This is a genomic window from Pseudomonas sp. SH10-3B (assembly GCF_019891415.1).
Taxonomy (GTDB): domain Bacteria; phylum Pseudomonadota; class Gammaproteobacteria; order Pseudomonadales; family Pseudomonadaceae; genus Aquipseudomonas.
The window spans coordinates 1-40,440 of record NZ_JAFLXD010000053.1 but is presented as its reverse complement, the minus strand read 5'-3'; the positions used below and the strand labels follow the sequence as shown (position 1 = coordinate 40,440).

General features: G+C 57.2%; 40 protein-coding genes. 16 read left to right on the top strand and 24 right to left on the bottom strand.

Annotated features, from left to right (window positions below; translation table 11 throughout):
* Positions 1–83: 83 nt before the first annotated feature.
* Complete coding sequence (locus tag J1G35_RS26985) at positions 84–857, bottom strand: L-iditol 2-dehydrogenase (RefSeq protein WP_053140635.1); 774 nt, start codon at positions 855–857, stop codon at positions 84–86.
* Between the two features lie 21 nt (positions 858–878).
* Positions 879–2,189 carry a sugar ABC transporter substrate-binding protein gene (locus J1G35_RS26980; RefSeq protein WP_223016512.1) on the bottom strand — a complete coding sequence of 437 codons (1,311 nt, stop codon included), beginning with the start codon at positions 2,187–2,189 and terminating at the stop codon, positions 879–881.
* Between the two features lie 211 nt (positions 2,190–2,400).
* Here J1G35_RS26980 and J1G35_RS26975 point away from each other — a divergent pair, with 211 nt between their 5' ends.
* From J1G35_RS26975 to J1G35_RS26965, 3 genes are all read left to right on the top strand, one after another.
* Entirely contained in the window at positions 2,401–3,339 is a 939-nt protein-coding gene (locus J1G35_RS26975; RefSeq protein ID WP_223016511.1) for an AraC family transcriptional regulator, read from the top strand.
* 155 nt (positions 3,340–3,494) lie between these two features.
* Positions 3,495–4,442, top strand: a complete 948-nt coding sequence (locus J1G35_RS26970; RefSeq protein ID WP_223016510.1) for a nucleoside-specific channel-forming protein Tsx — start codon at positions 3,495–3,497, stop codon at positions 4,440–4,442.
* A gap of 14 nt (positions 4,443–4,456) precedes the next feature.
* The gene (locus tag J1G35_RS26965; RefSeq protein WP_053140647.1) at positions 4,457–5,485 is read left to right on the top strand and encodes a purine nucleoside permease; all 1,029 of its coding nucleotides are present in this window, start codon (positions 4,457–4,459) and stop codon (positions 5,483–5,485) included.
* Between the two features lie 16 nt (positions 5,486–5,501).
* On the opposite strand, the gene J1G35_RS26960 is transcribed toward J1G35_RS26965, so the two are convergent.
* The 3 genes from J1G35_RS26960 to J1G35_RS26950 form a co-directional block, all read right to left on the bottom strand.
* Positions 5,502–6,461: a zinc-binding alcohol dehydrogenase family protein gene (locus J1G35_RS26960; RefSeq protein WP_223016509.1), complete on the bottom strand. Its 960-nt coding sequence runs from the start codon at positions 6,459–6,461 to the stop codon at positions 5,502–5,504.
* A 30-nt stretch (positions 6,462–6,491) separates the two neighbouring features.
* The gene (locus tag J1G35_RS26955) at positions 6,492–6,665 is read right to left on the bottom strand and encodes a DUF1427 family protein (RefSeq protein WP_223016508.1); all 174 of its coding nucleotides are present in this window, start codon (positions 6,663–6,665) and stop codon (positions 6,492–6,494) included.
* Between the two features lie 69 nt (positions 6,666–6,734).
* Entirely contained in the window at positions 6,735–7,511 is a 777-nt protein-coding gene (locus J1G35_RS26950; RefSeq protein ID WP_223016513.1) for a helix-turn-helix transcriptional regulator, read from the bottom strand.
* A gap of 117 nt (positions 7,512–7,628) precedes the next feature.
* Between J1G35_RS26950 and J1G35_RS26945 the strand changes: the two genes are divergently transcribed.
* Together J1G35_RS26945 and J1G35_RS26940 are read left to right on the top strand one after the other, a co-directional pair.
* Positions 7,629–7,871 carry a DUF6555 family protein gene (locus J1G35_RS26945; protein WP_053140656.1) on the top strand — a complete coding sequence of 81 codons (243 nt, stop codon included), beginning with the start codon at positions 7,629–7,631 and terminating at the stop codon, positions 7,869–7,871.
* 16 nt (positions 7,872–7,887) lie between these two features.
* Complete coding sequence (locus tag J1G35_RS26940; protein ID WP_053140659.1) at positions 7,888–8,151, top strand: hypothetical protein; 264 nt, start codon at positions 7,888–7,890, stop codon at positions 8,149–8,151.
* 48 nt (positions 8,152–8,199) lie between these two features.
* On the opposite strand, the gene J1G35_RS26935 is transcribed toward J1G35_RS26940, so the two are convergent.
* From J1G35_RS26935 to J1G35_RS26925, 3 genes are all read right to left on the bottom strand, one after another.
* Positions 8,200–8,370, bottom strand: a complete 171-nt coding sequence (locus tag J1G35_RS26935) for a metallothionein (protein WP_082341077.1) — start codon at positions 8,368–8,370, stop codon at positions 8,200–8,202.
* 88 nt (positions 8,371–8,458) lie between these two features.
* Positions 8,459–8,911 carry a DMT family transporter gene (locus J1G35_RS26930; protein WP_223016507.1) on the bottom strand — a complete coding sequence of 151 codons (453 nt, stop codon included), beginning with the start codon at positions 8,909–8,911 and terminating at the stop codon, positions 8,459–8,461.
* A 4-nt stretch (positions 8,912–8,915) separates the two neighbouring features.
* Positions 8,916–9,404 carry a DMT family transporter gene (locus J1G35_RS26925; RefSeq protein ID WP_053140665.1) on the bottom strand — a complete coding sequence of 163 codons (489 nt, stop codon included), beginning with the start codon at positions 9,402–9,404 and terminating at the stop codon, positions 8,916–8,918.
* A 118-nt stretch (positions 9,405–9,522) separates the two neighbouring features.
* On the opposite strand from J1G35_RS26925, the gene J1G35_RS26920 reads away from it, so the two are divergent.
* Positions 9,523–10,455 (top strand): LysR family transcriptional regulator, encoded by a 933-nt coding sequence (locus J1G35_RS26920; RefSeq protein WP_053140668.1) that lies wholly within the window; start codon positions 9,523–9,525, stop codon positions 10,453–10,455.
* A 15-nt stretch (positions 10,456–10,470) separates the two neighbouring features.
* On the opposite strand, the gene J1G35_RS26915 is transcribed toward J1G35_RS26920, so the two are convergent.
* The 3 genes from J1G35_RS26915 to J1G35_RS26905 form a co-directional block, all read right to left on the bottom strand.
* Entirely contained in the window at positions 10,471–11,790 is a 1,320-nt protein-coding gene (locus J1G35_RS26915; RefSeq protein WP_223016506.1) for an Nramp family divalent metal transporter, read from the bottom strand.
* 41 nt (positions 11,791–11,831) lie between these two features.
* Positions 11,832–13,385, bottom strand: a complete 1,554-nt coding sequence (locus J1G35_RS26910) for a DUF726 domain-containing protein (protein WP_223016505.1) — start codon at positions 13,383–13,385, stop codon at positions 11,832–11,834.
* A 92-nt stretch (positions 13,386–13,477) separates the two neighbouring features.
* Entirely contained in the window at positions 13,478–14,260 is a 783-nt protein-coding gene (locus J1G35_RS26905; protein WP_223016504.1) for a helix-turn-helix transcriptional regulator, read from the bottom strand.
* A gap of 103 nt (positions 14,261–14,363) precedes the next feature.
* Here J1G35_RS26905 and J1G35_RS26900 point away from each other — a divergent pair, with 103 nt between their 5' ends.
* Positions 14,364–15,245, top strand: a complete 882-nt coding sequence (locus J1G35_RS26900; protein WP_223016503.1) for an EamA family transporter — start codon at positions 14,364–14,366, stop codon at positions 15,243–15,245.
* A 20-nt stretch (positions 15,246–15,265) separates the two neighbouring features.
* Here J1G35_RS26900 and cysC read toward each other — a convergent pair whose 3' ends face one another.
* The 12 genes from cysC to J1G35_RS26840 form a co-directional block, all read right to left on the bottom strand.
* A complete protein-coding gene (gene cysC, locus J1G35_RS26895; protein WP_053140681.1) occupies positions 15,266–15,886 on the bottom strand; it encodes an adenylyl-sulfate kinase in 621 nt (206 codons plus the stop codon).
* Positions 15,887–15,959: 73 nt separating this feature from the next.
* On the bottom strand, positions 15,960–16,916 hold the full coding sequence (locus tag J1G35_RS26890; RefSeq protein WP_223016502.1) for a hypothetical protein: 957 nt from the start codon (positions 16,914–16,916) through the stop codon (positions 15,960–15,962).
* Positions 16,917–17,007: 91 nt separating this feature from the next.
* Positions 17,008–18,087 carry an acyltransferase gene (locus tag J1G35_RS26885; protein ID WP_223016501.1) on the bottom strand — a complete coding sequence of 360 codons (1,080 nt, stop codon included), beginning with the start codon at positions 18,085–18,087 and terminating at the stop codon, positions 17,008–17,010.
* Positions 18,088–18,288: 201 nt separating this feature from the next.
* Entirely contained in the window at positions 18,289–18,996 is a 708-nt protein-coding gene (locus J1G35_RS26880; protein WP_223016500.1) for an acylneuraminate cytidylyltransferase family protein, read from the bottom strand.
* On the bottom strand, positions 18,993–19,643 hold the full coding sequence (gene hisH, locus J1G35_RS26875; RefSeq protein ID WP_223016499.1) for an imidazole glycerol phosphate synthase subunit HisH: 651 nt from the start codon (positions 19,641–19,643) through the stop codon (positions 18,993–18,995). The genes J1G35_RS26880 and hisH overlap by 4 nt, the downstream gene beginning before the upstream one ends.
* Positions 19,636–20,397 (bottom strand): imidazole glycerol phosphate synthase cyclase subunit, encoded by a 762-nt coding sequence (locus tag J1G35_RS26870; protein WP_053140694.1) that lies wholly within the window; start codon positions 20,395–20,397, stop codon positions 19,636–19,638. Before J1G35_RS26870 ends, hisH begins: the two co-directional genes overlap by 8 nt.
* Complete coding sequence (locus J1G35_RS26865) at positions 20,394–21,707, bottom strand: N-acetyl sugar amidotransferase (protein WP_053140697.1); 1,314 nt, start codon at positions 21,705–21,707, stop codon at positions 20,394–20,396. The genes J1G35_RS26870 and J1G35_RS26865 overlap by 4 nt, the downstream gene beginning before the upstream one ends.
* Positions 21,708–22,109: 402 nt before the next feature.
* Positions 22,110–22,802, bottom strand: a complete 693-nt coding sequence (locus J1G35_RS26860; protein ID WP_223016498.1) for an acetyltransferase — start codon at positions 22,800–22,802, stop codon at positions 22,110–22,112.
* Positions 22,799–23,884 (bottom strand): N-acetylneuraminate synthase, encoded by a 1,086-nt coding sequence (neuB, locus tag J1G35_RS26855; protein ID WP_223016497.1) that lies wholly within the window; start codon positions 23,882–23,884, stop codon positions 22,799–22,801. Before neuB ends, J1G35_RS26860 begins: the two co-directional genes overlap by 4 nt.
* A gap of 3 nt (positions 23,885–23,887) precedes the next feature.
* Positions 23,888–25,042, bottom strand: a complete 1,155-nt coding sequence (neuC, locus tag J1G35_RS26850; RefSeq protein ID WP_223016496.1) for a UDP-N-acetylglucosamine 2-epimerase — start codon at positions 25,040–25,042, stop codon at positions 23,888–23,890.
* The gene (locus J1G35_RS26845) at positions 25,039–26,190 is read right to left on the bottom strand and encodes a LegC family aminotransferase (protein WP_223016495.1); all 1,152 of its coding nucleotides are present in this window, start codon (positions 26,188–26,190) and stop codon (positions 25,039–25,041) included. The genes neuC and J1G35_RS26845 overlap by 4 nt, the downstream gene beginning before the upstream one ends.
* Positions 26,191–26,198: 8 nt before the next feature.
* Positions 26,199–27,179: an NAD-dependent 4,6-dehydratase LegB gene (locus J1G35_RS26840; protein ID WP_053140711.1), complete on the bottom strand. Its 981-nt coding sequence runs from the start codon at positions 27,177–27,179 to the stop codon at positions 26,199–26,201.
* A gap of 695 nt (positions 27,180–27,874) precedes the next feature.
* On the opposite strand from J1G35_RS26840, the gene J1G35_RS26835 reads away from it, so the two are divergent.
* From J1G35_RS26835 to J1G35_RS26805, 7 genes are all read left to right on the top strand, one after another.
* On the top strand, positions 27,875–28,942 hold the full coding sequence (locus J1G35_RS26835; RefSeq protein WP_053140714.1) for a nucleotidyltransferase family protein: 1,068 nt from the start codon (positions 27,875–27,877) through the stop codon (positions 28,940–28,942).
* Entirely contained in the window at positions 28,899–29,384 is a 486-nt protein-coding gene (locus J1G35_RS26830) for a hypothetical protein (RefSeq protein WP_156338351.1), read from the top strand. Before J1G35_RS26835 ends, J1G35_RS26830 begins: the two co-directional genes overlap by 44 nt.
* 228 nt (positions 29,385–29,612) lie before the next feature.
* Positions 29,613–31,166: a hypothetical protein gene (locus J1G35_RS26825; RefSeq protein WP_223016494.1), complete on the top strand. Its 1,554-nt coding sequence runs from the start codon at positions 29,613–29,615 to the stop codon at positions 31,164–31,166.
* Positions 31,167–31,171: 5 nt separating this feature from the next.
* Positions 31,172–32,023, top strand: coding sequence for an ABC transporter permease (locus J1G35_RS26820; RefSeq protein ID WP_032885379.1), 852 nt, complete (start codon positions 31,172–31,174; stop codon positions 32,021–32,023).
* On the top strand, positions 32,020–33,420 hold the full coding sequence (locus tag J1G35_RS26815) for an ABC transporter ATP-binding protein (protein ID WP_053140723.1): 1,401 nt from the start codon (positions 32,020–32,022) through the stop codon (positions 33,418–33,420). The genes J1G35_RS26820 and J1G35_RS26815 overlap by 4 nt, the downstream gene beginning before the upstream one ends.
* A gap of 147 nt (positions 33,421–33,567) precedes the next feature.
* On the top strand, positions 33,568–34,632 hold the full coding sequence (locus tag J1G35_RS26810; protein WP_223016493.1) for a hypothetical protein: 1,065 nt from the start codon (positions 33,568–33,570) through the stop codon (positions 34,630–34,632).
* Positions 34,632–36,335, top strand: coding sequence for a hypothetical protein (locus tag J1G35_RS26805; RefSeq protein WP_223016492.1), 1,704 nt, complete (start codon positions 34,632–34,634; stop codon positions 36,333–36,335). The genes J1G35_RS26810 and J1G35_RS26805 overlap by 1 nt, the downstream gene beginning before the upstream one ends.
* A 53-nt stretch (positions 36,336–36,388) precedes the next feature.
* Here the strand turns inward: J1G35_RS26805 and J1G35_RS26800 are convergent, their stop codons facing one another.
* The gene (locus tag J1G35_RS26800; protein WP_256243963.1) at positions 36,389–37,318 is read right to left on the bottom strand and encodes a glycosyltransferase family 2 protein; all 930 of its coding nucleotides are present in this window, start codon (positions 37,316–37,318) and stop codon (positions 36,389–36,391) included.
* A gap of 547 nt (positions 37,319–37,865) precedes the next feature.
* Here J1G35_RS26800 and J1G35_RS26795 point away from each other — a divergent pair.
* Together J1G35_RS26795 and J1G35_RS26790 are read left to right on the top strand one after the other, a co-directional pair.
* Positions 37,866–39,674, top strand: coding sequence for a monovalent cation:proton antiporter-2 (CPA2) family protein (locus J1G35_RS26795; protein WP_053140730.1), 1,809 nt, complete (start codon positions 37,866–37,868; stop codon positions 39,672–39,674).
* Positions 39,675–39,746: 72 nt separating this feature from the next.
* The gene (locus J1G35_RS26790) at positions 39,747–40,301 is read left to right on the top strand and encodes a hypothetical protein (RefSeq protein ID WP_223016491.1); all 555 of its coding nucleotides are present in this window, start codon (positions 39,747–39,749) and stop codon (positions 40,299–40,301) included.
* Positions 40,302–40,440 lie beyond the last annotated feature (139 nt).

Genomic DNA, 40,440 nt, shown 5'->3' with positions numbered 1-40,440 from the left:
GGTGGATCAGTCACTTTATTTGCTGACTGTCACACTGCTATCGGGAGCAAGCCCCCTCCCACAGTTTTGATTGGGGTATGGCTTTAGCTCATCCAGTTGCCGCCATCCACGTTATAGGTTTGCGCCACCACATAATCAGCCTCCTTTGACGCCAGGAAGATTGCCATTCCGGTGAGGTCTTCAGCCGTACCCATCCGCCCAAACGGCACCTCTGCTCCCACCCGCCGCTTCTTCTCGCCAGGCGCCAGCCCTTCATGCTTGGCGAACAGCGCATCTACCCCGTCCCAATGCTCTCCATCCACCACGCCGGGGGCGATGGCGTTGACGTTGATGCCCTGCTTGATCAGGTTGAGCCCCGCCGATTGCGTGAGGCTGATCACTGCCGCCTTGGTCGCGCAGTAGATCGCCACCAACGCTTCGCCACGCCGCCCGGCCTGGCTGGCCATGTTGATGATCTTGCCGCCGTGGCCCTGGCTGATCATCTGCCGGGCGGCGGCTTGCAGGGTGAACAGCGTGCCGGCGACGTTGATCGAGAACAGCCGATCAAAGCTGTCGCGGGTGATGTCGACGATGGGCGCCAGGTCGAACAGCGCCGCATTGTTGACCAGGATGTCGAGCTTGCCGGCCTGGGCGACCACGGCGGCAATTGCGTTGTCGATGGAGGCCTGGTCGGTGACGTCCATCGCGACCGCGTAGGCCTGTGGGCCAAGCTCGGCGGCGGTGGCCTGGGCCCGCTGCAGGTTGATGTCGGCGATGGCGACGGTCGCGCCTTCATGGATATAGGCCTGGGCAAACGCGCGGCCAATCCCGCGCGCCGATCCGGTGATCAGCGCGCTCTTACCTTCGAGTCGTTTCATAAGGCAGGTGTCCTTTGAACATTATTTGGGATAGCCGGCGCGTTTCATTTCGCGCTCGGTGGTGGACTGCGCCTGGAGTAACGCCTGCTCAACCGACATGCCCCCCGTCAGCGCCGCCGAGAACAGCTTGCCGACGGACGTGCCGATGGCCTGGAACTCCGGGATGGTCACGTACTGGATGCCCACGTACGGCACGGGTTTGGCCGACGGGTGCGCAGGGTCGGCGTGTTTCATCATCTCCAGGGTCACCTGGGCAAACGGTGCTGCCTTGAGGTACGCCGCGTTGTAGGTGGACTGGCGGGTGCCAGGCGGTACGTTGGTGATGCCTTCTTTATCGGCGACCAGCTGGATGTAGTCCTTGGACGTGGCCCAGGCGATAAAGGCCTTGGCGGCGTCCTTGTGCTTGGACGTGGCCGGGATGGCCAGCGACCAGGCGTACAGCCAGGAGGAGCCTTTGTCGGTGACTTCGGTGGGGGCCGCGGCGAAGCCTACGCTGTCGGCGACTTTGCTCTGGCTCTTGTCGGTGGTGAAGGAGCCGGCGACGCTGGCATCGACCCAGATCGCGCACTTGCCGCTGTTGAACAGCGCCAGGGTCTCGTTGAAGCCGTTGCTGGATACGCCCGGCGGGCCGTATTGCTTGAGGGTGTTGACGTAGAAGTTGGCGGCGGCGGTCCATTCGGGGCTGGTCAATTGCGGCTTCCATTGCTCATCGAACCAACGCGCACCGAAGGCGTTGGCCATGGTGCTCAGCAGCGCGATGTTCTCGCCCCAACCGGCCTTGCCGCGCAGGCACATGCCGTATTGGCCGTTGTTCTTGTCCGTGAGCTTGGCGGCGAACTCACCGAGCTGGGTCCAGGTCGGGTGCGTGGGCATGCTCAGGCCGGCCTGCTTGAACAGGTCGGTGCGGTAGTAGGTGACGGTGCTTTCCCCGTAGAACGGCAAGGCATACAAGGTGCCGTTGACCGACAGGCCCTGGCGCACCGAGGGGAAGATATCGTCGGCGTCGTAATCGGCCGGCAGTTGGGTCAGCGGTTCCAGCCAGTGCTTGGCGCCCCACAGCGGGGTTTCGTAGGTGCCGATGGTGAGCACGTCGAACTGGCCGCCCTGGGTGGCGATATCGGTGGTGAGGCGCTGGCGCAGCACGTTTTCTTCCAGCACCACCCACTTGAGCTGGATGTCCGGGTGCTGCTGCTCGAACACCTTGGAGAGGCGTTGCATGCGGATCATGTCACTGTTGTTGACGGTAGCGATGGTCACGGTGTCGGCTGCCTGGCTGGGCATAGCCAAGGCCAGGCCGGAAAGCAGGAACAACGCTTGCGGAATCTTGGACATAGCGGTTTCCACCTGTTGTTTTTGTTGTTGAGGGCCGATTACAGCAGCTTGGGCCCAGCCCTCACAAACGCATGGCGAATGCGCGGCTGATACTTTTTTAACCGCTGGTTCAGGAGCAAAAAAGTATCAGTGCCGGGCGAAACCGGGGGTAGCGCAAGGATTGCCAACCCGCGTATTTTGAGGCGATTGCACCCATAGAAGAGGCATCAGCATGCCCGTCAGTCGCGCCACGCTGTTCGAACACCGCCCCGCCGAGCTTGAGGTGATCCTGCCCGAGCCGCAGCACTGCTTTCGTTGGTTCGAACACGACTACCCTTACGATCTGGCGCGCTGGAACCACCATCCTGAATTCGAAATCCACCTGATCCGCCAGGGCAGCGGCAAGCTGGTGGCGGGCGACTATATCGGTGCGTTCGGTGCCGGGCATGTCGCGCTGATCGGCCCGGACCTGCCCCACGACTGGATCGGCGAACTGGCTCACGGTGAACACCTGGCCGGCCGCGACGTGGTGCTGCAATTCGACGGCGCCGCCCTCCTCGCCCTGCGCAAGACCCTGCCGGAACTCGGCGACTTGCACGCGCTGTTCGAACACGCCCGACGTGGCCTGGAGTTCAGCGGCGACACCGCCGTGCAGGCTGCAAGCTTGATGGAGGCCATCGGCAGCGCCCATGGCCTGCAACGGCTGATCCTGTTCCTGCAACTGCTCGACTGCCTGAAAAACGCCCCGGCGCAGCAGGTAAAGGCCCTGGCCAGTCCCTGTTACGCACCGACCCTGGACGCCCGCAGCGCCGAGCGCATCAACAAGGCGTTCGACTACCTGATGCGCGAACTCACCGGCGACGTGCGCCTCTCGGTGATAGCCCAACAGTTGGACATGAGCGAACCGGGCTTCTCACGCTTCTTCAAGCGCAACACCGGCCATGGGTTTATCGACCTGATGCGCAAATTCCGCGTGCAACGCGCCTGCCGGTTGCTACTGCAAAGCGAGATGTCGGTGGCGGATATCTGTTTTGAAGTGGGCTACGCCAACCTGTCCAACTTCAACCGGCACTTTCGGATCGAGATGCACCAGACCCCCAGTGAATACCGCCGCGAAACGCCGATGCACCTGTTCAACCCCATCGAAAAAATGACACCCAGTCATTTCTGATCAAAAGGTCGACTAATTCAGCTTTTTTCCATGGCATTCAAGCCATTGAGCAAAGTTGGTACAGCCTGTGCAAACGTTTGCGGTACGAACTTGGCAGCCAAGTTCACCTTCACCCGATGAATCGGGTTCAAACCGCGTACGAATAGGGACTTTCAATGCACTCCACCTCTAGGCCCCGTGTTTGCTTTGGTGTTTCCTTGCTACTGGCCGCCGTTACGGGAGTACTCAGCGCACCCATTTTGGCGCAGGAAAAACCCGCCGATGACTCAGCACAGGGCGAAAGCCTGAGCCCTGAGGCCAGCCCGGCGAAAAAAGGCGTCTATCTGTCGGAATGGTTCAACCAGGACCTGACGCTGATCGGCAGTAAAGACATCAGCTTCGGTCCCAAGCCGCAGGATGATGTGTACCTGGAATACGAGTACTTCGGCCGCAAGGGGCCCTTCGAGTTGTACGGCTACATCGACGTGCCGAAGATCCTCGGCATCGGTAACAGTAACGACAAAGGCGCGTGGGACCATGGCTCGCCGCTCTTCATGGAGCACGAGCCGCGTATCTCCATCGATTACCTGGCCGGACGCAGCCTGGCCATCGGCCCGTTCAAGGAATGGTATGTGGCGTTCGACTGGATCTACGACCACGGCAGCAATAAAGCCAACCGTGCCAACACCCTGTACAGCGGCCTCGGCACCGACATCGACACCCACTCGCGGGTCAACCTGTCAGCGAACTTCTACGGGCGTTACCAGTGGGAAAACTACGGCGCCAGCAATGAGTATTCCTGGGACGGCTACCGCGCGCAGATGAAATACATCGTGCCCATCGGCAAGTTCGACAACGGCGCCTCGCTGACCTATATCGGCTTCACCAACTACGATTTCGGCTCGGACCTGCACAAGGACAACCCGGCGCGCACCGCCAACGCCCTGGTGGCGACCAACGTGCTGCTGTATTCCTTCACCCACCTGCGCTTTACCCTGGTCGGTCGTTATTTTCATAACGGCGGCAACTGGGAAGATGGCAGTGAGTTGAACTTCGGCGAGGGTAACTTCCGCGCCCGCTCCGACGGCTGGGGGTATTACGCCGGCGTGGGCTACCAATTCTGATCAAGGAGTATTAGATGAATACATTTACCCGTCTCTCGCTGGCGGTCGGCCTGGCCCTGTTGCCCCACGTGGTGTTGGCTGACTCTGCTGCCCCCATCAAGCCCAAGGTGATGCTGATCACCATGTTCGCCCCCGAGGCGCAAACCTGGATCGACCGCCTGGAACTCAAGCAGGAAGTGCGCGTGCCCGGCCTGTCCGCCGAATACCCGGTGATCCGTTGCAACACCCAGGACGTGTGCCTGCTGGTGACCGGCATGGGCCAGACCAACGCCGCTGCGTCCACCCTGGCCTTGGCGTTGTCGCCCAAGTTCGACCTGCGCCAGAGCTATTTCCTGATCGCCGGGATTGCCGGGATCAGCCCCAAACACGGCACTATCGGCACCGCCGCCTGGGCCCACTACCTGGTGGAATTCGGCACCCAGTGGGAGCTGGATTCGCGGGATGCCCCCAAGGACTGGCCGACCGGTTATCTCGGCATCAACACCAAGGGGCCCAACGAAAAACCACCACTGGACTACAAGACCGAAGTGTTTGAGCTGAACCCCAAGCTGCAGGCCAAGGCGTTTGCGCTGTCGCACAACGTCGAACTCACGGAAAGCAAAGAGTCCGCCGCCTGGCGCAAACACTACCCCGCCGCTCCCGCCAACCAGCCACCGCAAGTCACCCGCTGCGACACGCTGGCGGGCAATACCTGGTTCTCTGGTACGCGCCTGAGCGAACGCGCCGAGGTGTGGACCAAGTTACTCACGGATAACAAAGGCGAATACTGCACCACCCAACAGGAGGACAACTCCACCTACGAAGCCCTGCTGCGCGCCAGCCGTGAAGGGTTGGTGGACATCCAGCGCCTGGCCGTCGTACGGGCCGGATCGGACTTCGACCGCCCGTACCCTGGCTACAGCGAAGTGGACAACCTGCTCAAATACGCCGATCAGGGTGGGTTCGTACCCGCGTTGGAAAACCTGTACCGCACGGGTAACCCGCTGGTACAGGCGATCCTCAAGAACTGGTCGGCATGGGAGAAAGGCGTTCCAGAAGCCTAGTGCGCCGCGAAATGTGTCAAGGCAGCAAGATGATCTTGTCCGCACTGCCTTGATTCACGTCCTCGTAGCACTGCACGCCATCGGCCAGCGCCACTTCGCGCAGGCCGGTCGGCAGCGGCAGCAGGCCCTCATCGAAGAAACGCCCGAACTGCTCCAGCATCACCGCGCACTGCTCACAGTTGTAGAGCAATGAATTGATCCCCACCACCGAGCCGCCCTTGCGATACAGGGCCAGGGCCGGCAGTTGTACATGGCCGTCCACCGGCGCGGCGATAATCGCGATGCGACCGAACGGCGCCAGGCCTGCCACGGCCGCCGGCAGCCAGAAGCCGGTGGTGTCGAAGATCACATCGGCGCCGCCCTTGAATACCGCATTGACCTGCGCGCCCAACTCTTCGGACTTGCCCAACGCAATCGCGTCGAATCCTTGCCCCTGCAACACCTCGACCTGGTCAGCCTTGCGTACCGCCGCCAACACCTGGGCACCCCGGATGTTCGCCAAGGCCAATGCCGCACTGCCCACAGCACCATTGGCGCCGATCACCAGCAACCGCGTGCCCTTGCCCACGCCACTGCGCTCCAGCGCATCCCAGGCGGTGGTGTACGGCACCCCCAGGCTGGCGGCCTGGGCAAAACTCAGGTGGGTCGGTTTGTGCGCGACGCCTCTGGCCGACACGGTGAGGTACTGGGCATGGGACCCGTCGGCGAAAAAACCCAGGTCGCGACCGGTGCCCCAGACCTCCTGCCCCACCAGCGCCTGCGGACCTTGCACGACCACGCCGGCAAAGTCGCGGCCCGGTATGCGCGGCACGGTGGTATAGGGGAAACGCCCGAGTACGTTCTTCACATCGCTGGGGTTGAGGCCCGCCGCCTTGATCTGTACCAGCACTTCATTGGCGGCCGGCACCGGCGTGGCGACGTCGACGAAGCTCAGGGCGCTGAGGTCGCCAGTGGTGGAGAATTGCAGTGCTTTCATGACCAGTATCCATCGAAGGGAGAAAAGGAATCAGGACCACCAACCGCTGAGCAACTGCCGCCCCATGGGCCAGAGTTTTTCGCCGAGCAGCATGCCCATCAGGCCCACCAGCGCGATGGCGGGCGGTGCGGGCGAACGGAAATCCAGCGCGCCGTAGATCACGCCGACAAAGAGGCCAATGGCAAGGGAGATCAGGTAATTCATGGGGGCGGCGCCTGGTGGGTTGATGGGCTTAGTGTAGGAAGCCCATCCCGGCAGCATCGGCCAAGCGCTTCAGGATTTCGGCCAACTCACGTACTGAGAAGGCGCCATCCCCAGTTCACGCCGGAACATGTCGCTGAAACTGCTCGGCGAATAGCCCAGGGAACGCGCGATAGCGCTGACCGACTGACCCTGGATCAACTCGGCCACCGCCGTCGCCAGTTGCACCTGGCGGCGCCATTCGGCAAAGCCCACGCCCAGGCTGTGCTGGAACAGCCGCGCCAAGGTGCGCACGCTGGCACCGGCCGCTTCAGCATGCTGCTCGAAAGGAATCTCCAGGGACGGCGCCGCCATCACTGCCTGGCACGCACTGACCAGCCGGCGATCGGCCTCCACCGGCATGGCGATACGGATCTGCGAGCGGCGCGCCCGTTGCAACTCCAGCAGGGCCAGGCCGACCAAGGCGTCGTAATAGCCGGCGTCACCGCTGTCGCCCTGCTCCACCAGCGTGACGATCAACTCGCGCAGCAGTCCGCCGACTTCGATCACCTGCACCTGGCTGTCCAATGTCGCCGCCAGGGCCGGTCGCAAGTAGATATTGCGCATCTGCAGATCCGACACCACGCGGATCCCATGCTCCACGCCCGGCGGCAGCCAGACCGCACGCTGGGGCGGCACCACCAGGGCCTCCCGAGGGGTCTCGACCCACATCACGCCGCTCATGGCATAGAGCAATTGGCCCCAGTCGTGGCTATGGGGCTCCACGTACAAACCACGCGGGTACGTGCGTGCCAAGGGCTGCACGGGGACGGCGTGATCACTGAGGTCGGGGGGAGCGGCCAGGGCCATGAGGTGCACGTCTATCGATGGGTAAGCCGTCATGGTAATGACCACCGCCCGACAATCCGAGTGAATTTTTGCCGCCTGGGGCGATCACTTGCTTACACCACCAGGGTTGATGGGCCAATGAATAACGCAAAACTGTTTGTGATCGACTACTCCCTCCATGGCGAAGCCAAGTCATTCATTATTCGCCTGGAAAAGCTCGATGCCGCCGAAGCCTGGCATTGGGCAAGCTGTGATGCCGGCGTGGGCCGTATCGGTCGTTTTGCCCGCGAGCAGGTGAAGAAGACCAGCCAGGAACAGGCCGAGAAGTACGGCATTACCAATGTGCAATGGCGCCGCTCGGATGCGCGCGCACAGGCTTGATCAAGGAGCGATAACCATGGATTCAATCAACGGCAAGGCGCGCATCGATTACACGCGCGACACCTTGTTCGGCCCGCTGGCCAGGCATGTCGAGTGTCAGGTCAGCCTTCAGCACAAACCCGGCTGGATGCTGCTGAAGGTGTTCCAGCCACTGCCGGATGATTTGCATGATGCGCAAACGCTGGTGTTTGCGCTGGAAGGTCGGCGGACCAGCGGCATTGTGAAAGACCGCAAGCGCTTGTCCGACCATAGCTTGCGCCTGGAGCTGGAAACCCAGTAACCCTTGCGGGAGTGCGGGAGCTGGCAAACCAGCTCCCCTTTGAGGTGTTCAGCCTTTGGCCGACTTGGCGCACTCGCACCCAGTGGCCGCCGCACATGGCTCGCCATGGGCATGGTGCTCGGCGCAGCCCTGGCAGCAATAGCCCTTGCCGTCCTTCATTACCGCATCAGCTCCCAGCACACACTTGCAGTGTGGGCAGGCACACGTTTGATCGGGCATGCTCAGACTCCTTCTTCATGGTCGTCCGGTGCGGCGAGTGCCTGCACCTTAAGCAGTGACTGCCAGCCGCCCGCGATGGTTCAAACCATCAGTCGGTGCGCGTGTTGCTGCGATACATGAACACCAGCGCCAGCGCCAGACAGGCCATCGCTACGATCCGACTGCCCGACAATTCGATCGCCGGGTTACCCAGCCAACCGAAGTTGTCGATCAGCATGCCCATGCCCAACTGGCCGACGATCACCGCCACCGTGGCGACGGCCGTACCGACTACCGGTACCGCGCCGACCATCACCATCATGTACACCACGCCGAACAACGCGCCGGTCAACTGCCATTTGGGCACGTCCAGTAAGCTGAGGGCCTGAGCCGGCTCGAAGAAGAAAATCAACAGCGCGGTGGTCAGTGCGCCCACCGCGAACGTCAGCAGACTGCTGCGCAACACACCGACCGACTGGCCCAGGCGACCATTGATTGCCGCCTGCACACTCAACACTGCACCCGCCGCGATCACCAGCACCAATAACAGAATCAGATTCATCGTCTTAACCTCGCGCAATCAGAACAAGTGCCGCCACAATCAACGCCAGTGCAATCCAGCGCTCGCCGTTCACACGTTTGCGCGCGGTGCCAAACCAGCCGAAATGGTCGATCAGCACGCTTTTGCCGACCTGCCCCGACAGAATCGCGATCATCGTCATGGCGATGCCGATATGCGGCGTGGCCAGGGTCAGCACCACCACGTACATCGGCCCCAGGAACCCACCGATCAATTGCCAGCGCGGCAGCTCGGACAGCGCCGGCCCCTTCTGCGGGCCGCTGAACAGCAGCAGCAAAAACAGAATCGCCGAGCCCACACCGAAGATGCTCAAGGTGGCCCACAGGTGCCCCACTTGCACGCCCAGCGGCCCGAGCAATCCTGCCTCGACCGACAAGCCCATGCCGGCCAGGATCACCAGCGGCAACAACAGCAGCCGTAGAAGGTTTTTCTTCGGCGTGGCGTGCGCCACGGCCTCGATGGAACTTGCTTGCATACATCACCTGCACATCAACAAAGGATTGGATGGCGCGCATTATCCGGTGGTCGTGCTGTGCAATAAATGGGAGCATGCGGACAACACCTTTGCACAAAACGCACAGCCTGGAGTCACGATGCAGGGTTTGAATGAATTGAGTTTCAAGGCGCTGCGCCTGTTCGTCGCGGTGCTGGATCACGGCAGTTTTTCTGAAGTGGCCCGCCGCGAAGGCCTGGCACCCTCCTCCATCTCCCGGCAGATCCAACTGATGGAACAGGCCCTCGGGCAACAGTTGCTCTATCGCCACACCCGCGCGGTGAGCCCCACCGAGGCCGGGCGCCTGCTGGGGCGGCATGCGCGCGTGATGCTCGAACAACTGGAAGCGGCCGGCCAGGCCCTGCAGGAACAGGAAAGCGAACCCAGCGGGCTGGTGCGCATCAACGCGCCGATGGTGTTCGGCCAACGTCACCTGTCTCCGTGGCTGGGTGAGCTGTGCCGGCGCTACCCGAAGCTGCAACTGGACATCCAGCAAACCGACACCTTCGTCGACCCGCTGCAAGACGGCACCGACCTGCTGTTTCGTATCGGCGTGCTTAACGATTCCAGCATGCAGGCGCGCATCTTCGCGCCCCAGCGCTTTCGCCTTGCCGCCAGTCCCGCCTACCTGGCCCGGCATGGCACGCCCCAGCACCCGCAGGAACTGCTCCAGCACCAGTGCCTGGCCTACAAAGGCATCACTGGCCAGCAACGCTGGTTCTTCCGCAAGGGCCAGGGGGACTGGACGCCCTACAGTGTCAAGGGCCCGATCACCGGCAACCACGCCGACACCCTTACCCACGCCGCCGAACAAGGCCTGGGGCTGGTGGTGTTTCCATCCTGGTTGATCGGCGAAGGCTTGCGCGCCGGTACCTTGCAGGCGGTGCTGACAGAATATGAAGTCGCGACCACGCTGGAGCCCCAGCAGATCGCGGCGTTGTGGCCGGGCAGCCGGCGCTTGTCGCTGAAAGTGCGCACGGTGATTGATTATTTTGTGGAGTGTTTTGGGACGGTGCCGTATTGGGATCGATGAGCGGCTGAGGAATACTCAGAACACCCACTGCCCAATCAACCACGCATTCGCCCCACTGATCAGCGCAAACAGAAACCACGCCAGCACCTTGGTGTGCAGGCGATTGACGAACGGCCCCATCAATTGCTGATCGCCGGTCATGCGGATCAACGGGTACAGCGCAAACGGCAACTGCAGGCTAAGCACCACCTGGCTGAGGATCAACAGCTTGCCAATGGCTTCGTCGCCCATCAGCCACACCCCTAGAAACGCCGGGATCAGCGCCAGCCCACGGGTGATCAGGCGGCGTTGCCAGCAGGGAATGCGCAGGTTGAGGTAACCCTCCATGATTACTTGCCCGGCGATGGTGCCGGTAAAGGTCGAGCTTTGCCCGGACGCCAGCAAGGCGATGCCGAACAGGATGCTGGCAAAGGCGCCGCCCACCAGAGGGTCAAGCAAGTGATAGGCGTCCTGGATCTCCACCACGTCGGTGTGTCCGCTCTTGTGGAACGCGGCAGCGGCGAGTATCAGGATGGCGGCGTTGACCAGCAGCGCCAGGGCCAGGGAGCCGATGGTGTCGATCCGGGCCAGCTTGACCGCATCCTGTTTGCTGGCGAGGTCTTTGCCGATCAGCCGGGTTTGCACGATAGAGCTGTGCAGGTAGAGGTTATGGGGCATCACCGTGGCGCCGAGAATACCGATGGCCAGGTACAACGGCGCGGCATCGCTGATGGCCGACAGTGATGGGGTGAAGCCACTGAACACATCCGGCCAATAAGGTTTGATCAGTACCAGTTCGATAAAGAAACACACGCCAATGGTCGCCACCAGCGCCAGCATGATCGCTTCCAGGCGGCGGAAACCCCGGTTTTGCAGGGCCAGGACCAACAGCGTATCGAAGGCGGTGATGACAATGCCGGTGGTCAGGGAAACGCCCAGCAGCAGGTGAAAGGCCAGGGCGCAGCCGAGCACTTCGGCGAGGTCGGTGGCGATGATGGAGATTTCCGCCAGCACCCACTGGGTGCGTGCGGAGCGCTTGCTATAGCGCTCACGACACAGTTGCGCCAGGTCCTTGCCGGTAGCGATACCCAACCGCGAGCACAGGCACTGCACCGCCATCCCCGCGAGGCTGGCCAGCAGCACCACGAACAACAGGCTATAGCCATAGCGCGACCCGGCTTCGATGGCCGTGGCCCAGTTGCCGGGGTCCATGTAGCCGATGGAGATCAGCAGACCGGGGCCGGCAAACATCAGGATGCGTTTGAAGAACGACGCCTTGGGGTCAACGACGACGGAACCCGCCACTTCCGGCGGGCAGAATGGCGCAGTAGCAATTTTCGGCAGGCTGAATTTCACGCGGTATCCCAGGCAAACACACTCGACAGGGGTTCAGCTTATCAGTCGGACACAACCGTGCGCATCACCGTCTCCCGAGGCAGGTCAAACGCGTCCACCACCTGAACCACCAAGTCCATCTCCTGGTTCAGCGCTTCACGCTCCATACGCTGGCGAATCACTCCGATCACCAGCACCGCCAGGGTGGTGATCGAATACGCCGGGCCGGAAAATGCACGCACGCCGCTCACCAACAGCATCGCCGCCGCCAACGCCTGGCCTACCACGGGGATCGCCGTGGCCGCACCACGGCGCAGGATAAACCCGGTCAACCCGGCCAGCGCCGTGCCGCTCAACGCCGTAGTGGCCGAGCGGCCGACATCGAAACGAGTGAACAGTCCCTGCTCTTTTTGTGCGGCGGCCTTGAGCTCAGCGTCGAATACCTGGCGGTCGGCGTTGCTGAGTTTGTCCTTGTACTGCTCGATCAGTTTTCCTGCGACCTGCGCTTCAAGGTCCGCCAGCGCCACGGTTCCTAAGGGCTCGGCAAACTTGATCCCCAGCCGCTGCGCCACCTCTTCGGCAATCTGCCGATAGCTCACGCCATGACCACGGGCCAGGTTCATAAAGCTGTCGCCGCCCATGCGCTGCAACTCGATGGCCAGCTTGAGCGGCTCGCGCACCGTGGCGTCAATCGATGCACTGCGCTTTTGCGCCATCAATTCGGCGAGGAATTTGAGCTCCTCCGGCCGCGCCTGCACCAGGGCCGCGAATAGGTCGGTGTCCTCTTCGGCAAAGCGTACTTCGCTGCTGCGCTGGTCGGAGCGGATCAGGCCGCGCCGCTCATGCAACAGGTCGGTGTACTGCACCACGGTCTGCAACTGCGGCCAGTAGGCGGCGTGATCGAAGGTAGCCAGGTGCACATTGGTGACCTTGGCCTTGAGCGCCGGCGTCACCGGGATCGCATACCGGCCGATACAACGCTCGGTATCCGGCTTCATGGCCAGGGCCCAGTCCTTGCTGGAATGACAGTTGATCACGCGCCCCTTGAGCGGCGCGCACACCTCATCCCAGGGGCTGGACGTACAGATCGCCCCGCCCATCAACAGCAGGTTGTCCAACGGCAGTTCCCGCGCGGTGTCCGGGCTGGCCAGCAGGCTCTTGACCAGAATCCGTGCGCCCAGGGAATGACCGATCAGGTTGATACGCCGCACCTCCAGCGACTCGCCGTGCAGGTAGCTGGCCAGCTCCGGCAGCAAGCTCCTGGCGACTTCGTCCACCCGCGCCTCGACGCTTTTGTAGTGGTCGAGAAAATAGGCAATCGCCTTGCCGACGCCTACGGTCGCGGCCCCCATGCTGCCACCACCCAGCATCGCGGTAATCACATCCTTGAACGGCGCAAACAGGTTTTCCAGGAAGTGCCCCGCAGGCCAGAACAACATCAGGTTGGTCGACCCTTCGATACCCGCGAGCTGCGCCTTGAAATTGCCCAGTTGTTGCCGGTTGAAGAACGCCGAGTAACCGTGAACATAGAGATTGAGCACATCACCCTGAGGCTCGCCGCACAATACGAAGGTGGGCTTGCGGGTGCGGTGCATTTCATCCCACTGGTGCTGCATGGGCGGTGACTCCTGGTGACGAGGGAGGGCGATAATAACAAAGGGAGGGCCTTAGCACGGTGAATCCTGACCGACGTGGCCGCTGCAAAGGCTCAGAACTGAGCCGCAGCCTTGGATTTGGCCAGGTAGCGCGCGGGCGAATCTCCCAGGTTGCGCCGGAACACCGAGGTGAACGCGCTGGAACTGCTGAAACCCAACTCGAACGCAACATCGGTGATGGATGCGCCGTGGCTTAGCCGCGCGGTGGCTTCCAGCAGGCATACCTGTTGGCGCCAGGACACGAACGTCATCCCCGTGCCCTCGTAGAAATGGCGGGTGAAGGTGCGTCGGCTCATGTTCGACCAATCAGCCATCTCATCGAGGGTGATCTTCTGCGTGGGCGCATCCAGGAAGCGCTGACAGGCTCGCGCCAGCCGTGGCTCGCCAGGCAATGGCGCGCTGAGGGGCAGCTCGGGCATGGCACCGATTTCATCTATCAACAGCGTCAACACGCAGCGATGCCTCACGCTGGGCAATGTCGAAGATTCGATAGCCAGCGCCGCCTCCAGCAAATGCCTGAGCAGGGGCGACACTTCAAACACCTGACAGCGCGCCTGCAACCCCGCGCGCTCAGCCGCCTCGGCGTTCAAGTAGGTATTGAGCATCACCACATCCCCGCGCATATGCATGGCGTGGGGTACACGACTCGGCACCCAGATCGCCCGCTGCGGCGGTACCACCCAGTTGCCGAGGTCGGTGAACATTTTCAATGCCCCGGTGGAGGCATAGGCGAATTGCCCGCGTGAGTGCGTATGGCGCGCAAAGACAGTGCCGCTGGGGTATTCCCGCAGCGTTACCACGGCGTCTGGGCTGGCGGAATCGAAAGTCGGGATCATGGCCCGATTCTGTCAAAACATGACCTTACATAGCAAGCGGGCCAATCACCCCTCCCCTAACATCACCGCCTTTGAACAAGCGCAATGACCAAGGGAACATTCCATGCTGAAAAAACACCTGGCCTTAGCCGTGCTCGTCACCCTGGTATGGGGCGTGAATTTCCCCATTACCAAACTCGGCCTGCGCTCGATCGACCCTTTTGTCCTCACGGGCATCCGCTTTGCCCTCGCCGCGCTGCCGCTGGTGTTCTTCATCAAACGCCCGGCAGTCAAATTCGGCTACGTGGCCGCCTACGGCGTCATCTTCGGGTTGGGCATGTGGGGCGTGATCAACTATGGCATCCAGGTCGGTGTCAGCCCGGGCATCGCCTCGCTGCTCATTCAGCTCAGCGTATTTTTCACCATGGGCTGGGGTTATCTGTTGTTCAAGGAACGAATCCGAGGTCCGCAAGTGGTTGGTGCTGGCCTCGCATTGGTCGGACTGGCCGGGATTATCTCGACGCAAGCCGGCGACCATGCGCTGCTGGGTGTCCTGCTGATTGTGCTCAGTGCCGTGGCGTGGAGCGTTGGCAACGTCATCATCAAACAATCGGGCGTCAAAGAGATCTTCGCGTTCATGGTGTGGGCCAGCCTGTTCCCCCCCATTCCACTGTTCCTGATGGCTTGGTGGATGCGCGGCAGCGCGCCCTTCGAAAGCTTAAGTGCGAGCCTCGACCTGGCCGCCGCCGGGTCCATTCTTTTTCAGGTCTACCTCGCCACGCACTTTGCCTATTGGGGCTGGAACTCGTTGCTCAGGTTGTACCCCGTGTCGACGGTGGCACCGCTGTCGTTGCTGATTCCGGTATTCGGAATCACCAGTTCGATACTGATCACCGGCGAGCACCTGTCCACGCCAAACCTGCTTTGCGTTGCGGTAATCATCGCGGGCCTGGCAGTGGGGTTAACGCCCCAATACGGACCGCACATGAGCACAACCCCCAAATAATCCGTTCAACCATAAAGCCCTCAGCGAGCAGTTCTCACCGGGATATGCTCGACAACGTATTCAACCAACTGACTCAGGCTTTGCTCGAACGTCTGGTTGGCCGTATCGATAACCAAATCAGGGTTCAAGGGCGGCTCGTAGGGTGCATCTATCCCGGTGAAGTCGAGAATTTCCCTGGCTCGGGCCTTGCGATACAGGCCCTTTGGGTCACGCTTCTCACACGTTGCCAGGTCTGCCGCGATATAAATTTCGTGGAAAGACGTGTTGCTGGCCGCGGCACGAGCACGAGCGCGCCCCTCGCGATAGGGTGAAATAAACGCCGTGATGCAAATCATGCCCGCATCGGCAAACAGTGCTGCCACTTCACTGACCCGGCGGATGTTCTCTGTTCTGTCTTCCTCTGAGAATCCGAGGTTGGCGTTAAGTCCTTTGCGAACATTGTCTCCGTCCAGTGTGTAGCACGCGTAGCCAGACCTCAGTAGATGCGCCTCCAAGGCCATTGCCAAACTCGACTTTCCGGACGCCGAGAGGCCTGTAAACCAAAGTACAGCGCCTTGTGCCCCCATGTAATGGGCGCGCTCGGCCTGGGTCACATGGTGACTGACAGACGTCAAGTTAGGGGTATTGAAAGGCAACTTCATAAGTTTGATCCAGCGTCTCTTAATGGTAGTCCGTGGTCTTGGGCACTTCAGGCATGGGCATCTTATGGAGTGATCAACCCCCCACTTCTGCCAGGTAGGCGGCTAAATACTCACTGGGAAAGGCGGCCTGTGCCAATCCTTTGAGGCCGTCAATAAGCTCCCCACGCCATTTTTCAACCAATACCGCTGAGACCTTGCGTTTATCGACGCTGACGCCGGCCGAGCGCAGCAACCGTCGGCTTCGCCGCATGGAGTTCGGGTCATTTTCAATGTAATACGATAGAAAGCTACGTTTTATCGAGTTCAAATGAGGGAGCAAGAACTGTTCGGGTTTCCCCCGTTGATCGGCAGACAGTACTTTTAGAATCCGATTCAGCACTCTCATGGCCTGAAGTTCATGGCCCGTCAGTGAACGGTTGTGCTGAATACTCTGCGGAGAGCGAGGCCTCAAGGTAAAGCCGGCGTGCGCCTCAATCTGGTCGTAGAAACCATTGGGGTCATCACGTAATAACTCGACGGGAATAACCAGTACATTGGATGCGCCGAACAGTGAAGCGTAAAGATCATACAACCTTGTGTAATTCAGAAGTTGGAGCAACATGGCATGCCACCGCTCGGCAAACACACAAGGGTTTTCAGAGGCGCCCTCTTTGACCGCCTGGTTGTAGTAGCTGTCCACAAACGACAACGGACTTCTTGTCACAATCAGTACTTTAGCGTCGGGTAACTCATGCTTCAGCGCCGCCGCCACCAGGCGTTGGTACGTTTGAATTTCAACGGTCGTCACCGGTCTCGGGGCCCAGCCGCAGAGTTCTTCACTGCTCACGAAAACAGGGGTGTCAGCCTGTGGTTGATGGGGCGCTATAGTCGATTGCCCCGGCCCGCTCAGATAAGCCTCCAGCGAAGCCCCATGCACAATATTCTGCGCGTAATTGTGCCATTGCAGCACCTGCACATCGCCCCGCTGCTGTGCTGCGGCCTGTATGTAAGTTGACGCTGACTTGGGGAGGCCAATATGAATAAGCTGCATTAAATATCCTGTCGGGCCCCCGCGACAACGATCGGCGCCCCCGTGAGTGAATTTAGCGACCCGCAGAAGCCTGCGGGCTTAGGCAATTCGCCTAGGTCAGTTTCGTCGCTTGAACCTTGACCAACTCCTCCTTAGGAGCGAGCAACTTTCTTTTCAGCCAGACACGTACATTGACGTGCTTATCTTCCAGCAACCACGCGAGCACAGTAGCGAACAGTGTGCAGATAAGTGCAGACAGCCAGGCATTAGGCACGCGCGATGAATCGATATACTGAGCCACTAAAACGCGAATTGGCTCATGTGTCAGGTACAGCGCATAGGACACAAATGCCCCCTTTGCAGCCATCCATCTGAGCGGTGATGGAATATGAAGATTTTTGCAGGCCAGTACCACCAGCATCATCCCTGCACCTGTAAAAATCAGAAGCTGCAAGTCATACATATTTACATGACTGGCGAGTGAGAGTTTCTGAAATCTCCAGAGGATCCCAGCCACAACGGCCATCAGAGGAATAACAGCCTGCCGCCAACCGATCTTTGGCGCGTAAACGAATATCGCCGCGCAGGCTGCGCCCAGAAACCACTCCCATGCCACCGATTCCCACACAGTGAAATACCCAACCACCAGGGTCGCAGGGCCTGCCATTAGCATTGCAAGCGCTTTCTCGATCTTTCCCATCGACCGCCAAAAAAAAGCGATGCCAAAAAACACATAGAGCCACCACTCAATAGCGATCGTCCAAAGAACACTGTTCCCCCCATAAATCCTTATAGGCGGCACGCCATCGATCATCCTCGCAAAGGGCGTGTGCTGAAGCTGGAAAAGGTGCCCAATAGAATCCCAAGCCGTCGGCGGCACACGCCCCAATAAAACAATACAAATCAGAAATGTAATTATCAACCCGGGAACATATAGAACATATATCCGGCTAAACCGATCTATCATGTACTCGCTAAAACTGTATTGGGTTTTACTCAGGCATTGATAGGCAATAAGGAAGCCTGACAGCCAGAAAAAAATAACAACCGCAAGGCTTTGAAATGGCATTTCCCCGCCAAACCAAGTGTCAGGAACCAGTGAAAAGGTGTGCCCTAACAGCACCACAAACGCTGCCAATGCTCGTATTGCATCGAGCATGCTTGACTGGCCGATGGATAATCTATTAATCAAGAACAATTCCCTTTTTTATGACTCGCCATATAACAACTCATCTATTTTCAACGTTGTTGAAATGAAGAGACAAATGCTTCCATGCCCTATTGGCGTGCGGACCCGGCACGTCACACTTACGCATAACGTGCTATGCCCTGCGCAAAAACGAAAAAACCGTCATTCAAATGAGAATGACGGTTTTTTTGAAACTTAGCCGCTTCATGGCGCGTCCGCTCGTAGCGCTGTCTGCTCCAGCGTACGTACCGCAACGTCCCAATCCTCGGGCGTATCAATATCCAACGACTCGCGACTGTCAGTCATCACTAACGGCACAGTCCCGGGGCCGATGAAACGCTTCTGTTCACGAAGAACGTCTGGCGCCAGCAGGTAAATCGAACCATCCAGCGTGTAGGCTGGTTCCAGATCCTGAGAACGCTTCGACAGGCTCTCCCAACCGAGGAAAGGCGTCATGGTGTCCCCGTCCAACTTGAAACACCAAGCGGGATGGGAGCTGGCGGCCGTAACACTGACCACGGAGCGGGAAACATCCTGCTGGTACTGCAACACCGCGCGCCGAATGGACTCTGCCGAACGAAAGGGTGAGGTCGGCTGCAGCAACATGACACCGTCGACGGCGCCGTGAACAGCCTCATATTCATCCAGCACCTGCACCACTACGTCAAAGCTGCCGGCGGTATCGGTGGCCAAATGCGCAGGCCTCATACTGAGAACACAGCCACCAAACGTGCGGGCAACCTCAGCAATAGCCAGGTCATCCGTCGAGATCACCACATCGGTGACAACACCACTTCGCTGTGCCGCTTCAATTGTCCATGCAATCAACGGCCGCCCACCCAGAACCTTGATGTTCTTTCCGGGTAGCCGTTTGGATCCGCCCCTCGCGGGTACGATTGCCAGGATTTTCATTTCAGCGCCACAAAGTCGCGCAACATCGACAACCCGACTTTGCCACTTTTTTCCGGATGAAATTGAGCGCCCCACACATTGTCGCGCCCGATAACCGCCGCCACTGCAGTATCGCCGTACCGGCAATCTGCAACGCGATGAGCACCATCGTCAGGCACAGCCATGTAGGAGTGCACAAAATAGACCGCGCTATTGTGCGGTTCTACCGAGGCCAGCAATGTTCCTTCCCAGGAAGGACGCCCTGCGGCACAAACCAGATCGGACCAACCGATATGCGGAATTTTCAGACGAGCGCCGCTGTTATCAACGGCGGGTATGGGTTCTACCGTACCCGGGATCAATCCCAATCCGTTGATAAGGCCAAACTCGTGACTGCAATCGAGCAACAGCTGCATGCCCAGGCAAATACCAAAAAGTGGCGCACCCGAGGAAGCGTACTCTTTGATTGCCTGATCCATTCCATTCGCCGACAACATCGTCATTGCATTGGAAAATGCGCCCACACCAGGCAACAGAACCTTAGTGGCGTCCTTCAACGCATCGGGATCGGAAACCAGGTTTACCGTCGCACCACAGTGCTCAAGCGCCCGACGGACGCTGAACAGGTTGCCTACGCCATAATCGATAACAGTAACTACATTACTCATAGGTTCGAACCCGGATCCCGCCAGCAGATGCTTCTGTTCGGATGTCAGCCAACGATGCTCGCTTGAAGTGAAGAATGTCAGCCATAGCGACTGCATCCGCCCCCCTCCGGACCACCTCGACGGCATCCTGGGCTTTGCCCATGCCGCCGCTGGCAATAACAGGAATATTGACTGACTCGGTCACGGCCTGGACAAGCGCCAGATCGAAACCTTTGCGAGTGCCTTCGCGGTCGACCGAGGTCAGCAGAATTTCTCCGGCACCCAGCGCGGCCGCCTGCTTTGCCCAGTCAACAACGTCAATGCCGGTGCTTTCACGGCCGTTGTCGGTGAACACTTCCCAACGTTCCGGCGAGACGCTTTTTGCCTCAATCGACAAAACCATACATTGGCTGCCAAAACGTCGAGCGATCTCGGTAATCAACTGTGGGTTGCTTACCGCAGCAGTGTTGACGGCCACCTTGTCAGCGCCACATCTCAACAGATGGGCGACGTCGTCAGTCGATCGCACGCCTCCGCCGACGGTCAGAGGAATAAACACATTCTCTGCCGCCTGCTTGATCAGCTCACTCAGGCTGTTGCGCCCATAAAGGCTCGCGACGCAATCCATGTAGATCAATTCATCAATGCCCTGCTCGTAGTAGCGCAGGGCATGTTCGTTGGGGGACCCGACAATGCGGAGTCCCTCAAGATGAATGCCTTTAATGAGATTGGCACCTTTCACATCAAGGCGGGCAATCAGTCGCGTGTTGCTCATTCAGCGTTAACCTGAGGATTCCAGGGGGTGTAGCGCAGTTTCCATTCGCCATCAACCACATGCCACAAGTGCGGAGAACGGAAACGATCACACGTCTCCAGGAACTCTTCACGGGTCATGCTGATGTACTCAAGGAATTCCTTTTCGTAGCGCGATGGGTATTCGCCCTCGTAACGCTGCATCAACGCAATGGCTTCGTCCTTGTCGATGTGGTGGTTACGAATCTCCTGAGCGGAGTCCATCATCGAGCGGCCGACGCCGAACTTGATCCAACGCGTGAAGTAGAAGAAACCATCCACCTTGTCATCAAGGCTGTTGTACTTGGAGTACGTGCCCTCGGTGCGAACAGGGTTGGCCTCAAAACCGGTGTGTTCTACGGCGTAGTAGTAGGCTTCCTGCGGTACCCACTTCTTGTAGTAACCCAGGTATTTGAAATCGATACCCTTACGCTCAAGCACTTCGGCTGGCATTGGCAGATAGCTTTTCAGGTCGACCAGCGGAACGCCTTCGTCCAGGTATTCGCCAATTTTCTTGCCACCCAGATAAACATCGCGAACGTCTTTACCACCGAAATAATCCAGGGAAAAACCCTCGCTTTCCGCGACTTCATTGGCGGCCGCGTAGCTGGAGGTTTTATGGGAAATCTTTTCGCCGTACTCGCCTGGCATTTCTCCGTAGAAGATCAACGGGATATTCAGTTGAGCTGCCATTTTGGCAACGAAGGTCTTCTGCCCCAGGATGAACGGCTGGAAAGGGTGCAGCAGGTTGATGGTCGCATTGCGGGTCAGCAGGCGGTGAATCTTGCCATTCGGGGTATACAGATAGTTATCGAAGCCACCCACATGCAGCCACTGCTGGAAGTTTTTCCAGCCGATATCGGTATACAGATGCGGCGACCAGGTCACGGTCAGCGGATTCATGCCGTACTTGTACTTCAACAGGTGAGACTGCATGGCGCTGTCTTTGCCACCACTGCCACCTACGATGCAGTCATAGGTGCCGTCGGACTTACGATGCTGATTGCACAACTCGACGAGTTCGCGCTCGCGCTCGTCCCAATCGATTTCGCCATCTTCCTTGAGTATGTTGAAACGGCAAGCGTGGCACACGCCGTCTTCGTCAAAGCTCAGGGTTGTCTTGGTCGATCCATTGCTGTGCGCGTACTCATTACTCGACATCGGCTGCTGGTTCGACATGTTGCACTTTTTGCAGAACTTAACGTCGCGCGGCAACCCGTAATAAACTTCCAGTTCACTTTTTGGCTTGCTGAACCTTGAAAGATCTATAGATGAACTCGGGGCAATTTTCAAAACCAATCTCCAATCACGAAATTATTTATTGAACAGTGTACTTGTACGTGCCAACAGCGGGTCGTTGGGTCTGTATCGCTTACGCCCCGTCTGCTGCACGCGCTCGAACAACAGTGGTATATCGCTCTGACCCCCAAGATAAACGAATTCATCGATTACGGCGGGGTCCACACGTAGATACCAGCGCTTACGTGTATTCGGTTTATCGGCCTCTCATGGAGGCCACTATTTTTGCATCTTCAGTCGCTTAACGTTTTTTCCTACCGTGTTGCCTGACATCAATTGGAAACTTTTGAACGCCACTGGATGCGTCAGACGCACAATGCTTGCGCAGCCCACTTCATGGGTTGCGACCAAGGGCCTGACAAGCGCATTTTCCCAGAGGACGTTGGTCAACTGAGCTCATGATTTTTTTGGCTGAACTTTAAATTTCGACTCATGAATCCGCATTGGAGAACTCACCACCAAATGCCCTGCTTGCAGGTCCCTGACCAACGTACTTCCCGCCGCCACGATGGCGTTCTCGCCAATACTACGGCCTTGCAGGGTGGTGGAACCTGCGCCAACAAATGCGCCAGTCGCCACCTTGACTCCACCGCATAAAACAGCCCCGGGAGCGATGTGAACATGGCTTGCGATTATACAGTCGTGATCGACCCTGGCCCCGGTATTTATGATCGTGTTGGCACCTATGACGGAATCGGGCTGAATCACTGCCCCCGCCATGATTTGGGCGCCCGCCTCCAGCACTACAGTGGAGTCGATCCATGCTGCCGAGTGCAGAAGTGCTGGAAACGTATAGCCCTTGGCCGTCAGTTCCATAAATACCTGCATCCGGCGATCGCTGCCGATAACTTGTCCCAGACCATTGACCAATGCCACTTGGGTCGGATCCAGCCCATTAAGCGCCTCGTCTCCCCCCAATACCCTTACGCCCCGCCAGAACTCGATACCACTGTGCGCCAGAACGGGATCGCAGACCCCCTTCACCACCGCCCCCATCGACTGAAGCAGCGCCAATAACACCTTCGCGTGGCCCCCGGCGCCAAGAATGACGAATGGAAGCTGGGAAACGTCGCGACCTGACTCCGTCATTCGATGATCTCACCGGCGCGATAGTTGCGCGTAGCCACTGCTCCTACTCGCTGCCACAACTCGGTCGCAGGCAAGCCGCTGCCAGAGCGCGCCGTGGTCAGATCGGCGCGGGCGAACCGCTGACCCGAAGTAATTTCGCGTGCAGCCACTACCTGCTGACGAGCAGCCTTGCGGGTATCCCACTCACTGGGTTGTGGCGATTTCCCCGGCTTTCCAAGGGCCAGTTCCAACGCTCTTATCTGCCTTACCATGTCAGCAAGCTCAGCGGGCTCCAGCGACGCCTTGTGATCCGGGCCCGGCATGGAACGATCCAGCGTGAAATGTTTTTCGATTACAGTCGCACCACGAGCGACCGCGGCAACGGGCACCAGTAATCCTTCGGTATGGTCCGAGTACCCGACTTCAAGCCCGAACGCTTCTTTCAGCGTATCCATGGCACGAAGGTTAACTTCCGCCATAGGCGTAGGATATTGCGAAGTACAGTGCAACAGCGTGACATGGCCGGCCAATCGGCCTCTTGCCTCATCATCACTCCAGCACCGCCACACTTCATCCATATTTGCCGGTTCGGTTTGATTGCACAGTGCGTGCGCAACGATAGCCAGACCTTGCTCGACCTCACTCAGTGTCGCCATGCCCGTGGACAGGATGAGTGCCTTCCCGGTCCTGGCAAACTGCCAAAGCAACGGTCCGTTGGTCAGCTCGCCCGAAGGAACCTTGAAGAATGGAATATCCAACGAACACAGAAAATCCAGGCTATCGCTATCAAAAGCGGTGCTGATGAACTCAATGCCACGGGCTTTGGCATGGCTTTGCAAATCAGCGTGCCAGGCGCGGGGCAGTTCAAGCTTCTGCAGCATCGCCAACTGGCTTTCAGCCGCGTCGGTCGTTTCCTGCTGATACAAGGCCTTGGGGGCACTTGCAGACGCCAATTTGCGCGCATCGAACGTCTGGAACTTTACCGCATCGGCCCCAGCGCTCGCGGCCAAGTCGACCAGTTCGAATGCCAACTCGCGCTCACCATTATGGTTCACACCGGCTTCAGCAATAACGTACACCGCATCTTTTTTGGGTAGTTTCATACGTCAACTCAAATCATGAAATGTTTTGTGACTTAATAGCTCACAAGTTTCAAGAACGGCCACAATAGCCTCGGCGACTTCACCCTGCCCATACGGGTTGGTTGTTTCCCTGCAAGACTGTGCAAATGGCGCACTCAGCGCCAACGCAAGCGCCGCGACGATGGAGTCCTTATCGGGCGGACAGGCCAACACCGAGTCCGCGCAAAGCCGGCCAGCCTGACGCATGCCAATATTGACGGTCGGCACACCAAAAGACGGCACTTCGATGATCCCACTGGAAGAATTGCCGACAACCGCTGAAGCGCGTGCGACGACACTGAGGTAGCGACGAAAACCCAATGAAGGGATCGCCAGGACCCGATCAGGATGGCGACCAGCAAAATCCTCCAGCAACGGAATGATCGCGCGACCACCGTTATCGGCATTCGGGTAGGTCAGAATGACGCGATAATCCGCGAACTCCTCAAGGGCCAGCAACAAGGCGTTGAAGCTTTCAACTGGATCCTCTGTCAACGCCGTGACCGGGTGGTAAGTGACCAGGATGAGCGGTGCATCCACATCAAACTGGAGGCTCTCGCTTAACTCTTGTGCCGACATAAGCGGCGTGCGCCTGATGTGATCAAGCCCCACCGCTCCGACATTAAAGACCCGCTCGGGGCTTTCACCCATCTGAATGACACGCTGCCGATAAGGCTCAGCCGCGACGAAATGCAGGTATGCCATTTTCGTGATTGCATGGCGAATGGCATCATCATAAGCGCCCTCCGTCAGCTCCCCACCGTGCAAATGAACGACAGGAATGCGCATGACCAACGCCGCCTGAACAATACTCAGCGCCTCGAATCGGTCACCCAGCACCACCAACATCTCCGGGCGCAAACGGTCCAGGGCATCAGCAAAACCCAGGGTCCCCAAGCCCATCGACTTGGCCACGCCGACGTCAGTATTGGAAGACAGAAGCATCTCGACCTTAGCGTCGATGGCAAAACCATCCTGCTCGATTTGCCGCCAGGTCTCTCCAAACTCAGGAGAAAGGTGCATGCAGCTGACGATGGTTTGCAGCTCAAGCAGCTCGCTGGCCTGAATGCCTTTCATCAGCCAGTACAGCAAGCCGTACTCAGCGCGAGTCCCGGTAAATACGGCGACGCGACGTGTCATAAGCGACCCGCAGGCGGCACGCTGCTGGGCAGGTTAACGATACGCTCCTCCAGCCAATACGAGTTACTCAGGTCACCCTTCAAGCAATGCTCGTAAGTCGGCAGATGGCTCATCAATTTCCAGATCGGCCGCGTCATGACACCACTGTCGTTGGTTGCTTTCAGCAGCGCGTCACGCTGCGTCTTGTCATTGCAGATAACCGCGTTCAACCAGTAATTGGATTTGCCATGCGCCGGCTCGGTAAAAAACTGCAAGTCGGTTTGTGCCAGCTCATGCTTGTAATTCATTGCCAGCTTTCGCTTGGATACCAGGAATGAATCCAACTGTTCCAGCTGCGCACAACCCAGGGCCGCATTAAGGTTCGGCAACCGGTAGTTGTAGCCCACTTCATCATGTACGTATTCGTAAGCATGAGGCTGTTTGGCAGTGGTCGTAAGATGCTTGGCTTTGGCACCCAGCACCTCGTTGGTCAGCACCATGCCGCCGCCGCCAGTGGTAATGATCTTGTTGCCATTGAAACTGAGGGTGCCGATCAACCCGAATGTACCGGTATGACGCTCCTTGTAAGTGCTGCCCAGAGACTCGGCAGCATCCTCCACCAACGCCAGGCGCCAACGAGCACAGACGTCCATGAGCGCATCCAGCGCTACAGGATGGCCAAATGTGTGCATTGGCAAGCAGGCCCTGAGCACACGGTCGTCACTTCGCAAACGGCAAACGCCATCGGCGTCGATAAACGCTTCGGACTCAAGCCAAGCCTCCAGGGCTGACGGCGAAAGACCCAAGGTCTCGCGATCGACATCAACGAAAACAGGTTGAGCGCCACAATAGGCAATGGCATTGCACGTCGCGACAAATGTCAGGGCCTGAGTAATGACCAGGTCACCCGGCTTCACGCCCGCCAACAAAAGGGCTATGTGCAGTGCCGCAGTACCGTTCACGGTCGCTACGGCGCGCTCACTGCCGGTGTAAACCTGCATGTCCTGCTCGAAACGATCTACAAAGGCCCCCACGCTGGAAACGAAGGTCGATTCGATCGTGTCTGCTACATACTTTTTCTCGTTACCGGAGAACACCGGGGCATGCAACGGAATGAACTCATGTGTTCCGTATTGATCGCGTACAAACCGAACTAGGGCATTAAACATTTCGAGCCTCAAACGTTATAAATATTGGCTTTATATTTGCTGAGATTTTGAGGCTGGGAAAACCACTCAACCGTCTTTTCAAGACCTTGACGAATCGAATACTCAGGTTCGAAACCGGTAAGACCGTGGATCTTTGAGTTATCACACCACAAGCGGAAAACTTCAGATTTCTCTGGACGCAGACGTTGGTCATCCGTCAGGAACTCCACATCGCTATTCATCAATTCGCGAATGATATTGAGCGTATCACCTACCGAAATTTCAAAATTCGAACCGATATTTACTGTTTCGCCGATCGCTTGTTCGCAACGGGCCAATTCCAGGAAACCACGGCAGGTATCGGCGACATAGTTGAAGTCGCGAGTCGGGGTTACATCACCCAACTTGATCTGTTTCTGCCCGGCGGCGATCTGGCTGATAATCGTCGGGATAACCGCGCGCGCAGACTGGCGAGGGCCGTAGGTGTTAAATGGCCGGGCAATCGTCAATGGCAGATCAAAGGCATTGAAAAAGCTCATCGCCATGGCATCAGCGCCGATTTTTGAAGCACTGTACGGCGACTGCGCCTGCAGCGGATGCTTCTCATCGATAGGCACGTACTGGGCAGTCCCGTACACCTCACTCGTTGACGTATGGATAATGCGCTTCACGCCATTTTCCAGGGCCGCCTGGCAGATATTCAATGTGCCTTTGACATTGGTGTCTACGTAACTGTCCGGGGCGACGTACGAATAAGGAATGGCAATCAGCGCTGCCAAGTGAAAAACGATGTCGACACCTTTAGTGATGTGCTTGCAATAGTGCGGGTCACGCACATCGCCATTGAGCACCTCAATTCGAGACAGGCAATCGACATCCTCAAGCCAACCCCAATAGTTGAAGGAGTTGTACTGAGACAACGCCTTGACATTATAACCCTCACGCACGAGCAGCTCGGTCAAATGCGAGCCAATGAACCCATCCGCGCCGGTCACTAAAACTGTAGTCATCGTTCAACCCTTAACGTACTTGCCCCGAAGCTCCAGAGCCCAAGACACAAAAAACCAGTTACGCAAGAGTCCTACAAACGGATCCTGCTTCAAAAATTGCGACACGTGCAAAAGCACGCGCATACCACACCGCACCGAACCGCATAGAGATAACCTGGCTGGCAACCCGCAAGGCAATGCCATCAGAGGGAGCACATCTTGCACTGAACAGCCCGGCTTGCGCCATTAGCTGCCCAACAAGTAGCCGGCAGCAACGATGACACAGCGCAGCCTGCGACGCAGCGAAACCAGAGGTGTAGTAAAAAATCAAACAGGGGGGAGGCTCCCATTACTTTACGCCAAGGGAGCTTTGCCAGGATCAATCGCGAGCCGCCTGAAAAGCGTCTCGCAAGAAATCGGTGAGCATGCATCCCTGCAATGATTGGCCGATCATACCAGCTCAAAGAGCGCCGAAAAACATCCCTCGCCACTCTTCCTACAAAAACCAGTATAAGTCGCTTACGTTGCGCATGCCTGAACCGCACACTGATCACTCTTGTTGACTTACGAGACCTGTCGTGTAGGCTTATTGCGCCCCTGTTTATCAGCTGCGGCTGCACAACAGTTCGGCTATTAAAAAGATTCGGAGCGTTATAGAGAAGTAGACAGGGAAGCTCTGCTCCGAGGTACTCCAGTCAGATTAGGAAGTCGAAAAAGTGAAGGATTGGAGAGATACCGTAGTCTCGCCGAACACTCCGTTGCGCGAAGCGATTGTTCGCATTGACGCCTGTGGAATGCAAATGGCACTGGTGTTGGATGATGACGAAAAACTGGTCGGGCTACTCAGCGACGGTGACGTCCGCCGAGCAATCCTCAAGGAAGTCCACCTTGAGACGCCGGTTGCCGAGGTAATGAACGAGGCACCGCAGACTGCTCACGCAACATCTTCCAGTAACGAACAATTGAACCTGATGCGCCGAGGTGTTTTGCACCATCTGCCGCTACTGGATGATGAACAGCGCGTGGTGGGTTTAGCCACTCTCGATGCCCTCACGGGAATACTTGAGCGCCCAAACTGGGTGGTATTAATGGCTGGCGGCCTGGGACAACGCCTGCGCCCCCTGACAGAACACTGTCCCAAGCCGATGCTGATGATTGCCGGAAAGCCCATATTGGAGTGCATTCTGGAGAGTTTCATCGAGCAAGGATTTCGCAACTTCTTTCTCTCCGTCAACTACCTCGCTGAAGTGGTACGCAACCACTTTGGGGATGGCAGCAAATGGGGTGTGCGAATTCGCTACCTGGAAGAAAACAAACGACTAGGTACGGCAGGCGCCTTGTCGTTACTGCCCAAACGCCCCGAGCACCCTATTCTGGTAATGAATGGCGATCTCTTGACCCATGCGCGTTTCGACGACTTGTTGCAGTTTCATGAAGATCACAACGCCGAAGCCACAATGACAGTACGCGAGTACGACTTTCAGGTGCCCTACGGCGTGGTGAAGGTCGACGGCTCAGCCATTACCGGCATTGATGAAAAACCGATACACAGCTTTTATGTCAACGCGGGCATTTACGCTATTTCGCCTTCAGTGCTCGACCGCATTCCCTCGGGCACTTTTTACGACATGCCGACAATGTTCGAGAACCTGATCGAGGCCAAAAGAGCCACTGCGGCATTTCCCCTGCGTGAGTACTGGCTCGACATTGGTCGCATCGAAGAATTCGAACGCGCACAACATGAGTGGTCTGCGAAAAAAACCGAAAGGCAGTCTGCAAACTAACGCAAAACAGCACAGTGAATATTCCATGAAAAAAATGCTTTTGGTCCTGACTCTTTTGACCGCAACCGTGGGCACCCTTGCCGGCTGCGATCAATCATCCGACAAACAAGGACAAGCTCTCGGCCGCCCAGCTAAAGCTACCGCCGCAGTGACCCTTGAGAATCAGGCCCTCGAACTTGCACTGTCTTCTCCCGAAGGCGCTGCACAATTGGCCGCGAAGTCCCCGGAAACAGTTGCCGTTGCTGCGATGCAGGCGTCTGAAAAGGCGCTGTCGGAAATCAACTCCTCGCCAGAGTCGGCAATGGTGAGGCTGAATGCCTACGCACAACTCGCATCAGCCGCCTCTGCCGCAGCCCCGCAGTCGCAAGTTGCGAAAGACGCAGCACAGAAGGCTAAAAGCGCTAAATTGCGAGCCACCGCTGCAATCAAGGACGCTAAATAAATAGCAGTCGATCCAAAGAGTCTTGCGGGCAAGCGAGTGATAAGCACAAATCGCTCGACTTCGACGGCACAACGGGTTGTGCGAAGGGTCGAAGGGGACAGAACGTTCAAAGGCCCGCAAGCTGCGCTTTTTGAGAAAAAATTCCTACTCTATTTTTTCCAATACAAAACCACTTCATTAGCTTAGCGACGGAGATGTCAGGACGATGCACGCAACAAAAGGTGAGGAATGAAATTGGGCTCTCCACTCCCCGGCAAAAATGTACTTTTTGTCGTAAACGAAGCCGGGGAGTTCGTCGAGCTTCGCCGAGTCGCTCAGGCTGCCAAGATGGCTGGTTACGCCGTCACCTTCCTTTTCGTACAAGCGGGTTATATCAACCTCAAGCCTGACCGTGCATTTTGTCGCATGAATGGCTTCAGCGCTTACTACCCAGGGCGTCCATTAAAACGCTCTGTACAGTCGATAAAGTACGAAAAAATCGCGAACGAGCTTGAAAACGGCTACATCCCCCACTCGCTGATGGAAAAAGCCAGTCCCAAAGGTCGCGCGCTCACGTGGGCCGGCCTGGTTCTGACGACAGTGCTCAGCCCGTTTTTCAAGCTGCATGACATTGCCACCCGCTCGGCGCAAAAGCGCACGGAAAAAACCAACAGTAAAAACTTCCAACCGTTTAACTACGCGCGCCAGTTGTACAACGTCCTCAAGCCTTCAATGGTGGTTTTCGGCCAGGAATTCCCCGGCTCGGTGAACACCTTGCTGACGAAAATCTGCAACAAAGATAACGTCCCGACACTGATCGTCCCGTTTGCGGTGGGCACGGCCAAGGAAATGGTTGAAAGCCTTTCCGACAAACCGATGTACGAAGCGGACAGGAACATCCTTAACAAACTGGCGGCGTTTCTGTTTCCGCACTGGGTCAACTACTACGCGTCGAAGAAACTCCTTCGCCTGCCCGGCCAGCGAATATTCCTGCTCGAAGCCTTCGGTTTTGCGCCGGAACACCCGTGGATCCCTAACAACAGCAAAGTCACCTGCATCGCCGTCGAAAGCCCTGAAATGGAGCGCTACTATCGCCGCATGCGCTTCCCGGAGCAGCAGTTGCGCCTGACCGGCGCTGCGTACGACGATGTCATGCACGCTGCAAGAGAATCGCAAACCGCTCGGGAGCGCATTTTCCGACGACTGCGCCTGGATCCTACAAAGCCTTTGCTCGTGTGTGCCTGGCCCACCGACCAATATGGCTCACGCAGCATCCCGATGGAGTTTCAGGACTACAAGGCACTTTGCAAGGCGTGGGCGAAAGCACTCGCAAGCGTCAGTCGCTTTACTGATTTCAACGTGATCATTCGTCCACATCCAGTCACCGACCCCGAGCTTTTGAGTGAGGTCCTCAGGCCCTATCGCCTGCACCACCGAGTGACCGATATCGACACACTTGAACTCGTTCCGGCGTGCGACCTGTTTGTCGCGTGCGTGTCGTCCACTCTGCGCTGGGCCACGGCATGCGGGATTCCAGCCATCAACTATGACTGCTACGACTACGGTTATACCGACTTCGAAAACGCGAAAGGCCTTGTTACGACCAACCGCTACAGCGTCTTCCAATCGACACTGGAGCGCTTGACCGACAACAAGGAAGCCTACGCAGAGGCGCGAGCCAATCAAATCGAATGCGCTCATGAATGGGGGCTGCATGACGGTAAATCGATGGCGAGAATTATCGACCTGTTCGACGAACTGACCAGTGCTCAGCCTATCTCCACACCCTCAACCAGAACCTGACCCTCATGAGTACCGAAGAAAAAATCCGTCCGCCTCTCAAGGAAACGGTTGTTAACAATTCCCGCCGTTTCGACCTGCGCGGCCTGATCAGAACCCTATGGGATTTTCGCTTACTGTTGTGGGTGTTCTGCAAACGCGATCTGAAGGGACGTTACACACAAACGATCTTCGGATTGGGCTGGGTCGTCCTGACGCCACTCATTACCGTTGGCGTATTCGTTATCGTGTTCGGCATCATGGTCAAGGTGCCGACTGACGGGCTGCCAACCATTATGTTTTACCTGGTGGCGGTCATACCCTGGTACGCCTTCATGAACGTCCTCAACCCCTCGGTCCAGATGATCGAGGGTAATGCGGGCCTGATCACCAAAGTCTACTTCCCGCGCCTGCTGATTGGCGGCGCCTACGCTGTAGGCGCTGCCGTCGACTTCCTGATCGCCTACACGTTGCTGATTACGCCTTTCGCCATTATCTATGACGTCTGGACGATTCAATTGCTGCTCATCATGCCGTTGCTACTGGCCTGCACACTCATGACAGGCCTGGGCATAGGGTTGATGCTTGCGCCATTGAATGCCAAGTATCGAGACGTGAAACATCTGGTGCCCTTGGCATTACAGCTTTTTTATTACTCAACACCTGCTATTTACCCAGTCTCGGCTGTCCCGCCCTGGGCTAAACCCTGGTACGCGGTCAACCCGCTGTCCCTGGTCATTACCGGCTACCGTGACGCCATGCACGGACACTGGCCCGCACAATCCACCCTGCTTACGCTCATTGCCATTGCGGTAACTTGCTTCTCGGTTGGTGTGTTCATATTCCAGCACTTCGATAAAAATGTGGTAGACACCCTATGACGTGGGCCATTCGTTGCGAGAACATTTCCAAACTTTATCGTATTGGCAAATCGAACGTCACCGCTGCCGAAATGATCAATATGCGTATTCGGTGGATGCTCGGCCGAGTAGTCAACCCACTGAAGAAGTCGAACGCCGCAAAGCCGGTGGAAACCACTCACGAATCGCACACCATTCTTGACGCACTGCAGACCCAGGACGCCCCCCCCAACCACTTCTGGTCGCTGAAGGACGTGGATCTGGAGATAAAACAAGGTGACCGAGTCGGCATCATCGGCCCCAACGGTTGCGGTAAAAGTACCCTGCTGAAAATCTTGTCCAGAATCACCTCGCCTTCGCACGGCGGCTTTCGCTTCCGTGGACGCTTGATCAGCCTGCTGGAGATTGGTACGGGATTTCACGGCGATCTCAGCGGTCGTGAAAACATCTACCTGAACGGCTCGATCATGGGCATGAAACCTCAGGAAATCAGCCGCCGCATCGAGGAAATCATCGAGTTTTCGGAACTCGGGGAACTGATCGACACCCCGGTGAAGCGCTATTCCTCAGGCATGTATGTGCGCCTCGCCTTTTCGGTGGCAGCCCACCTCGAATCCGAGATTCTCATCGTCGATGAGGTTCTGGCGGTAGGTGATGCCGCGTTCCAAAGACGCTGCACCGAAAAAATGCTTCAAGTCGCCGACCAGGGACGCACACTGCTGTTCGTCAGCCATGACATGGACGCCGTCAACCGTATTTGCAATCGAGCCGTCCATATGGCCCACGGCCGTATTATCAACGACAGCAAAATCGAACTGCCAAAAAGCGTCGAAGATAAACAACTTTCCACGCAAACCGTTTCAGACATCACTCGCTCTTATATACGCTCGGGCATTCAGCTGACCCCGGCGGTCACTTGGGCCGAGGTCAACGCGCCGATGTTTGACGATTGCGTAAGACTCGACTCGATCATGGTGCTGGATAAAAACGGTGATCCGAGCCCCGAATTTGACGTGAAGGAAGAGTTTGTCATTGAGGTCAAGTTCACCGTGCTTGAGGCGAAATGGCCGATCAATGTACACCTGCACCTCAAAGACCTGGCCGGCCATTACGTCCTGGTGGCCATGGACAACCTGTACACCGGCACGGATGTTCGGGCGGTAGGACAGTATGTCGAGCGCTGCACGGTGAAGTCGCCGCTGCTCAATGTCGGGGACTATCGTATCGATGTTGAGCTTTGGCCTGGTGCTGAACTCGATCACAGGATCATCAAGCAGGCCGTTATCAGCTTCACGGTTGCCGATGACAGTGAACCGACCGGGGTTCGTGGAAACTGGCCCAACGCGTGGCCCAACTGCATGGTGCGGCCTCAACTGGCCTGGGATGTAGGCATGCCCGTCAATCGTCAGGCGCGATAATCAGTGGTCTCGGACAATGCGCGCCCCCTCTCCCTTGCCCTCCAGGGGAGAGAGGTGATTTTGATCTCGTCTCCACATCAGCTTTTACATGCCCTTTGTGCGCTTCGCTTCGATAGAGAATCCAGGCGTATTGCAAACGAAAGCCCAGTGACCCTGGTGCTCTGGTCCTATCAGTTGATGGACCACTCGCCGAACTCACAAAGTCGGCAATTTTTTGATACTGCACTCAAAAGTTTCCCCTTCGTCACCGCAGTGCTGCCATCACTGAAAGAACGAAAATGGCCGTTGTCGCCATACCGAAAACTGTCAAAACGCGTTGAGTGGCTCAGGAAGTATTTGGACATCACTCCCGGAGAGTGTGTCGCGTTCTATTACGCGCACGATGCCAGTTCGGAACATACTGCGCAGGCGTTCATGCAGGCGCTATCAGCAAAACGGAACATTTGTTATGGCGATTCACCTGGCTTTCTCTATCCACCTACAAAGCCCCCTGCCCCGACCTTTGATATCAGTCTTCGCGGGCTGAAGCATTTGTTTTGGTTCAGTCGCGTCAACATTGCCAACGATTGGATTACAGCAGAGACGGCATTGACCGTCATCGATTTTGACGACTTGGACCGCTCCCTTCCTTACCCCGAACACACCATCATCCCTAGCGAAATTCTCGTCCAGACGCTAACCACGTTGAAAAGATTTTTCGCACCCGTGCTCCAGCTTGAACAGGACATTGGCACAAGATCAAAAACCGAACCTACCTGGCTACTCATCCTCAGCAACTTCACAAGCAGCAAACTGACAGATGAGTCTGATGAGCTTGAGCTGTATGTCCAGATCTGCAAGGAACACGTAGCACCGGGCGGCACAATACTGATTAAAAAACATGCCGGAACGCCCGCCGCATTCGTGGAACAGTTAGTGCAGCGCCTCGATAGCTATCACGCAAAAAAACTGCCTGAGCGCCTGGATAGCCTGCCTATTGAATTTCTAGGTCACGTACTCGAATCGTGCGGGATTATTTCCGTTTCATCCGCGTCCGCGCTACTGAGCTTATTACAAGCGCCCCACCTCATTCACGCACTGACTGCGCAAAACATCGAAAAGTTCTTCAGGCCGGCTTATAAAGACTACATGACCCTGGCCAACGAAAAAATACTAAAAAAAACCAGACATACCCTACCAACACTTCGCTCAACACCTTTAAGAACTGAATAATGCTCCGTCTCAATATAAAAACCGTTGCGCCCCTATGTATAGCCACATTGATAGTCCTCGGTATTTCAACGTTAGTCTATTCCCTGCACAAGGAGACTTCCAACGACGACACCGTTATTGACAGCCTCCCCTACACCATCACCCAGCCAGGGAACTATAGGCTTGAGCGATCGCTGCACAGCGACCGCAACGGCATTGAAATCCTTGCCAGCAATGTCACCATCGACCTCGATGAAAATACACTCAGTGGACCTACTGACGGTGATAACACCGGATTCGGCATCTTTTCTTTTGGCCAAAGTAACATCACCATAAAAAACGGACTTATCCGTGGTTTCCAATACGGGATTTATCTTTCTGGGTTCTCCGACCTCGCGACTCACTCGTCAATGCTAGAAGGGAGCAACCATTTAGTCGACGGTATGAATATACGTTTCAGCACCTTCAGGGGCGTTCGGGTCGAGGGTGAGAACTCGATTGTTTCTAACAATATGATCTCCGACATCGGGGGCGACACGACCACTGAGAACGCTTATGCCATGGGGATCGAAACTTATGGCAAGGAAATCCTCATCCAAAACAACAGCCTCATGGAAATAAGAGGCCAAGGGATTCAGGATATTGGTGAGGGTGTGGGAATTTCACTCTCGCGATATGGCGAAGGCAGTGTCGTAGACAATAATCGCGTGGCCAATCGAGAGCTCGAAATAAGCAGCAGTTCTCCGGCCTGGCAAACCAGATCAAGATCGACCTACGGTATATGGGTCGGTGGCGACGGCATTAAGGATGTTGTCATCAGCAACAACCGGGTCAACAACTTCAAGCAGGGAATAACGTTCAAACGGTCTGAGTCGGGCTCCATCGTAGGCAACCGCGTCACCAACGCGTTTATCCCTTATTACCTCCCCGAAAACGAAGACAGAACAAGAGTGGCAGACCTTGGGCAGAATACTTCGGATGAACAGAATCTTGATCTGAAGCCTGGGCGGGCCACGCCTGGCCAGATTGAAACCGTGGAACCCCCTTACCTCACCTACCTTTCACCGCTGCATCGGCGCTCTAACCCGGCCTTCCTGCCTCGGCCAAACCCGACCAATGGCGACGACATCATCATTGGAATCGGCGAACGAAACATGGTCGATTACTGGGTCCCAATCGACCCAAGCAAGCCCGACAGCCCTGTATTCATTGATTTGGCGGCAGGACGAGCGACCGGCGGCGGTGGAAACGATCGCCTGATCAACATTCGCGGCGCCCAGGGTTCGCCCTACGACGACATAATTCTCGGCGATGACAACAACAACTTGTTGGCTGGCGGAAGTGGCAACGACCGTATTGAAGGCCGGGAAGGAAATGACTATCTCTATGGCGATGATGGAGACGACGAGCTGTTTGGCGGCCCAGGTGATGATGTGCTGGATGGCGGTGACGGCAACGACATTCTGTGGGGCGGTTCGGGCGCCGACACATTCATTTTCTGGAAAGGGAGCGGTGGCGGAAAAACCATTATTGGAGACTTTTCAGGCAGCGACGGCGAGCAAGACCGAATTGACCTTGCGGGTGTTGTATCTACCTTTGAAGAAGTAATGGATGTATCGGAAGAGGTGGGCGACGACTTGCTTATCACCCTTAACGAAGATGATTCAATCTTGCTGCTCAATGTAAAGAAAGACCAGCTCACCCCTGCTGACTTCATCTTCTGACATTGATACCTAGCACTATCAGGCGCTTGCCAACAGGCTCGCGCCGCCTGTTGCTATACGCGACGCGTTACAATCGCGAGCGCCAGCCCAAGATTCCCTATTAGCGTCTGACGGTATACGCCTGAACGTATAACCCCCCAGATCCGCGCAACGAATCGATTCTTTCTCGCCGCGGAAAAACGCTCAAGAATCTGTTTGTTTTCCGCAGTAAATTGGTGGCTGATCGCCTGCAACGAAACAATATTATTATCAATCCAGCGCTGATAACGGCCGCGCCATAGTTCCCGTGCGCGCTTACTGTTGTTGCGAAAGCCACGATTGGTACCAATGCAATTCAAACTGTGCTGACGGTAACGAACCGTCGGCGTTGCATCATAATAAATTCGGCCATTGCAACCGCTGACGATCATATAGGCCCACCAGTCGTGAGAGGCCACAGGAACACTGTCACCGGCCTCACGAATCAGATCCATCAGTGCCTGATTGAAAACCATGGTATTGCCACCGGCAATATTTTGAACGAGCGCGTTCTGAAATTTTGCTGGCTTTGAAAAGAACGAAGAAAAACCGATACTCTGGCCGAGTTCATCAATCAGCTCCGTGCGCGAACAATAGAGCGCGGGTACAGAAGCATCTCCACTGGCCAGCCAATCCACAGCGATCCGGAGTTTGTCTTCATGCCAAATATCGTCTTGATCACACCAGGCGTAATAGTCGGCATTCACATCAGGTCGACAGCTAACCGTTAAAAAGTTGCGGACAAACCCCTCGACCGGACCGCCAGCCAGCTCGATACGCTCATGCCCCAGGCGCTCAACATGGGCAGTAACAATGGCTCGCGTAGAGTCGCTGGACCCATCGTCAGAAACATAGATTTTAAAGTCCTGATGGGTCTGACAAGCAATTGAACTTATTTGCTCTTCCAGAAAGCGCTCACCATTTCGAGTGCACAACAATACGGCGACAGAAGCATTAGCAGTCAAGCCCTCGCCATCCTTTGGCACGTGATTGAAATCTAAACTCGTTGAAATCCCGTTTACAGTCACGTTTCATCAATCCCCAAAATCTAAGTATCAGTGCCGATAGCAATAAAAATTGGCGCTTCACAAAACGAAAATACCTTCGAGCTTTTTTTGCGTGAAAGTCAGATTCGCTATGTACACAAACGCCATTATCGCCCATCAGAAAAATCTGATCTCGAAGGGGCATTTTCCACTCCAGCTGAAAGATTGTCTATCTTACGGTGAGTGAAAAACGCTTTTTACTACATTGCAAACTGCCACTAGTCGGCAATCATCCCTCATGATGTACGAAATGTCTTACAACCCCCGCAACGAACCTTGTCAGGCAAAACGGCAATACCCCTCAAAACGTCCTGAATTGAATGCCCTCAATATTTTCGTGACGCCCCGTAAAAAAGGAGCGCCGTCCAGCATTCATTGATATTCATCTCAAAAATACAATTTTCGAAATGTAAAAAGCGCTCTAATAGACGCCTATTGATTGGCTTTAAAGATTCTGGAGTTCGCAATGCCCCATGAAGGCAACCTGCTACAAGCAGCCGTGGTGTTCCTGCTCGCGGCCGTGCTGACCGTGCCCCTGGCCAAGCGCCTGCAATTGGGCGCGGTGTTGGGCTATCTGTTTGCCGGTGTGATCATCGGCCCGTCGGTGCTGGGCCTGATCGGCAACCCGCAAAGCGTCGCGCAGTTCTCCGAACTGGGCGTGGTGTTGCTGCTGTTTATCATCGGCCTGGAACTGTCGCCCAAGCGTTTATGGGTGATGCGCAAGGCGGTATTTGGCGTCGGCCTGGCCCAGGTGCTGCTCACCGGCCTGGTCATGGGCGTGGTGGCGTTGTGGCTGTTTGGCCAATCGTGGAACAGCGCGATTGTGCTGGGCCTGGGCCTGGCGCTGTCGTCCACCGCATTCGGCCTGCAAAGCCTGGCCGAGCGCAAAGAGCTGAATCAGCCCCACGGCCGCTTGGCGTTTGCCATCCTGCTGTTCCAGGACATCGCCGCGATCCCGCTGATTGCCATGGTGCCACTGCTGGCCGGTAGCGATCATCCGACCACCGAAGCCCAAGGCCTGAAACACGTCCTGCAGATCCTCGGCAGTATTGCCGTGGTGATCATCGGCGGGCGCTACCTGCTGCGGCCGGTGTTTCGCATCGTCGCCAAGACCGGCCTGCGCGAAGTGTCCACCGCCACCGCCTTGCTGGTGGTCATCGGCACCGCCTGGTTGATGGAACTGGTGGGCGTGTCCATGGCCCTTGGCGCGTTCCTCGCCGGCCTGCTGCTGGCAGACTCGGAATACCGCCACGAACTGGAATCCCAGATCGAGCCGTTCAAGGGCCTGCTGCTCGGGCTGTTTTTTATCAGCGTGGGCATGGGCGCCAACCTCAGCCTGCTGATCAGTTCGCCGCTGGTGGTGATCGGCCTGACCCTGCTGTTGATTGGTTTGAAGCTGCCGCTGCTGTACGCCGTGGGCCGCATGGTGGGTGATCTCAACCGTGAAAGCGCTCTGCGCCTGGGCGTGGTGCTGGCCGCAGGCGGTGAGTTCGCCTTTGTGGTGTTCAAGATCGGCCGCGACCAGGGCCTGTTCGAGCCACACCTCTACGACGTGCTGGTGCTGACCATCACCCTGTCCATGGCCGTCACACCGTTGTTGCTGCTGGTGTGCCCGAAGCTGTTCAAGCCCAAGGTCAAACCGGTGGAAGTACCCGAGGAATACCGCGCCATCGAAAGCGATGCGCCGCGCGTGGTGATCGCCGGCATGGGCCGGATGGGCCAGATCGTCGCGCGGATCCTGCGCGCGCAGAACATCTCCTTCATCGCCCTCGACACCTCGGTGGAAACCATCGAACTGACCCGCAGTTTCGGCGGTATGCCAGTGTTCTACGGTGACCCACAACGTCCTGAGATCCTGCACGCAGCCAAGGTCGACCAGGCGGAGTTCTTCGTGATCGCCATGGACGACCCGGAGATCAATATCAAGACCGCCGAACGGGTGCGTAACCTCTATCCGCACATGAAGATCATCGCCCGTGCGCGTAACCGCCAGCACGTGCACCGCCTGGTGGACCTGGACGCTTCGCCGGTTCGCGAGACCTTCTACTCCAGCCTGGAAATGAGCCGCCGTACCCTGGTGGGCCTTGGGTTGAGCCAGGCCCAGGCCGATGCCCGCATCACCCGCTTCAAGAACCACGACCTGCAATTGCTCGCCGCCCAGCACGCGGTGTACGACGATGCGGCCAAGGTGATGCAGACCGCTCAGGAAGCGCGGACAGAGCTGGCGCGACTGTTTGAGATGGATCGACTTGAGGAAGAGTCCGATAAGGTGTGAGGCTAAGGATGAACGATATTGCGATTTTTCTGACAGAATACGCCGCAATTTCGTTCATCCCTGGAGCGCTTCATGGTCAATTTCACCAAGACCGCAGTCCTGTTGGCCCTCGCGCTTACCGCCGGCAGCGTATTCGCCGCCGCCAAGCCGGCCACGCAAACCATCTCCACCTTGGGCGGTAAATTCAGCTTCAACCTGCCCAAGGCCTACGCCGCCGACACCCTCCCGGCCGGTAAGGCCGAGGACGGTACCGCTGATACCCAAGGCACGATGTACGCCAACCAGACCACAAAAAGCGTAGTGATCGTCGCCGAAACCGTGCGTAACGACGGGGTTACTATCCAGGATAATGACCCGCAATTCCTCGACGGCGCCGTGGCTGGTTTCGTCAAGGACCAGAGCTCCGCCCTGCCCGACTTCAAGAAGCTGAGCGAAAAGAAACTGACCTTCAAGGGCCTCGGCCTGCGTCAGGTGGACAGCACCGCCACCCAGGGCGGTGGCAAGACCTTGAACTCCACGTTCCTCGGCGGCTCCGGCAACCACTTGCTGGTAATCCAGGCGATCTCGCGGGCCGATGATGCGAAAGGGCATGCAGAGCTGGTGAAGCAGATTACCGGCGGCAAATAACAAAGAGTCCTGACAACCCCCATCAAATGTGGGAGGGGACTTGCCCTAATGCCAGTCAGTTAAGCGTACATCGCCTCCTGTAGGAGCGAGCTTGCTCGCGAAAAACGTCAACGATAACGCGTGCTTCCTGAATGAACGC

Coding starts and splice junctions, on each gene's coding strand:
- J1G35_RS26935 (WP_082341077.1), bottom strand. CDS start 8,370: ATGCCCGATCAAACGTGTGCCTGCCCACACTGCAAGTGTGTGCTGGGA.
- hisH (WP_223016499.1), bottom strand. CDS start 19,643: ATGAGTAATGTAGTTACTGTTATCGATTATGGCGTAGGCAACCTGTTC.
- J1G35_RS26815 (WP_053140723.1), top strand. CDS start 32,020: ATGACGTGGGCCATTCGTTGCGAGAACATTTCCAAACTTTATCGTATT.
- J1G35_RS26905 (WP_223016504.1), bottom strand. CDS start 14,260: ATGATCCCGACTTTCGATTCCGCCAGCCCAGACGCCGTGGTAACGCTG.
- J1G35_RS26980 (WP_223016512.1), bottom strand. CDS start 2,189: ATGTCCAAGATTCCGCAAGCGTTGTTCCTGCTTTCCGGCCTGGCCTTG.
- J1G35_RS26955 (WP_223016508.1), bottom strand. CDS start 6,665: ATGAATTACCTGATCTCCCTTGCCATTGGCCTCTTTGTCGGCGTGATC.
- J1G35_RS26820 (WP_032885379.1), top strand. CDS start 31,172: ATGAGTACCGAAGAAAAAATCCGTCCGCCTCTCAAGGAAACGGTTGTT.
- J1G35_RS26890 (WP_223016502.1), bottom strand. CDS start 16,916: ATGCAGCTTATTCATATTGGCCTCCCCAAGTCAGCGTCAACTTACATA.
- J1G35_RS26805 (WP_223016492.1), top strand. CDS start 34,632: ATGCTCCGTCTCAATATAAAAACCGTTGCGCCCCTATGTATAGCCACA.
- J1G35_RS26975 (WP_223016511.1), top strand. CDS start 2,401: ATGCCCGTCAGTCGCGCCACGCTGTTCGAACACCGCCCCGCCGAGCTT.
- J1G35_RS26825 (WP_223016494.1), top strand. CDS start 29,613: ATGAAATTGGGCTCTCCACTCCCCGGCAAAAATGTACTTTTTGTCGTA.
- J1G35_RS26985 (WP_053140635.1), bottom strand. CDS start 857: ATGAAACGACTCGAAGGTAAGAGCGCGCTGATCACCGGATCGGCGCGC.
- J1G35_RS26870 (WP_053140694.1), bottom strand. CDS start 20,397: ATGAGCAACACGCGACTGATTGCCCGCCTTGATGTGAAAGGTGCCAAT.
- J1G35_RS26925 (WP_053140665.1), bottom strand. CDS start 9,404: ATGCAAGCAAGTTCCATCGAGGCCGTGGCGCACGCCACGCCGAAGAAA.
- J1G35_RS26920 (WP_053140668.1), top strand. CDS start 9,523: ATGCAGGGTTTGAATGAATTGAGTTTCAAGGCGCTGCGCCTGTTCGTC.
- J1G35_RS26950 (WP_223016513.1), bottom strand. CDS start 7,511: ATGGCCCTGGCCGCTCCCCCCGACCTCAGTGATCACGCCGTCCCCGTG.
- J1G35_RS26840 (WP_053140711.1), bottom strand. CDS start 27,179: ATGACTACAGTTTTAGTGACCGGCGCGGATGGGTTCATTGGCTCGCAT.
- J1G35_RS26945 (WP_053140656.1), top strand. CDS start 7,629: ATGAATAACGCAAAACTGTTTGTGATCGACTACTCCCTCCATGGCGAA.
- J1G35_RS26860 (WP_223016498.1), bottom strand. CDS start 22,802: ATGACGGAGTCAGGTCGCGACGTTTCCCAGCTTCCATTCGTCATTCTT.
- J1G35_RS26830 (WP_156338351.1), top strand. CDS start 28,899: ATGAGTGGTCTGCGAAAAAAACCGAAAGGCAGTCTGCAAACTAACGCA.
- J1G35_RS26970 (WP_223016510.1), top strand. CDS start 3,495: ATGCACTCCACCTCTAGGCCCCGTGTTTGCTTTGGTGTTTCCTTGCTA.
- neuB (WP_223016497.1), bottom strand. CDS start 23,884: ATGAAACTACCCAAAAAAGATGCGGTGTACGTTATTGCTGAAGCCGGT.
- J1G35_RS26790 (WP_223016491.1), top strand. CDS start 39,747: ATGGTCAATTTCACCAAGACCGCAGTCCTGTTGGCCCTCGCGCTTACC.
- J1G35_RS26795 (WP_053140730.1), top strand. CDS start 37,866: ATGCCCCATGAAGGCAACCTGCTACAAGCAGCCGTGGTGTTCCTGCTC.
- J1G35_RS26845 (WP_223016495.1), bottom strand. CDS start 26,190: ATGTTTAATGCCCTAGTTCGGTTTGTACGCGATCAATACGGAACACAT.
- J1G35_RS26930 (WP_223016507.1), bottom strand. CDS start 8,911: ATGAATCTGATTCTGTTATTGGTGCTGGTGATCGCGGCGGGTGCAGTG.
- J1G35_RS26910 (WP_223016505.1), bottom strand. CDS start 13,385: ATGCAGCACCAGTGGGATGAAATGCACCGCACCCGCAAGCCCACCTTC.
- neuC (WP_223016496.1), bottom strand. CDS start 25,042: ATGACACGTCGCGTCGCCGTATTTACCGGGACTCGCGCTGAGTACGGC.
- J1G35_RS26965 (WP_053140647.1), top strand. CDS start 4,457: ATGAATACATTTACCCGTCTCTCGCTGGCGGTCGGCCTGGCCCTGTTG.
- J1G35_RS26900 (WP_223016503.1), top strand. CDS start 14,364: ATGCTGAAAAAACACCTGGCCTTAGCCGTGCTCGTCACCCTGGTATGG.
- cysC (WP_053140681.1), bottom strand. CDS start 15,886: ATGAAGTTGCCTTTCAATACCCCTAACTTGACGTCTGTCAGTCACCAT.
- J1G35_RS26880 (WP_223016500.1), bottom strand. CDS start 18,996: ATGAAAATCCTGGCAATCGTACCCGCGAGGGGCGGATCCAAACGGCTA.
- J1G35_RS26960 (WP_223016509.1), bottom strand. CDS start 6,461: ATGAAAGCACTGCAATTCTCCACCACTGGCGACCTCAGCGCCCTGAGC.
- J1G35_RS26940 (WP_053140659.1), top strand. CDS start 7,888: ATGGATTCAATCAACGGCAAGGCGCGCATCGATTACACGCGCGACACC.